Raw genomic sequence first — 54,236 nt, forward strand, 5'->3', positions numbered from 1 at the left:
AAAAACCGGCGTACTTATGCACGATATAATACGTGCGTGCTCTATTGGGGGGCAGTCATCGTTCGCAAACACGCGTGATCAATGACCTGTTCCGCAGGGTCGCCAACTATGGCCGAGAAGTGATCGATCGTGTTCGAGGCGAGGAGGCCGAGCCTGCGCCATGACAAGCCCGCCCGCAAACAACCGAGTCAAGGCAATAAAACGGATGGCTTACGGCTACCAGAATAGAGAATTCTTTTTCACGAAGATCAAGAATCACTTTCCCGGCAATTCATGAAGAATCAAAAAAAGCCCCGGTCCCCCGGGGCTGCTGTTGCCAGGCGTCTGCCTACGCCTGCCCGACGCGAACCGAGCGCAGGGCGGGCAACAGGTAAGCGAGCGGTTCGGGCACGCCCTGGGCGGCACGAACCGAAGGGAATCATCGCACTGCTGCGCGAGCGCCTGCAGGACGATCACCCGGCGTACACCGGGCGAACGGGCTGCCAGGCCACCCAGTGCTCAACGCACCAGGCAGGGCCGCTTGTTGTCGAAGCACCACCCCGGAACCAGGTACTGCATGGCCACGCTGTCATCGCGTGCCCCCAGGCCCAGGCCGAGATAGCATGCATGCGCCTTGGCCAGCTGCTCTTCGTCCAGCTCCACCCCCAACCCCGGCCGGCTCGGCACCGCCACGTGCCCATCGACGATACGCAGCGGCTGGCGCGTGAGCCGCTGGCCGTCCTGCCATATCCAGTGGGTATCGATGGCCGTGATGTCGCCCGGTGCGGCTGCCGCCACCTGGGTGAACATCGCCAGCGAAATGTCGAAGTGGTTGTTGGAGTGCGAGCCCCAGGTCAAACCCCAGTCGTGGCACATCTGCGCCACCCGGACCGAGCCCTGCAGGGTCCAGAAATGCGGGTCGGCCAGCGGGATGTCCACGGCCTGCGACTGGATCGCGTGGCCCATCTGCCGCCAGTCGGTGGCTATCATGTTGGTGGCGGTGCGCAGGCCCGTGGCGCGGCGGAACTCGGCCATCACCTCGCGCCCCGAGTAGCCGTTCTCGGCGCCGCACGGGTCTTCGGCATAGGCCAGCACCGCCTGCTGGTCGCGGCACAGGGCAATGGCCTGCTGCAAGGACCATGCGCCGTTGGGGTCCAGGGTGATGCGCGCCTGGGGGAAGCGTTCGGCCAGTGCGGTGACGGCCTCGATTTCCTCTTCGCCGCGCAGCACGCCGCCCTTGAGCTTGAAATCGCTGAAGCCATAGCGAGCCTGCGCCGCTTCCGCCAGGCGCACCACCGCTTCCGAGGTCAGGGCCGGTTCATGGCGTACACGGAACCAGTCGTCGTCGCTGTCGGCTTCGTCGCGATAGGCCAGGTCGGTCCGGCGGCGGTCGCCAATGTAGAACAGGTAGCCGAGCATCTTCACCGCCTCGCGCTGCTGGCCCTCGCCCAGCAGTGCGGCCATCGGCACATTCAGGTGCTGGCCGAGCAGGTCGAGCAGCGCCGACTCGATGGCCGTCACCGCGTGCACGGTGATGCGCAGGTCGAAGGTCTGCAGGCCACGGCCTGCCGAGTCACGGTTGGCGAAGGTCTGGCGCATGGCATTGAGCACACGCTGGTAATGGCCGATCGGCTGGCCCAGCACCAGGCTGCGGGCGTCTTCCAGGGTCTGGCGGATCTTTTCGCCGCCTGGCACCTCGCCGAGTCCTGTGTTGCCGGCGCTGTCACGCACCACCACCACGTTGCGGGTGAAGTACGGGCCATGGGCGCCGCTGAGGTTGAGCAGCATGCTGTCGTGGCCGGCCACGGGAATCACGCGCAGCTCGGTGACCACCGGGGTGCTGGCATGAACGGAGGAAGGTACGGGCATATTCATGGTCGTGGTCTCGCAGGGGTCAGTGAGTGTGGCGAAGGCCCGAGGCCGTCTGGAGCGCATCGAAGTCGGCACCCTTGGGGCGAGTGCGCACGAAGAAAATGGCGATGGCCGCCAGGACCGAGGTCACTGCCAGGCCGTAGAGGCCGCCTTGAATGGAGCCGGTCTGCTGCTCCAGCAGGCCGAAGGTGGTCGGCGCCACGAAGCCGCCGAGGTTGCCGATCGAGTTGATCAGGGCGATCACCGCCGCTGCGATGCGTGCATCCAGGTAGCCCTGGGGGATCGGCCAGAACAGCGACGACGCCGACTTGAAGCCGATGGCCGCGAAGCACACGGCGACGAAGGCGAACACCGGCCCACCGGTGGTGGACATGAACATGCCGATGGCCGCCACGATCAAGGCGCCGGCGACCCAGGCCTGCTGGTACTTCCAGCGCGCCGAGCCGGCGGCGAAGGCGTACATGGCCAGGATCGAGATCAGCCAGGGGATGGAGTTGAAGAAGCCGACCTGCAGGTCGCTCAGATCGCCCATGCGCTTGATGATGCTCGGCAGCCAGAAGGTGGCGGCGTAGATGGTCAGCTGGATGCAGAAGTAGATCAGGCAGAACAGCAGGATCTGGCGGTCCTTGAGCAAGCTCCAGGCCGAGGTCCGCACCGTGCCCATGGCCTCGCGCGCCTGCTGTTCGCGGTCGATGGTGGCTACCAGCGCGGCTTGCTCGGCCGGGCTCAGCCATGCAGCGTCCTGGGGATTGGAGTCGAGCCAGAAGAACACGAAGAAGCACAGCGCCACCGAGGCCATGCCCTCGATGAACAGCATCCATTGCCAGCCATGCAGCCCCAGGCCCTGGATCTGCATCAGCGCACCGGCCAGGGGGCCGGAAATCAGCGAAGCCACGGCCGAGCCGCTGAGGAAGATGGCGATCGCCTTGCCGCGCTCTGCGGCCGGCAGCCAGCGCGTGAAGTAGTAGATCACGCCGGGAAAGAACCCGGCTTCGGCCACGCCGAGCAGAAAGCGCAACACATAGAACTGGGTTTCGTTCTGCACGAAGGCCATGGCCGTGGCCACCAGCCCCCAGGTGAACATGATGCGCGTCAGCCACAGGCGCGCCCCGACCTTCTGCAGCAGCATGTTGGACGGCACTTCGAACAGCGCGTAGCCGATGAAGAACAGGCCAGCGCCGAAACCGAAGGCGGCGGCGCTGATACCCAGGTCGCTCTCCAGGTGCGGACGCACGAAGCCGATGTTGACGCGGTCGAGGTAGTTGACGATGAACATGATGACGAACAGCGGCAGGACGTGGCGTTTGACCTTGGCCACGGCACTGGCCAACGCGTCGCCGTCGTTTCGAGCGGACGGAGCGAGGGTGTCGTTCACTTGCGGATCTCCCACTAATTGTTTTTGTGCGGGTCGGGGTTGTCTGACAGGGCAGTGACACGAGCATAGGGTCGACACGGTTGTACGACAAGATCCAGAACATCACTCAAATGGCGAAATACAAGCGATAAATCTGCCTAAATTCACCGAAACCGCTATCACTGATCATGTGATGAACAGCTTCTTCGGTAAATTATTCGGCAGAAAATATTTTTATCGATTAACTTGTCGTACAAGCAAAACCGACAGGAGACACTTCATGACCTCCGGCCATGCGCGCACCCGCGGTCACAGCCGCGCCCACGAACTGGTCTCGCACCTGACCCAGCAGATTCTGCTCGGCACCTTCGAGCCGGGCGACAAGCTGCCCTCGGAAAACACGCTGGTCCGTGAGCATGGGGTGAGCCGTACGGTAGTGCGCGAAGCCTTGTCCAAGCTTCAGGCCTCGGGCCTGGTGCAACCTCGGCACGGCATCGGCACGTTCGTCATGGAGCGCCAGCCACAGGCCGGCCTGCGCATCGCCGCGCACAGCGCGGCGGATGTACGCGACCTGCTGGAGTTGCGCATGGGCCTGGAGGGCCAGGCCGCCGCCCTGGCGGCGCTGCGCCGTGATGCCGGGCACTTGGCACGCATGCGCCAGGCACTGGACGACTATCAGGACCGGGCCGCGGCCGGCGACAGCTGCATCGAAGCCGACCGGCGCTTTCACCTGCTGATCGCCGAGGCCACCGGCAACGTCTATTTCAGCGAGATGCTGCTACAGCTGGGCAACGGCCTGATCCCGCGCAACCGCATGACCCAGGCCGAGCGCGGCGGTGCGAAGCTGGCGCGCCAGGCCTACCTGGCCAACCTGGAGCATGAAGCGATCCTCAACGCCATTGCACGCCAGGATGCCGATGCGGCACGTGCGGCGCTCTGCCTGCACCTGTCCAACAGCCGCGACCGTTTGCTGCCGGACTGACCTGCGTTCAGCGCAGCGCCCGATCCACCAGCACTTGTAGGCGGCCCTGGGAACACCGCTCGACCCGTGCCTGAACCCCGTACACCTGGGCCAGTCGCTCGGGTTGGAGCACCTCGCGCGGCGTACCGCAGGCCACCACCCGGCCCTTTTCCAGCATCACCAGGCAATCGGCATGGCTGGCCGCCAGGTTGATGTCGTGCAGCACCGCCACCGCCAGCAGGCGATGCCGTGCCACGCGCTCGCGCACGGCATCCATCACCCGCAGCTGGTAATGCAGGTCCAGGGCGCTGGTGGGCTCGTCGAGCAGCAGTACCTGCGGATTACGGGCCAACAGCTGGGCCAGGGCGACCAACTGGCGCTGACCGCCCGAGAGACTGTCCAGCCCCTGCTCGGCCAGGTGCTCGATGCCGAGTTGGCGCAGGGCCTCGAACGCGGAGCCCAGCATGTCATCGGCGGCGCCCACGCGCAGAGCCGCGACGATGCTCTCCAGCACCCCGAGCGCCAGACCCGGCGGCAGCTGCTGCGGCATGTAGGCCAGGCGGCGGGCGCGCTCGGCGAAGTTCAGGCGCGTGACGTCCTGCCCGTCGAGGTGCACGGCGCCGCTCATTCGCTCGAGCCCGGCCAGGGCACGCAACAGGGTGGACTTGCCGGCACCGTTGGGCCCTACCAGCGCCACCAGGCTGCCGGCCGGCAGTTCCGGCAGGCTCAGGCCCTCGATGATCGAGCGTCGCCCGTAGGCCACCGACACGCCGTCGATACGCAGGCTCACAGCCGTCTCCCGCGCTTGAACACCAGCACCACGAACACCGGCACGCCCACCAGGGCGGTGACGATGCCCACCGGCACGATCACCCCGGGCAGGATCAGCTTGCTGGCGATCGACGACAGCGACAGCAGCAAGGCCCCGACCAACGCACTGGCCGGCAGCAGGAAGCGCTGATCCTCGCCCACCAGCAGGCGAGCGATGTGCGGACCGACCAGGCCAATGAACCCGATGGTGCCGACGAACGCCACTGCCGTGGCCGACAGCAGGCTGATGCGCAACAGGGAGGCCACGCGCAGACGTCGGGTATCCACGCCGAAGCTGCGCGCGCGGTCCTCGCCCATGCGCAGCAGGGTCATGGCCGGCGCGCTGCGCAACGAAAAAGGCAGTACCAGCGCCAGCACCCCGGCGAGGATCCCGAGCTTCTGCCAGTTGGCCCTGGCCAGGCTGCCGAGGGTCCAGAACACCAGTTGCTGCAGCACGTCCTCGGTGGCCAGCAGTTGCAGCAACGACACCAGGGCGTTGCAGCTGAATACCAGGGCGATGCCGAACAGCACCAGGCTCTCGACCCCGGCGCCCCGTAGCCGCGACATGCCCTGCAGCAACAGCACCGACAGGCAGGCGAAGACGAAGGCCATCACCGTGACCTGTGCGCTGGGCGAGACCCAGGCGAACGTCAGCGGGTAGGCGATGGCCAGCGAGGCGCCGAGCGCAGCGGCCGACGACACGCCCAGGGTGAAGGGGCTCGCCAGCGGGTTGTCGAGGATCGCCTGCATTTCGGCGCCCGCCAGTGCCAGCGCCGCGCCCACCAGCACTGCCATGAGGGCATAGGGCAGGCGCACGTTCCAGATGATCACCCGCTGCGTGGCGCTGAGTGTGTCGGGTTCGAGCACCCCGTGCAGCAACTGCCCCAGTCCCATGCCCGAGGCGCCGCTGGCCAAATCGCCGAGTACCGCCAGCAGCAACAGTGCGGCCAGCGCGCCGACCAGGCCAGCGCGTCGCCACAGCAGGCGGCGATAGGCGTGCGCCGCCTGCTCGACCCCGGGCAAGGCCTGCGCGGTCACTTCGCGTCGATCCAGTAGTGGCCATCCAGGCCGACTTCGAGCATCTGGTTGATCTGCCCGAGGGTCGCCTGCGGATCGAGGTCCTTGAACTGTTCGGGATGAATCCAGCGCGCCATGGCCTCGATGGCCAGGATGTTGAACGGCGAGTTGTAGAAGTCATGCCACAGGCCATGGGCCTGGCCATCGCGAATCGGTCGCAGGGGCGCGAACTCGGGCCGTGCGGTGATCTTCGCCAGGCTCTGGCGGGCGGTATCGGCGCTCACGCCGGCGCCGAGCAGCACGCCCGGGGCACGGTTGCCGGTAGCGATGTAGACATCCGGATCTGCCTTGAGCACGTACTCCACGCTCACGTCGCCCAGCGCGCCGGGCACCACGTCGGCGGCGATATTGTGCCCTCCCACGGCCTGGACCACGCTGCCCAGGCCGCTCTTGCCGGTGGTGTGCCCCGGCGCCTGCCAGACACCGGCCAGCAGCTCGAGGAACACCTTCGGCCGCGGCCGATCGCCCAGTGCCGCTACCTGGTCGGTGACGCGCTCGAGGTGCTGGTCGTAGAAGCTCAGGTACTGCTGCGCCTGCTGTTCGCGCCCGAGCAAAGTGCCCAGCGCCTGGAGGCTGACCCGGGTGTTCTCGATCGGGTGGACCCGGAAATCGATGAACAGCACCGGGATGCCGGCCTGTTCCAGCAGGTCGGCCACCGGGCTGTGCTGGGTCGGGCCTTCGCCGGCGATGCTGAAGATCGCCAGGTCCGGCTTGAGCGCGAGGATCTGCTCGGCGCTCACGCTCTGCTCCGAGGCCTGGCCGATCAGCGGCAGCTTGGCCACCTGTGGATAACGCTTGGCATACACCTGGAAGGTGTGAGGGTCGAGCAGGCGCATATCGTTCTGCCAGCCGACCACCCGTTGGAACGGGTTGTCACGGTCCAGCAGCGCCAGGGCGAAGAACAGCCGCCCCTCGCCCAGCACGATTCGCTGCGGCGCATGGTCCATCTCCACCTTGCGCCCCAGCACATCGGTGACTTGAACGGCGCTGGCGGTCTGGGCCAGGCCGAGGCTGGCCATGAAGACAACGACGTACGGCAGCGCGCGCCGAGCGTAGCGGAGGAAGGCGGACATGAGGGCTCCTGCGACTGCGGATGGCTGATGGAGAATCGGTCTCATTCAGCCGCGCATTCTAGTCGGCGCCCTGCCCTGGCCTGTGTTCGAGAATGTAGCGCGATGTCATGGGATGTAACGACACCCCCTTTCGCCCGCCGGTTTCAGTCGAGCAGGGCCTTGAGCGCCGCGCAGTCGCGGGCATGCCAGTCGGCAAGGCCGGGCCAGGGGTTTTCCGGCAGGTTGACCAGCACGGTACGGGCGCCGGCGGCGCGGCCGCAGTCCAGGTCGTGGCGGTGATCGCCGACCATCACCAGCGCCTCTGGCGCCACGTTCCAGGCCCGGGCGATGTGCAGCAGCCCCGCCGGCTGCGGTTTTGGCGCGGCCTCGTCGCGACCGAGCACCTGCTCGGCGGCGAAGCAATCGGCCAGGCCGATGGCCTGCAAGGTGAGGTGCGCCAGTTCGCGGGCATTGCGCGTGAGAATGCCCAGCCGGCAGCCCCGCGCGGCCAGCTCGCGGACCAGTTCCACGGCGCCGTGCGCCGCAGTGGATGCCAGGGCCAGCTCGCGCTCGTGGTCGAGCAGCCAGGCGTGCTTGGCCGCCGCCTCGGCTTCAGGCAGCGCGGCCAAGTGGCCGAGAATGTCGTCTTCCGGAGGAATCTCCAGGTGCCGTCGAATGGCGGCGAAGTCGTGCACCGCCACGGTGAGGGTGCCGTCCATGTCGAACACCCAGTGACGCGCCTCGCGCAGGCTCATGCCCAGTCCTTGCGGTGGCGGATCAGCCCTTCCTGGGTGCTGGACGCCACCAGTTGCCCGGCCCGGTTGTAGATGCTGCCACGGGTGAAGCCGCGGGCATTGCCCGCCCAGGGGCTGTCGGTGGCGTACAGCAGCCACTCGTCGGCGCGCAGGTCGCGGTGGAACCACAAGGCGTGGTCCAGGCTGGCGATCTGCATGTCCTTCTGCCACACCGAGCGCCCGTGGGGCTGCAACGCCGTGGTCAGCAGGCCGAAGTCGGAAGCGTAGGCCAGCAGGTACTTGTGCAGCGCCGGTACGTCCGGCAGGTTGCCGTCAGCGCGGAACCAGGCGTACTTGACCGGATCGCCCGGCTGGGGGTCGAACGGATCGCGCTCGGTCACCGGGCGGATCTCGATGGGCTTGGCGCACAGCACCTTGTCGCGAATGCGCTCGGGTAGCTTGTCGGCCATGGCCCGCGCCAGTTCCACCTCCGTGGGCAGATCCTCCGGGCCCGGCACGTCGGGCATGGCGCTCTGATGCTCGAAACCGCCTTCGTCGTACTGGAACGAGGCGCTGCAGGTGAAGATCGGCTGGCCCTTCTGGATCGCCGTGACCCGCCGCGTGCTGAAGCTGCCGCCATCGCGCACCCGGTCGACCGAGTACACCACCGGCATGCTGGCATCGCCCGGACGCAGGAAATAGCCATGCAGGGAGTGCACATGGCGGGCATCCTCGACGGTCTGGCTGGCTGCCGACAGCGACTGGCCCAGCACCTGCCCGCCGTACAGCTGACGGAAGCCCAGGTCCTGGCTGCGGCCACGGAACAGGTTCTCTTCGATGGGTTCGAGGCTGAGCAGGTCGACCAGGTCGTCCAGTACGTGGCTCATCGGTGGTGTCTCCTAGGGCATTACGGCAATCAGGGATGGCGCGGATGATACAGAATTTGTCAGCGCCGCCGCGCCCGAGTGCCGTTCAACTGCGCAAGGTCTGCTCCCATCGGGCCCGGTCGATGCGGTACAGCACGTGCGGGCGCAGCGCATGGCCCGGCGGCAAACGCGGATGCTCGAACGTGCCTGCCAGGTCCTGGACCATGCCGATGGCCTGCATCACCTTCTGCGAAGGCACGTTGTGCTGGCTGGCGAAGGACACCACCTCGTCCAGGTGAAGTTGGGCGAAGGCGCACCGCAGGCAGGTCCAGGCCGCTTCGCTGGCGAACCCCTGCCCCCAGTGCCGCCTGGCCAGGCGCCAGCCCACCTCCACCGCCGGCGCGAACGGCGCCTCGAAGTTGACATTGAGCAGCCCGGTCAGGCCGATGAACGCGCCGCTGTCCATCCGCTCCAGCGCCCAGAGCCCGTAGCCGTATTCGTTGAAATGGCCCCGCACCCGACCGATCAGCGCAGCGCATTCCAGCCGGCTGAGCGGCGCCGGAAAGTAACGCATCACCTGGGGGTCGGCGCACATCTCGGCGAAGGCCGGCAGGTCGTCGTCCTGCCACTGGCGCAGGATCAGCCGGGCACTTTGCAGGGTGAGGATCGGGGTCATGAACAAGGCTCCAAGTACAGGGCACGGCGATTCATAGCCTAGGGGCTGGATGAAGATTTTCCCATGTTGGCAGACCCACGCATTTTTCACACCGGCTTCACCGCGCAGGCACAGATCGCTTCGCACAATGCCGCGCATTCGCCCACTCCGCCTGCGGCCTTCTCCTGCTGGAGCCTGTACATGCTTTCGAGCCACCCCCTGCCAACCCTGCCCTTGAGCACCCCAGTCCCGTGGATCAGCCGCACCGGCAAGATCAGGGCCCTGGTCATCGGCCTGGTGCTGATCAGCGCCAGCATCCTGTTCTGGGCACTGACGAGGACAACGGTCGTGAACCTTGCCGACGAAGCACAACTCGACGCCAGTGGCCTGCTGCAACGCTGGGCCGAAGGCGGCGTCATCGTGATGGTCCGCCATGCCGAGCGCTGCGACAGCAGCCCCGGCCGCTGCCTGGACGACAGCACCGGCATCACGGTGGCCGGCAGCCAGGCCGCGCAGCACGTGGGCGAAGGTCTGCAACAACTGGGGCTAGGCGGGGCGGACGTGCTGAGCAGCCCGAAACTGCGCACCCGGCAGACCGCGCATTTTCTGATCGGTGCCACAGTCGCCAGCGAAAACTGGCTCGAGGACTGCGATCGCGGGTTCGCTGAACAGGCGCTGGATCGCAAGCGCAGCGGCCACAACCTGGTGCTGGTGACCCACAGCGGCTGCATCGATCACTTCGAACGCGATTTCCAGGTAGACCCCGCCGACCGCCGCGCCGCCTACGCCAGCGCCCTGTTCGTCTCCCTCGACGACCACGGCCACGCGCGAATCCTGGGCCGCCTCAACGAACCGGATTGGCGCCGGGTGCTGGCGACCACCCGCCGCTGACCGCCGGCACCTGCGCGGTTGCGTCCGTTCCAAGCACACTGGCAAGATGCCCATTGCTCCCAGGCCGCGACCCACGCCATGCCCCTGCCGCTGATCTATCACGACGACTACAGCCCCCCGTTCCCGCCCGAGCATCGTTTTCCCATGGACAAGTTCCGCCTGCTGCGCGACCACCTCGTGAGCAGTGAGGTGACCAGCGAGGCGGCGCTGCTGCGCCCGCAGATCTGCCCGAACGATATCCTCGCCCTGGCCCACGACCGCGGCTACATCGAGCGCTACCTGCACGGCGAGCTGTCCCGCGAGGACCAGCGCCGCCTCGGCCTGTCCTGGAGCGAAGCCCTGGCGCGACGCACCGTGCGCGCGGTCGGCGGCTCGCTGCTGACCGCCGAGATGGCGTTGCAGCACGGCCTGGCCTGTCACCTGGCCGGTGGCACCCACCATGCCCACTACGACTACCCGGCCGGGTTCTGCATCTTCAACGACCTGGCGGTGATCAGCCGCTACCTGCTCGAAGCCGGTCGCGTGCAGCGGGTGCTGATCTTCGACTGCGACGTGCACCAGGGCGACGGCACCGCCCGCATCCTCGAAGACACGCCCGAGGCCATCACCGTGTCGTTGCATTGCGAGCAGAACTTCCCGGCGCGCAAGGCCCGCAGCGACTGGGACATCCCGCTGCCGCGGGGCATGGGCGACCAGGCTTATCTGCAGGTGGTCGACGACGCGCTGAACTACCTGCTGCCCCTGTACCAGCCCGACCTGGTGCTCTATGACGCCGGCGTCGACGTGCACAAGGACGATGCCCTGGGCTATCTGCAGCTCACCGACGCAGGCGTGGCAGCCCGCGACGAAGCCGTGCTGCGTCACTGCCTGGGCCGTGACATCCCGGTAGCCGGTGTGATCGGCGGCGGGTACAGCAAGGACCGCGAAGCCCTGGCTCGACGCCACGGCATCCTGCACCACAGCGCCGCAAGGGTGCTGGGTTACGCACAGTGACTGTGGAACCGCCTGTGGATAACCTGCGCGAAAGCCGCTACAGCCCTGTAACTGCCTGACCTGCAAGTAACTGATCGTTTTTTGTACAGTGCCGGTCGGCGGGTGCTGAGGTAGAATGCGCGCTCTTTTCCACAGCCACTTGCGTCCCCATGACCCACTCGCACCCCGCCTCCGCCCCCCTTGTCGCCGTCATCGGCGCCGGACCCGCCGGCCTGATGGCGGCCGAAGCGCTGGCCCAGGCGGGCACGCGGGTGGAGGTGTTCGATGCCATGCCGTCGGTAGGACGCAAGTTCCTGCTCGCGGGCGTCGGTGGCATGAACATCACCCACTCCGAGCCCTACCCGGCGTTCGTCGGCCGGTATGGCGAGCGCCAACAGGCCATCGATGGGCTGCTGCGCGATTTCGACGGCCCGGCCTTGCGCCAGTGGATCCATGACCTGGGCATCGACACCTTCGTCGGCACCTCGGGCCGCGTGTTCCCGACCGACATGAAGGCCGCGCCGTTGCTGCGCGCCTGGCTCAAGCGCCTGCGCGAGGCCGGCGTGGTTATCCACACCCGCCACCGCTGGCTCGGCTGGAGCGCCGACGGCGCCTTGCGAATCGGTTGTCCACAGGGCGAGCGCCTGGTGCAGGCCAATGCCGTGGTGCTCGCCCTGGGCGGCGGTAGTTGGGCACGATTGGGCTCGGATGGCGCCTGGGTGCCGCTGCTGGCCGAGCGGGCTGTGGATATCTCTGCGCTGCGCCCGAGCAACTGCGGTTTCGAGGTGTCGGGATGGAGCGAACTGCTCAAGGCAAAGTTCGCCGGCGCACCGCTGAAGAACATCGCCCTGAGCATGCCCGGCAGCGCGCCGCGCAAGGGCGAATTCATCCTCACCGCGCAGGGCGTCGAAGGCAGCCTGGTGTATGCCTGGTCCGCGCCGCTGCGCAGCGCCATCGAGCGCGAGGGCCGTGCCACCCTGCTGCTGGACCTGCTACCGGATCGATCTGTGGACAAAATCGCCCAGGCCTTGGCCCGACCGCGTGGTTCGCGTTCGATGGCCAGGCACCTGCACGGCCAGCTGGGCATCGACGGGGTGAAGGCGGCGCTGCTGCGCGAGCTCACCGACCAGGCGAGCTTCGCCGACCCCGAGCGCCTGGCCCAGGCGATCAAGTCGCTGCCCATCGAACTGCTGCGCACGCGACCGCTGGACGAAGCCATCAGCAGTGCCGGTGGCGTGCGTTTCGAAGCCCTGGACGAGGGCCTGATGCTGCGCAACGTGCCTGGCGTGTTCTGTGCCGGCGAGATGCTCGACTGGGAAGCACCGACCGGCGGCTACCTGCTGACAGCCTGCTTCGCCAGCGGCCGGCGTGCCGGCCAGGCCGCCGCACGCTGGCTGGGTGCGCGGCCTCTCGGCTAGCGCACGGACTCAGGGCTTGCGCTTGCGCGGCCCGCCGAAGCTCGGCACCTTGCGCACCGGCTTGACGGTCGGGGCTGCGTCGTCGCTGCTGTCCATCCATTTGCCCAGCCCGCGCTTGGCGCTGTTCTCCTTGGGCTTCTTGGGCTTCTTGGGTTTCTTGGGCTTTTTCAGCACCTGGCCACTGGCATCGGTCATCGGCACCCGATGATCAGGGATGAAGTCCGCTTCCTCATGGCGTGGCAGGGTCTGGCGAATCAGGGTTTCGATGGCCGACAGCAATTGCACCTCGTCTGCGCACACCAGCGAGATCGCCTCGCCCTTGTTGCCCGCGCGGCCGGTACGACCGATGCGGTGCACGTAGTCTTCGGCAACGATCGGCAGGTCGAGGTTGACCACCAGCGGCAGGTCGTCGATGTCCAGGCCACGGGCCGCCACGTCGGTGGCCACCAGTACCTGGATCTCGCGGGCCTTGAAGCTGTCCAGGGCGCGCTGACGCGTCGCCTGGGGCCGATCACCGTGGATCCCGTCGGCCTTCACGCCTTCTGCGAGCAGGCGCTCGACCAGCTGATCGACGCCATTGCGGGTCTTGGCGAACACCAGCACCTGGCTCCAGCGCTGCTTGCGCAGCAGGTGGCAGAACAGGTCGGCCTTGCGTTTCTTGTCCACCGGCACCAGCGACTGGCGCACGGTGGTGGCCGCCGCGTTGCGCGGGCTCACCTCCACGCTCAGCGGATCGTTCAGCGCCAGCCCGGCGAGCAGCCGAATCTGTTCCGAGAAGGTGGCCGAGAACAGCAGCGTCTGGCGCTTGCGCGGCAACGCGGCGTACACCGCTTGCAGTTCCTCGGCGAAACCGAGGTCGAGCATGCGGTCGGCTTCGTCCAGCACCAGGGTCTGCACCTGGCCGAACTTCAGGGCGTTCTGGCGGAACAGGTCGAGCAGCCGCCCGGGCGTGGCCACCAGCAGGTCGACACCACGGCGCAGGCGCATCATCTGCGGGTTGATGCTGACACCACCATACACCGCATAGGTGCTCAACGGCAGGTGCTCGGCGTACTGGCGGACCGTAGCGTGAACCTGCTCGGCCAGCTCGCGGGTGGGCACCAGCACCAGGGCACGGATCGAGTTGCTGTCCACCTTGGCGCCTTCAAGGGCCAGGCGCTGCAGCACCGGCAGGGCGAAGCCGGCGGTCTTGCCGGTGCCGGTCTGCGCGGCGGCCATCAGGTCGCGGCCGGCCAGCACCGCTGGAATGGCCTGGGCCTGGACGGGTGTGGGGGTGGAGTAGCCCAGCGCCTGCAAGGTGCGCAGCAAGGGTTCGATCAGGCCGAGTTTGGCGAAAGTCATGGGTGTACCGTCAGAGGGGTTCAGCGAAGGCGGCAGTTTACCGCAAGCCTGCCCTCGCCGTGGCCTCCCCTGTCAGGCCACCTGACGCGGCGCGCGGCGCCACTGCGGCAGGCCGATCAGCACCACCGCACCGATGATCACGCCCATGGCCAGGGCTTCCTCGGCGCCGATCCGTTCGCCGGCGAAGGCGATACCCAGCAGTACCGCCACCACCGGATTGACGTAGGCGTAACTGGTGGCGGCGGCCGGACGCACATGCTTGAGCAGGTACATGTACGAGCTGAACGCCAGGATCGAGCCGAACAGCACCAGATAAGCCAGCGCTCCCCAGCCGGCCGCGCTGGGCATCTGGGTCAGGCGTTCACCGCTGAGCAGGCTGCCGATCAGCAACGCCGCACCGCCCACCAGCATCTCGGCCGCGCTGGCCATGGCGCCCTGGGGCAGCGGCAGCTGCTTGCTCCACACCGAGCCGAAGGCCCAGGCCGCGGCGGCGAAGACCAGCAGCGCCGCGCCCATGGGGCTGGCCTGCAGGTTCGAGCCCAGGTTGAGCAGGGCGATCCCGACCAGCCCCAGCAGGATCCCTGCCCATTCCAGGCGCGAGTTGCGATGACCGAAGCACAGGCCGAACATCAGGGTGAACAGCGGCACGGTGGCCACCGCCAGCGCGGCCACGCCCGAGGCGACGCCGGCATGTTCGGCCAGGGTCACCCCGCCATTGCCGCAACTGAGCAGCAGAAAGCCGATGGCGCCAGCCGAGCGCCACTGCGCCCAGGTGGGCGCCGGTGCTCCACGCCAGCGCAGAAAGCCGTACAGCAGGCTGCCGGCGATGAGAAAGCGCACGCCGGCCATGAGCATCGGCGGCCATGACTCGATCCCGATGCGAATGGCCAGATAGGTGGAGCCCCAGACCAGGTAAAGCGCCATGAAAGCGCCCAGGAGCAACCAGGGGAAACGACGGGAGGTAGGCATGAGGGGCGCTCGAATTCCGTTTTCGGATGCTCTAGTCTAGAAAGGCACGAATGGAAAAATAAGCTACAAAAGGGCTTTAATTGGCCGATACACTTTTCAATCCACGGTATTGGCTACGCTTTACCATCGATCATGAACGACCACCCGAGGTCCCATGGACAAGTACGATCGTCTGCTCCTGGCCGCACTGCTCGAAGACGGCCGCGCCTCCTACGCCCAGCTCGCCCGCCAGGTCAATCTGTCACCGCCGGCAGTGGCCGAGCGGGTCGCCAAGCTGGAGGCCAGTGGCGTGATCACCGGCTACACCGCCAAGGTCGACCTGGAAAAGATCGGCTTGCCGATCCAGTGCGTCATCGAACTGCGCCTGAACAGCCACGGTAACCAGCAGGCCTACGAGGCCCTGGCGCGCATCCCGCAGATGACCGAGTGCCACCGGGTCACCGGCGACTCCTGCGTGATCATGCAGGCCGCCGTGGGCTCGATGCCCGAGCTCGAGACGTTGATCGACCAGGTGTCGCAGCTGGGTTTCAGCAAGACGGCGATCGTCTTGTCCAGCCCGCTGGAGCGGCGAGTGCCATTGGGTCATCTGCAAGGCAACGGCAAGCGGCTCTGAGGGCGTCAGCGCTTGAGCAGCAGTTCGCCGTCGATCGGCACGTAGCGCGTGGCCGCGCGCACCAGCGACAACGCCGTCAACCCCGGCGCACCGTAGACCAGCGTCTGCACACCGAAGCGGCGCATCACCCGTTCCAGCAACTGGTCAAAGTCGCCATCGCCGGAGGCCAGCACCACCAGGTCGACCCGGCTGGCAGCCTCGTACACATCCAGGGTGATGCCCACGTCCCAGTCGCCCTTGGCCGAGCCGTCGCTACGCTGGATATAGGGTTTCAGGCGCACCTCGAAACCCAGAGTGCGCAGGATCTGCTGGAATTGCTGCTGCTTGCTGTCACCGCGGTCGATGGCATAGGCCAGGGCTTCGACGATCTGTCCCTGGGCGCTGACCTGCGCCCACAGCGCGCTGTAGTCGAAGTGACAGCCATGAGCCTGGCGCACGGTGTAGTAGAGGTTCTGCACATCGGCGAACAGGGCGATCTTCTTCACGGTGCAACGGCTCCCAGGGTCAGGCGCTCAACGGTCAGGGCGACCTGCGGGCCGCAAAAAAGGGGCGCCAGGCGCCCCGATGTCTGCGTCAGTATGCCTGAGCCTCAGACGAAGGTGTCGTCATCGTCGAAGAAGCTGCCACCGCTGGCGTCGTAGTCGCTATCGGCGAATCCGCCGTCCTGACAGTTGCTCCAGTCGTTGTTGTCGGCCACCTGGCGATGGCTGTCCTGGTCGTTCCAGCCGCCGGTGTCGCTGGCCGGCGCCGGTTCTTCGCGGATCACCTCGACCACTTCGTCGGGCTGGGAATGGTGACTGAACAGGCTGCTGATGCCCTGCGCCAGCAAGACGCCACCGGCCACGCCAGCGGCCGTCTGCATGGCACCGCCCAGGAAGCTGCTGGCGCCGCCGCGCGCCGGCGCTGCGCCGAAGCCCTGGGGTTGAGCCTGAGGTGGCGGCGTGTAGCCCTGTGGCGGCGGCTCGCGCCAACCACCGCCCGAGGCCGGCGGAGCCACCGAGCGCTGAGGCTCGGGCGCAGGACGGCCGCCGGAGCTGCCACCGCCGAACAACCCGGAAAGGAACCCGCCACCGCTGCTGCGCGGGGCTTCCTGAGCCTTCTCGCGGGCCTGCTTGAGTTCGGCTTCCAGTTCCTTGTTGCGGGCATCGAGCTGCTTGAGCGCCGCTTCCTGGACGAGGATCGCCTGGGCCATGTAGTAAGGCGCCGCCGGTTGCTGGCGCAGGTGCTCCTCGATGCGCGCCTGGGCCTGGGCATCGCGGGGCTGCTGCGGATCCTCGGCCTGCTTGATGCGGGTGAACAGGCCGTCGATCAGGGTTTGTTCTTCAGTGTTCATGGGCTTACCTCGTGGGCCATGCGAAACAGCGTACATCGATCAAGATGGGGCGCGCGGATGACGGATTCAATCGCCTGCGCAATGAAAATTTTTTCAGGCTGGCGCAGCTGGGCTAAAGTAGCGCACCGCTTTTCTTGCTGCGATACGGACCGATGAACCCGCTGACCATCCTGCGCGACTCGCTGTACTTCTTCCGCCGCCACTTCACCCGCATCGTGCAGCTGTGCCTGCCGCTGGTGGTGCTCGAAGCCCTGTTCACCCAGCTGCTGCAGCGCCACCTGGGCGAGGATGCTTCGCCCGCCTACGCCATGCTGGTGAGCCTGCTGTTCTACCCGCTGTACAGCGCCGCGCTGATCCTCTATCTGGACACCCGCAGCCGCGGCCAGGAGACGCCCAAGCGCGACCTGTTCGCCCGCGCCGTGCAGCTGTGGCCCACCCTGGCCTTGCTGATCCTGCTCAGTTCGCTGCTGATCATGGCGGGCCTGGCGCTGTTCGTGCTGCCAGGTATCTGGGTGATGATCAACCTGGTCTTCGCCGAGTACCTGCTGGTGCTGCGTGGCCTGCCGGTGATCGAATCGATGCGCGCCAGCGCACGCCTGACCAAGGGCCACTTCCTGCGCATCCTCAGTTGCGTGCTGGCGGTGCTGGCGCCACTGTGGCTGCTGGACGGCCTGCTGCTGACGCTGTTCCCCGAACCACGACCGGGCGTGCAACTGGCGCTGGACAGCCTGAGTGGCTTCCTGCAACTGTTCAGCAGCGTGGTGCTGTATCGCCTGTTCATGCTGCTCGAAGACAAGCCAGCGGCCTAGGCGCTGCCTGAAAAGCCTGGGCGCAGGGGAGCGGGTGAGGCCACAGGGCACTCACGCCTCGCGCTGAAGCGCTTGATGCTGCACCTGCCTGCTCGAGGTGCGGACACTGCTGACTCCCACTGCGACGGAGCCACAGACCATGTCAGACGACCTCAATAGCGCCTATGCCCGCACGTTGCGCGCCCGACTCTACCTGCTCAAGCCCCACGGGCTGACGCCTCTGCGCCTGAGCCGCGCCCGCGACAAGTTCAACTGGACAGGCATCGACAAGGACGATTGGCTGCAGGCCGGCGGCGACCAGGACAGCCCGATCATGACCTTCAGGTTCCGTGCCAGCGAGGGCAACCGCCTGCTGTTCGACATCACCATTCCCGGCCCACCCAGCGACAGCTCAGGCCGCCCCTCGACCAAGCGACTGGGCATCAGCAGCAACGGCTACCTGGGCTTCTACCGAGTGGCCACGGTCACCGAGCCATGGAAGATCGAACCCCTGGAGCTGGACGAACAAGGCCTGGTGTGCCACCTGCGCGACCACCTGGGCCATCGCGTAGCGACCCTGGAAGACACGCCGCACAACAGCGGTCACCGGGTGCACTGGCTGAACACCCAGGAGGGCGAGGTGCAGCGGCTGTTCCTGCGCGAGGTGTGAAGCGCCGCGCCCCGGTTCGCCGCGGCCTGGCGCACGCGGTACCGGAGCAGCGGTAAAGCCGTTCGTTTGCTTACTGCAACGGCACGTACACGTCGGTTTGCCATTGATCCAGCGGCGTCTCGGGATACACGCTCAAGTAGTGGAAGAACAACGGTTCATCGCGCAGTTCCTCGCCACTGGACGGCAGCCAGTCGCGGTAGATCGGATAGATCGTTTCGCCGATATGATCCGGTGACCCCACATGGCGCACCACGACGCAACGACCACCGGGGATGACGATTTCGCCCACGCCGAACGCGTTCGGCGCCACGGGCTCGTGGATCTCGCCACAGATCGCGAAGCGAAAGTCCTGGTCCGGCGTGGTGTCTGGGTTGCCGTAGGGAATGCCGAAGCTGCGACTGGACGCCACCGGCGACTGTCCACTCTGCTTGCGCCAGTCGATGAACCGGCGAACGCTTTCATCGACCCGCGCGGCAGGCCCGCAGTGATGCAACGCCGCGACCCTGACTTCGGAAAATTGCACGATTCGTACTTGCATGATGATCGTCCTGGAAAAATGAGGGATTGAGAACACCGCATTCCAGACCTGCCAGTTCGGCGCTTTCCTGAACGCACTCGGCGTCATGCCGAACGCCCGCCTGAAGGCCCTGGCGAAGGCCTCCGGGCTTTCGAAGCCGGCATCTAGCGCGGCCTGCAGTATCGGATGGTCCGAGCAGGCGGCCAGACGATGCGCGGCACGGCGTAGTCGCATCAGTTGCACATAGCGTGAAACGGGCACGCCCACGAACCCGCTGAACTGCCGATGGAAGTGAAACGCCGAGAAATTCGCCACACGGCTCAAGGCGTTCACCGACAGGTCACCTTCGAGGTTATCGTCGATGTAGGCCAGTACAGCGCCGAGGCGTTTTGCATAAGCGAATGGGGTCGACATATCAGCCATTTGGTAAGCCCGTGGAATGACGGTCCGTCTAGCATCGACCGTGTTGGGGTCGGCGTGCCTAGCCGTGTTTGCTCAAGGTGTGCCTGGGGTGTGAGAAGGCAGGGTCTGCCAGGGCGCCTCGAAGCTCAGTAGCCACCGCAGGCCGTAATCGACTTACTAACCTGGGGCCTTCAGGTTTTCCTGGGCTTGGCCCTCGCAGTCGCTTCGGCCACGAGCGGATCTTCTGGCCAGTAGTGCTTCGGATAGCGCCCCTTGAGGTCCTTCTTCACCTCGGCGTAGGTACTGCGCCAGAAGTTCGCCAGATCTTGGGTCACCTGCACGGGCCTGCGGGCCGGAGACAGCAGATGCAGCACCAGCGCCAGCCGGCCCTGGGCGATACGCGGCGTTTCGGCCAGGCCGAACAGCTCCTGCAGGCGCACCGCGAGAATCGGCGGATGCTGCGAATAATCGATGCGCACGTTGGAGCCGGAGGGCACCTGGAGAGTCTGGGGCGCCTGGGCTTCCAACGACTGTGGGAGCGGCCACGGCAGCAGACTCCTGACGATCGAGGACAGGTCCAGCTGGCTGAAATGGCTGAGCCTGGAGACCTTGCCCAGGTACGGCGCGAGCCAGTCTTCGAGCGTGGCCAGCAGCCGTGCGTCGGTCAGGTCAGGCCACTGGCCGCTGGTTTGACCATCCTGAATGTCCAGCTGACGCAGCAACTCGACCCGCGCCTGCCACTGTCGCAGCTCAGGGGTCCAGGGCAGCAGTTCGAGGCCCTTGCGCCTCACCAGCTTGACCAGGGCGAGCGAACGCGCGTGCTCGTCGAGATTCGGCAGCGGCGTGCTGGACAGCACCAACTGACCCACCTTCGACTGCCGCTCGGCCTTGAGCACGCCTTCCCTTTCGTCCCAGTCGATCTCATCGACTGTCCTCACCAGGCTCGCCAGTTCGCCCTCGAACAGGGCCGGATCGAGGTCGCTCGCCAGGTAGATCCGCTCTTCGCGCTGGCCCTGCCGGCTGCCCAGGTCGGCCACGACCAGCCACGCGTGCTTGCTCAGGGCATCGGGCTCGGCGAACACCGCCGCGCGGCCGTTGGCCAGGCGATACTCCGAGGTACTTGCACGCCGCTGGAGGCCGATGCGGTCGGGATAGGCGAACGCCAGCAAGCAGCCCACCCAGCGTGGATGATCAGGCTCGTCCACGGGCCTGGCGGCGTTGCCGCGCAACAGGCCACGGTACTGCCGCGCCGACTGTTTCACGCGCTGGAAAGCGCCACCGCCTGCGCGCGAGTGACGTTCGCCGCAGAGTGCGCTCAAGCGCGTATGCAGATCGGCACCGGCGCCGCGCAGAATGTCCTTTTCTCCCAGCAGCGCCGCCACGTTGCACGCCAGCTCATCCAGCCCCATGGCGTGACCTTCGATCAACAGGTGGGCGATGCGCGGATGGGCCGGCAACTCACTCATGGCCGTCCCATGCGCGGTCAACTGCCCGCCCTCATCAAGCGCGCCCAGGCGCTTGAGCAGGTCCTGGGCCTGGGCATAGGGGGCGGCGGGGGGCGTGTCGAGCCAGCTCATCTCCTCGGGTTTCATGCCCCAGCGGGCCAATTGCAATGCCAGGGGCGCCAGATCCGCCTGCAGGATCTCGGGCGTGCCGTAGCTGGCCAGGTGCTCGTGCTGCGCGTGGGACCACAGGCGATAGCAGACGCCAGGCTCCAGCCGCCCTGCCCTACCCGCCCGTTGCGTGGCGCTGGCCTGGGAAATGCGCTGGGTGTCCAGGCGGGTCATGCCGCTGCGCGGATCGAACCTCGGTACGCGCTCCAGGCCGCTGTCCACCACCACCCTGACGCCTTCGATGGTCAGGCTGGTCTCGGCGATGTTGGTCGCCAGCACGATCTTGCGCACGCCCACGGGGGCCGGATCGATCGCCGCGCGCTGTGCGCTGAGGTCCAGGTCACCATACAGCGGGCAGAGGAGCACATCGGCGCGACCGTTCAACGACTCGCCGAGCGCCTCGGCCACCCGACGGATTTCAGCCTGGCCGGGCAGGAACACCAGGAGGCTTCCGGGTTGCTCGTGGAGTGCGACCAGGCAGGTGTCGACGACGCGCGTCTCGATGCGCTCGCCCGGCTGCGACGGACTGCCCCATACCGTGGCGACCGGATACATGCGCCCCTCGCTGGTGACCAGCGGCGCCTCGGCGAGCAGCGTCGAAAGGCGGGCACCGTCCAGCGTGGCGGACATCAGCAACAGCTTCAGTGGCGGCTCGTCGCGCAGCAGCTCGCGAGCGCTCAGGCACAACGCCAATGCCAGGTCGGAGTCGAGGGTGCGCAGGTGGTGTTCATCGAAGATCACCACGCCCACGCCCTCCAGGGCAGGATCGTCCTGGAGCCGTCGCGCCAGGATGCCTTCGGTGACCACCTCTATGCGGGTGCGCGGGCCTACCTTGCTGTCCAGGCGAATACGGTAGCCGACGGTCTCACCGACCTGCTCGCCCAGCTCGCTGGCCAGGCGCTCGGCTGCCGCGCGAGCAGCCAGGCGGCGGGGCTCGAGCATCAGGATCTTCTGCTCGCCGAGCCAGGGCTGGTCCAGCAAGGCCAGGGGTACGCGGGTGGTCTTGCCGGCGCCAGGCGGCGCCTGGAGCACCACTTCATCGCGTTGCCGCAGGGCTTGTAGAAGAGCGGGCAAGGCGGCATCGATCGGCAACGAACTCATAGGGTCTCCCGGATAAGCGCGCAATCATAGCGAATCGCGAAAGGCCAGTGCGTCCCAGCCAGGCTCCAGTGATCAAGATCACGCGCCTCGAGCAGGGGGTGACCGCCACCTCACAGCCCTGCAGCGCCTGCCCCGAGACACGCGCAGGCTCTACGCCGGGCCCTGCCATGGACATGCGACCGTGGCCCGGTCAGCGTGTCCTGCGAAGCGATGGTGGACACCGCACGACAACAGCCGTTCAGCTGAAACGATGAACGTCCGTCGCACCAACATGAACTTTTTTTCAATCGGGTTTCTAACCCCCCGAAGCACACGGTAGGTCGGTAGCCAGTCGGTCGTGTCGCGGTGCGGGGTGAGTCTGCGCGCCTTCGATCAGTCAATGTGCCGACCTCCTAGAAAAACAAGAATGGAGTCGTCAGTAATGCAAACGATGCTTTGCGCTGCACTTTCCACTACCCATGAAGAGGATGTTCTCAACCTTGAGGCGTTCGCCAAGAGCGTGGCGCCATTGATGGTCGATGTGCTGTTGCGTGGCGAAACAGGCACTGGCAAGGACACGCTGGCGGAGAAAATCCACCGCATGTCCGGTCGCACGGGCAAGTTCGTCGCCATCAACTGCGCGGCCATTCCCGAGAGCCTGGCCGAGAGCCAACTGTTCGGCGCCAACACCGGGGCGTTCACCGGTGTCAGCCAGAGCCGCGCCGGGTTCATCGAGGCGGCGCACAACGGAACGCTGTACCTGGACGAGGTCGACAGCATGCCGCTGGCGTTGCAGGCCAAGCTGCTGCGGGTGCTGGAATCCAGAACGGTCCAGCGGCTGGGCTCGACCCACAACATTCCGGTGAACATGCGGGTGATCGCCTCGGCACAGTGCCCACTGGCGGAGATGGTCGAGCGAGGAGAATTCCGTCGCGACCTCTACTTCCGCCTCAACATCGTCAGCCTCAAGTTGCCGCCGCTGCGCAGCCGCCGCGAGCGCATCGTGCCGCTGTTCCAGTCGCTGGTGCAGCGCGAGGCGGTGACCCTGGATCGGCCGTTCATCTCGCCACCGCCCTCGCTGCTGCGCCAGCTCACCAGCTACGCCTGGCCCGGCAATATCCGTGAGCTGCAATCGGCTGCCAAGCGCTACGTCCTGGGCCTGCCGGCGCTGCCGCGCGCTGAACCGTCGGAGCGTTGCACCAGCACCACCACGCTGAATCTGAAAGAGCAACTGCAGCAGTTCGAAAAGGTGCTGATCGAAGACTGCATGCGCCGCCATCAGCGCCACATCGACACCGTCATCGCCGAGCTGGGCATCGCCCGACGCACCCTCTACTACCGGATGAAGTGCCTGGAAATCTCGATGAATTGAGTGCCCTGCGTGGAACCGTTCGGGTCCTCGCCGCCACCCAGCTTTCGAGAACCGCGCAAGCGCCTCGCCTTTTCATAATCCGGAGATACCAACTATGAGTTTTGGTGGAGCTTCTCTTGCCGCCTCCATGGCGGCCATGCAGCAGATGGATGCGACCTCGGCCGCGATGACCACCATGAAATCGGAGTTCGACCAGAAGAAACTGGTCGCCGACACCATGAATGCCATCTCGGCAGAGTCGATGGACAGTGCCACCAAGGCCATCACGGCCATGGGGGAGGCTTCCAAGAACATCAGGTTCTGACAACCCGCTGCAAGCCCCGCCGCGGCGGGGTGTCTTCCAGCGCGACGAGATCAGGCCCATGCATACCGATCGTCTGAACAACGCCTCTCCCGCCAGCGCGGCCGTCCAGGGCCCCGCCATGCCCCGCGAGGCCTCGACCGCCCGTGACCTGGCTGATGCCCTCGGCCAGCATTTGACTCACCACGCCGGGGGCCATCGTTTGAAGGAGGCCCTGATGCACGCGAGCGCTGACCACGACGGGCCAGGCCTACGACCCTCGCCAGGTGGCCATGCGGCGCAGCAGGAGGTAACCGGGGGTGGGCAAAACCCGCTGCACCTGGTGCTGACCGACATGCTCGAGGAGATCAACGGCGGGACCGGTCAGAACCTGGAGGTCGACATCGACGACGCCTATGACGATGAAGACCTGCTGGGCGACCTGGCGCACCTGTTCGCCCAGCGTCGACCGCCCCTGGGCGACAACCACATCGGCAGTCAGAGCGATTTCGACAGCGCCAGCAACCCGTTCTGCGGCGCGCTGTTCGGTGCCTGGGAAAGCGCGGTCACCGGCGACCGGCGCCGCGCCCGTCTGCGCTTGCTGCTCAAGCTCATCGCCCTGCTGGGACGACGCACGTTGCGCAGGCTGCTGGAGGTGGACGACCAGGCAGGCCTGGCGCATTACGCAGCGCACGATCACGACCTGATGTTCGAAGTCGCTCGTTTCATGGATCGCCACCCGCAGCGCTATCCCCCACCGGCCCAGCGACATGACTCGGCACCGAGCTGGACCGAACGTGTCGCCGACGGTACCCCGCTGTGCGCCCGCCAGACCCACCTGTTCCAGCTGGCCCTGGAGCGACTGGACCTGGCCCTGGCCCGCCTGGCGGGACAGGCCCCGCTCGCCCGACGCAGAGGCCGACGCGTCGGCGAGGACGTCGAGTTTCACCTGAGCCTCACCGGCAGTGCCCGCAATGTGCTGCGCCTGATGTGCGCCTGACGACGCCAGATCAACCGCTTGCCCCATAGATTGGAGAGACCCGAATGGAACTGCATGTCATCGAAGCCGGCCAACAGGCTGCCGGCGCCAGCAAGGCCAGCGCCAGGCCGCAGCCCAGTGCCGAGACCAACGACGTCAGCTGGTTCAACGCACAGCTGCGCGAAAAGCCGGCGGCGCCTGAGGGCGAGAACAACGTGGCGGCACGCATCATCGATTCTCTGTCCAGCCGCTCAGGCGAGCTGCAGCGTCTGGATGAGCGCGCCAACCGCGACATGCTCAGGGCCATCCGCACCGCCGACCCCCAGGACATGCTGCGCTCCAACCGCTCGCTGTCGTCCTTTCACCTGGAAAGCCTGATGACCGCCAAGCTGGTCAGCAAGGGTTCCCAGGCGATCGAGAAACTCACCAATCTGCAGTGAGGAAAAGCCGGCCATGTTCATTCGCACCTGCTCGACGCTGTTGCTGTGCCTGCTGCTCACCGCCTGCGAGGAACGCTCGGCACTGCACAGTCGCCTGTCCGAGCAGGCGGCCAACGAAGTCATCGCGGCGCTGGCGGACGAGAACATCCAGGCGAGCAAACAGGTCGACAAGGATGGCCTGAGCGTGCTGGTGGCGCGCGCCGACCTCAACAGCGCCGTGCACGTGCTCGAAGCCGCTGGCCTGCCGCGCCGCTCGCGCTCGAGCCTGGGGGATATCTTCCGCAAGGAAGGGGTCATTTCCACCCCTCTGGAAGAGCGCGCCCGTTACTTGTATGCCCTGTCCCAGGAGCTGGAGTCGACCTTGTCGCAGATCGACGGCGTGGTGCTGGCCCGGGTTCATGTGGTGCTGCCGGAACGGGTGGCGCCCGGTGAACCGGTACAACCGGCGTCGGCCTCGGTGTTCATCAAGCACACCAGCGCGCTCGACCCCGACAGCATCACGCCACGGGTGCGCAGCATGATCGCCAGCGGGATTCCCGGCATGGCCGATGCGCCCTCCAATTCGAGCAAGTTGTCGGTGGTATTCGTGCCCACCGCCCCCTACCAGGAGCGACGCCAACTGGCGCATTTCGGACCGTTCCTGATGCAGGCCGATGAGCTCGCCTACTGGCGAACCGTCATTCTGGTGGCCAGCGTCCTGGTGCTGAGCCTGCTGCTGGGCCTGGGCTACGGGATTTATCGACTGTGGCGCAAGGGCGTGCTGACCTGGCCACGGGCGGTTCGCGGCACAGGGCCCGGCTCGAACACCACAGGTGCCGCGCTGTTCGCCGTCAAGACCCCGGCCGGCGCCGCCGACGACAAGAGTTCTGCCGCATGAACGAAGAGCTGCAATGGATTCACTGGTGGCACTACGCGGCGTCTAGGGCGGGCACCGACTGGTTGCCGACCGACCTCCAGCGACTGAGCGCGCCTCACCTGAACGCTCTGGCTCAGGCTCGACACGCGGTCCTGGCCAGGCGCCTGGGCGTGGCGCCGTGCCAGCCCTGCCGGCCCGAGCCGACGCTGCTGGCCCTGCTTTGCGTCCCGGGCACCCTGGCCCTGGCCTGCGAACTGGTGGCCATCACCTGCTCGCCGCTGAGCGAATCCTGCGGCCTGTCGGCCGAGGAGCGCAGCTGGTGCGAGCGCACCGCCAAGGCCCTGCGCCCCGGGCAGTGGCTCGAACCTCGGCAAGACTCGCTCGCGCTGCTGCGCGCCTGGCTCGACGCGCCAACCTGGCAGCGGGTGCGCCTGAGCTTCGCTCGGACCAGGATCGAAGCCGTCGAGCGCAGTCCGGCGCCCCAGGCGGCAGCGAACAGGCTCGACACACTTTGGCGCTCAGCCTGCTGGAAAGCGGGGCGTAGCCTGGCCCACACGGCTCCCGAGTGTCTTTCGACGGAGGTGAACGATGCTTGCACGACGCTCGCTTGAGCTGCGTCCCGAAGGACAGGGGCTGTTGCAACCGCGCATCGCCCGCGAGACCCTGGCCGATTGTGGTCGAGCGCAGCAGGTCATCGACCGCGCCAGGGAGCAGGCCGCGCGCCTGCTCGAACAAGCCAGCGACACGGCCGAAGCCAGGGTGCTCGAGGCCCAGGCGCACTTCTGGGCACAGGCAGGCACCCTGCTCCAGGCCTGGGAAACGCAACGTCAGGCCATGTGGGAGCAGATCGAAACCAGCGCGACGCGCCTGGTCAACGAGGCATTGCACAGGCTTCTGGACGAGGTGCCAGAGCCGGCGCGCGTCGCCGCGCTGGTGCGCCAGTTGGCCGAGGGCCAGCGCGTCCCCTCCGCCGCGACCCTGCACTGTCACCCCGATGATTTGCCGGCCGTGGTCCGCAGCCTGGGCGAACAGGCCTCGGCGCCCTGGACACCGCAGGTAGATGCAGGCCTTGCCCGTCATCAGGTGAGGTTGCACACCCCCGGCGGCCTCTACCAGCTGGACTGGCCCAGTGCCGTGCACGCGCTGCGCGTGCCCGAGCCTCAGGCCTGATTCCCGGCGTCGCAGGCAGGTGCCGCTCGCGCCTGCCGGCAGGTCATCGTGCAGCACCGACGGAACCGCCGCGCCCCCAGGCGCCACTCACTCGGTGAACTCGACCCAGCCCGGAGCCACCGCCCATGTCTTCAATCGATGCCCTGCAGCGACGCCTCGACACCTACTTCCAGCGTGCTACCGACAACGTCAACACCTCGGCGCTGAACGCAGCGCAGAGCCAGTCGCTGGACGACATGCACACCTTTCTCACCAGCATGAACGGCATGTCGGTGGCGGTCACCGCAGCGACCCAGCAAACCACCGCTCACCACAACCTGGCCAAGGCGATCATCGATGCAATGCCATGAGCTGCGCGCACAGCTCATGCGCTGGAGTGCCGAAAGTGAATCGCTCAGTCCCCTGGACCTGGTGATCGACGACGGCGATGTCACCTTGAGCAAGCGCGAAGGAACGCTGCTGCTGTCGGTCGAGTTGCCGGGCTGCGGGGGCGACGAGGTCTCTGTGCAGGCCTTGCTGCGCCTGGCCCATCCGAGCCTCTCGCGGTTTCCCGGCGCATTGGCGCGCGCAGCCGACGACTCGCGGTTATGGCTGTTGGCAACGGCCTTGCCCGATGCCCATGCCGACGAGCTGATCGAGATGCTCGAAGCCTTGCTCAATCAACGCGACACCTGGCAATCGATGCTACCCAAGCATTCCAGGGGGCCAGCGGTCTGCGTGGCGCAACGGCCCGCTCACACTCACTTTCTCGGAACAGGACTGCGTCATGCCTAAGCAGTGGATCACGCCGTACCCCTCCATGGGCGAGGCCAGCGCTCACCCTCGCCGACCCACCGCGCAGCGCTGGCTGGCTGCGCTGCTCATCGCCTGGGGATTGGCCGCCGCGCTCGGCCTGGCCGCCCCGGCGCAGGCCGCTGTGCCGAACGACTGGAAGAACACCCCCTACGCCTACGATGCCCAGGACACGCCGCTGCCGAAGGTACTCGATGACTTCGCCAACACCTTCGGTGTGCAACTGGTGCTCGATGGCACGGTCAAGGGCACGGTACAAGGGCGTCTGCGGGCGCAAAGCCCCCAGGAGTTCCTCGACCGCCTGGGCCTGGAAAACCGCTTCCAGTGGTTCGTCTACGGCAGCAGCCTGTACGTCAGCCCCTTGCAGAACCAGCGCTCGAAACGGCTGGAGGTGTCTGCCGACGCTGTGCCGGACATGAAGCAGGCACTGACCGACATCGGCTTGCTGGACACGCGCTTCGGCTGGGGCGAGCTGCCCGATGAAGGGGTAGTGCTGATCACAGGCCCCGAACGCTACGTGCGCCTGGTGACGCAGTTCGCCAAGGTGCGCAAGACACCTGAGGAAAAACAGGAGGTGATCAGCTTCGCGCTGCGCTATGCCAGTGCGGCCGACCGCACGATCAAGTACCGTGGCGAGACCCTGGTCATTCCCGGGGTCGCGACCCTGCTCAGGGGGCTGCTGGAAAACCGTGCCCCGAACACCAGCGCAGCGCCACCGGCCTTGCCCCAGGCGGCCTTGCAGAACATCCAGGGCCATCAGTCGATGGCCATGGGCAACATCGAACAGCTGGCCCTCAGCGGCATGGGTCGGCCCAACACCAGCCGCGTACAGCCCGGCCAGAGCGGGGGTGGCAGCCGGGGCAGGATCCGCGTCGAGGCCGACGTGCGCAACAACGCCGTGCTGATCTACGACGCACCCAAGCGCCGGGAAATCTACACCCCGCTGATTCGCGACGTGGACGTTCCGCGCAAGCTGGTGGAGATCGACGCGATCATCCTGGACATCGACCGCAGCCAACTGGCCGAACTGGCATCCAGCTGGAACGTGGAGAGCGGCGACCTGATCGGCGGAGCGTCGTTGCTGCGCCCCGGTGCCAGCTCCACGGTGTTCATCCAGGACTACGGCGATTTTTCCGCACAACTGCGCGCCCTCGAAGGGCGCGGCCTGGCCACGGTGGTGGCCAATCCCTCGGTCCTGACCCTGGAGAACCAGCCTGCCGTCATCGACTTCAGCCGTACCGAGTACCTGTCGGCCATCGGCGAACGCGTGGCCAACATCGAACCGATCACCGCCGGCACCAGCCTGCAAGTGGTGCCGCATGCCATCGAAACCGGTGGCCACAAGCAGATCCAGATGGCCCTGGACATCGAAGACGGTCGCATCGAACCGTCTGCCGTCGGCCAGCAGACTCCCAGCGTGCGGCGGGGCGTGGTCAGCACCCAGGCGGTGATGGGCGAAAGCCGCTCGCTCGTGGTGGGCGGTTTTCACACCGAGGAAACCGGCGACAACCTGGAGCGGGTTCCATGGCTCGGGCGTATTCCCCTGCTCGGGCCGCTGCTGTTCTCATCGACCACTCGCCAGACCAGCCGCCGCGAGCGGGTGTTCATCCTCACCCCAAGGCTGATCGGCGACCAGGTCGACCCAGCCCGCTACATTTCGCCGCAAGACCGTACCCAGGTGGACAGCGCCATGGCGCGCGTCCAGGAGCGGCGCAACGGCAAGCGCCCGGTCGGGCGCCTGGAGGTCGGCGAGGTACTCGCCCATCTGGCGGACGGCACCATCCCGGCTTCGTTCAAACAGGCCGACTCGATCCCCTACGTCGCCGAAACGCTGTGCGCCCTGCAACCCGGGCTTTCGCTGGACGCCTCGCGCGCCCAATGGTTCGCCGGCCCGGACTACGGCATCGCCGTAGGCGTGGTGCGCAACGAAGGCTCGCGCCGGTTGCGCCTGGATGAAGCGAGCTGCGGCAGTCGCTGGACCCTCGCGGCCTCGGCCTGGCCCAAGGTGTGGCTGGAGCCTGGTGATGAAACCGAAGTGTTCGTGGTGATGAACCCGCCGACCCGCTTGCCGGGCAACGAACGCCCTTCCCTGTTGCACACCACTGCGAGGACCGCCCCATGAGCCGTGTACCGCTGCTGTTGACCCTGTCCCTGAGCCTGTCGCTGGCCACCGGCTGCGCCAGTCGCTCGGGCTGCCAGGCCGAGGCCTGCGAACGCGCCGAGCCCGATTCCGGGCGAATGGTGGTGTGGTGGTCGCCGGCCATGCGCGGCGGGCTCGGCTCGCCCGAGCGACCGTTGGACCACAGCGTCGTGACCCTGGAGGACTGAGCCGTCATGTCTTTTTCGGTGCACCGCGCGGACACCCGCCAGGCCTTTCAGAAGTACATCATCGCCGGCGTTGCCACCTACTGGGAAATCGCCCCCGGCATCGAGTTCGGCCTTCGGCGCGAGGCCCACAGCCTGGGCCTGGCCTTGCAGGTACAGAGCCAGGTATTGCGCGCCAACCAGATCCAGCAAGCCCTGGAGCGGCGCTTCGCCCACCCGCTGGAGTACGCGCCGTTGTCGGTGTTTCTCGACCCGCAACGCGCACTGGTGGTGTGGCAGGCACTGCCCGAACCTCCCCTGACCCCCGAACAGCTCAACCAGATCCAGGCCCGGCAACTGTCGCTGCTGGGCCTGGAAGACCTCGATGACCGTCCGGCTACCTACTGAGGCCCACCCATGACTGCTGCCCCCCTCGCCCACCGGCTGATATCGGCCCTGGCAGATCACCTGCGGGCCGACCTGCAGCTGCAGCAGGGCGTCTGCGCGCTCTATGACGCACAGGCCCGCGAAGCGGTGGTGATCGAGCTGCCCGACCACAGCGACATGGCCATCGTGCACTGCGCCATCGAGCTGACGGCCCATGCGCCTGGTCTGCACAAGCGCTTGCTGGAGCTCAACTTCCGCCTGGACCTGCTGGGCGGCAGCTGGCTGGCGCTGGACGACCAGGCCTGTGTGCGCCTGTGCGCGCAGTGTCCGTTGTCGGCCCTGGACGAAACCGCGTTCTGCCACTGGGTGGTGGGCTTCGTTCGCCAGGTCGATGCGCTGCGCCCGCGGCTGCTCGAACTGGCCAGGGCGGGCGATGCGCGACCGACGAGCCTGCCGCTGAACCGTACCCGCCTGAGCTGAGCCCTGCCCGCCAGGCGTTGCCGGGCAGGGCTCGACAACGCCTGTTTCAGCGCAGCTTCATGGCCTCGCCGCCCTCCTGCATGACCTTGCGAGCGCTTTCCAGAAAGCCCTTGGTAACCTCGCTGACCGTGTCGTTCATCAGCTTGGTCATGTCGGCAGCGGTCTTGACCTGCAGCATCGTCGCCTGACGCTCCTCCACGCCCATCTGCAACTCGAACTGCTGGGTCATCAACTGCCGCTGACGGGCCTCCATGTCATTGAGCAGCGTGTGCTCGGCGTTGGGCGCCGCCGGGGGCTGGGCGTGGGCTGACGGCGGCAGGTCGGTGGCCGGCGAAGCGGGTGGATGGGCACGACCAGGTGATCGCGTACGGGGCCGGCCGCGCTGCTGCAAGGCCGGGGGCGCCGAGGACGACCGTCCCAGGCCCTGCAGGCTCTGGCTGGCGCGGCGCTGCTGGGGTTCGAGCGGCTGCTGGTGGAACGAGGGCGCGTGGGACGACAGCGGGCTGTCGACCCCGTGCAGCGCGCCGGTGCGTCCGACAAGACTCGGATCTGGGGGCATGAGCGATTCTCCAGTGGATGGCTCGCAACGCGAGGGTAGGCCGAGTCCCCAGGCCTACGGCACCCGGGCGATTACGGCTCGATCACTGGGTGGCGACTGCGCACGCATCGGTTCCATCGCCGCTCAGCGCCGGTTGAGTTCGGGGATCTCGATCACCTCGCCCTTGGCTTCATCGTCCAGCTCGCGCAACACCCGGTAGAGGTGCGCCACGGCCTGCAGCGTTTCGCGGGGAATGAACGCGCCGACGTCTTCGCGGTAGATCGTGCGGGCCAGCCAGATGCACTGAATGACCGGAATGCGTGCCGCCTTGGCGCGCTCGATCAACGCCCGGGCCTGATCGTCGACGCCTTTGACGATCAGCTGCGGCAGCGCCGTTTCCTCGGGCCGGTAGCGCAGCGCCACGGCGAAGTGGGTGGGGTTGACCACCAGCATGTCGGCCTCCTCCACAGGCGTTTCGGGCTTGGCCGCGTTCTCTCCGGCCAACTGTCGGGCCAGGCTGCGGCGGTGCATCTTGACGTGTGGATCGCCCTCCATCTCCTTGAATTCCTTGCGCACCTCTTCCTCGCTCATGCGCAGGCGCTTGGCGAAGAAATATTTCTGCAGGCCGAAGTCGATGACCGCCAGCACCAGCAGCACCGCCAGGCAGATGTGCATGATGTGCCGGAACAGGCTGGCCAATCCGCGCCAGTAGGTCTGCAGGTCGCTGGCGACCAGACTGACCAGCGCCCCGAGCGCCGGCAACGTGACCAGGTACAGCACCGCCGCGATGAACCCGGCCTTGACCAGGCCCATGAACAGATTGATCAGCGCCTGCCCGGAGAACATCTGCTGGGCCTGGTTCAACGGATTGAGCCGGTTCGGATCTGGACGCAGGGCCTCGGGCGAGAACAGGAAGCCGAATTGTATCCAGCCGGCGACCAGCCGCGTGGCGATGGCCAGGCCTACGGTCATCAGGGTGAAACTGAGCAGCACGCTGCCGGCACGGGCCAGGGTTTCCTCGAGCGCGCGGGTGAAGTCCAGCGCCAGGCGATGCAGCGGGAACGTCACCAGATCCTGGAGCGTCTGCAGGCTGTCGTCGGCCAGCGTCAGCGCCACCTCGGTGATCACCGCCAGTACCAGCAGGCTGCTCAGGTCCTGGCTCTGGCCGACCTGACCCTTGTTGCGGGCATCGCGGATCTTCTTCGGCGTCGCGCTCCTGGTCTTTTCACCACTGTCTTCACTCATCGATCATCCCTCGTTCAGGGTGCCTGCAACAGCAGGTCGAGCAGGTGGCGGATATCGGCATAGCCCATCAGCCGGCCCGTCATCGCCTCCCACAGGGTGGGCAGGTAGAACAGCAGAAAGCCCAGGCCGATCAGGCTCTTGGCCGGCATGGCGAGGATGAACACCTGCAATTGCGGGCTGTACAGGCTCAGCAGGGCCAGGCTGAACTCCACCAGCAACAGCAGCCCGATGAATGGCGCAGCGTAGAGCAGCATGTGCATGAACATGTCGCCGAGCAGGTCGAGGAACACGGCGAACCCCTGCGCACCCGGCAGCGGCAGCCAGGTGGTGGGCGACCACACCAGGTAGCTGTCCCAGATCACCTGGGTCAGACTGCCCAGGCCCAGGGTGGCCACCAGCAGCAGGATGAGGCTTTCCTTAAACAGGTGGCCCAGGGGCGTGGTGTCGGTCCCCAGGGCCGGATTCAGCTGGCCGCCGATCAACGCGCCGCGCTGGTTGTCCAGCAGGGCACCCACCGACTCGAACAGCCAGAACGGCATGGCCAGCAACACCCCGAGCAACAGGCCCAGAACCAGTTCCTTGAGCATCAGCCCGGCCAGTGACAGCCAGTGCACCTGCGCATCGAGCAGCGCCTGCCGGATTCCGGGCGCCGGCAGCATGGCCAGGGCGAATACCACGGCGTGGCGTGGCAGACCGCGCAGATGCTGGAAGCAGAACACCGGTACCAGGTAGGCGACCGGATAGATGCGCGCCATGGCCAGCGCCACCGACAGCAGCAGGTCGAAAAAGGGCAGGAAGGCCGAGGTCGTCATCAGGTGTTGGCCATCATTTCGAACGCTCGGCGCAGCAAGCCCATCAGCTCGCCGCCCACCCAGCGTCCGGTCACCAACAGGGTCAGGCCCACGGCGACCAGCTTGATGCCGAACGGCAGGGTCTGGTCCTGGATCTGCATGAGCGCCTGCACCAGCGACGTCAGCACGCCTACCAGCACCGCCACGATCAACGGCGGCGCCGAGAGCAGCACCACCAGCAGCATGCCTTCCTTGAACAGGGTCATCGCGTCCATTGGCCAGGCCTCACAGGTAGGAGTAGAACAGGCTGTCCAGCAGCTGCGTCCAGCCCTGGGCCAAGACGAAGATCAGCAGCTTGAGCGGCAACGAGATGGTCATCGGCGCGACCATCTGCATGCCCAGCGCCAGCAACAGGTTGGAGACGATCAGGTCGATGACGATGAACGGGATGTAGATCAGAAAGCCCATCTGGAAACCCGCTTCCAGCTCCGAGAGCATGAAGGCCGGTATCAGCAGCATCAGGTCATCGCGGCTGGCCGCCTCTGCACGTTCACGGGGCCACATTCGCTGGGTGTTCTCCAGCAGGTGGGTGAGGATGTCGGGGTTGGTGTTGCGCGCCATGAAGGCCTGCAACGGCTTGATGGCGTTCAGCGCCGAGGCTTGCAGCGCCTCGGTATGGCTGAAGTCCAGCGGTCGCTCCTGCAACGCCTCGGCGACGTTGTGACCGACCGGCGCCATGATGAACAGGGTGGCGGCCAGGGCGATGGCGTAGAGCGCCATGTTCGGCGGCACCTGCTGCACGCCGATGGCGTTGCGGGCGATGGTCAGCACGATGGCGATCTTGAGAAAGGCGCTGCAGATGATCAGCAGCAGCGGGACCAGGGACATGCCACCGATGAACAGCGCCAGCAGGAAGGGGTCGATCCCCTGAAAGCTCATCCCGCCACATCCAGGCTCACGATCTGCAGCCCCAGTCGGCCGTCGATCTGAACCAGTTCGCCCTGCGCCACGGCTCGCTCGCCGTGGAACAGCACGGCGCTCCCTGCCGCCACGCCCTGCACCGCCAGCACCACGCCGGGCGCCAGGTTGCGCAACTGACCGAGGGTCAGCTCGAGGTGGCCACAGCGCAGGGTGAGCGCCAGGGGCAGGTCGTCGAAACGCTGGGCAGGCTCGCTGGCGACCGCTGGTTCGGCACCTGCCTGCTCGGTCTCCTGGCTCGTGGTCTGCAGGACAGCGGGATCGAACGGCGCAGCGTCATGCGCGTCGTCCGATGGGTGCTGAGCGTCGCTCCAGTCAGGGGTCAGAAGGTCGATGTCGGCATCGTTGTTCATGGTGTTCTCCTCGAGCGCAAGTACGGTCAGGTGCAAGGGCGCGGCATGACCGTGCACCTGCACCTGCAGGCAGTGACGCCCCAGGCGCAGCAGGCCCTGGCCGGAGGCATCGAACAGCGGGGTTTGGGCAATGACCACGTCGCCGGGACGCAGCATGGCGAGCTCCGCTGCGGCAAGGGTCAAGTGGCCCAGCCCCAGGGGTATCTGCAGGGCGAAGTTCTCGATCCAGTGGCTGCTGCGCCGCTGCCAGGGTGCGCCGTCGAGCAGGCCCAGCAGGGTCTGGGCGGGCAGGTGCAGCTGGCTGCTGACGCAGCTAGCTCCCAGGCGCACGTCCAGGCGACAGGCGATGCCGCTGAAGTCGTCGGCCGGGAGCGGCTCGAAATGGCCGAAGGCTGCACGCACGGGTTCGCTCAGGACCTGGTGAAACACCGCCCAGAACCACGCGTCATCCGGCCCCGGTTCGGCGGGCCAGACCACCGGGCAGTCGCCGAGCAAACTCAGCACCGCCCCTGGATCACCCATGCGCAGCGCGCCGTGGGCACAACCGAGCAGGGCCGACCCGGCGCTGCTCGGTCCATGACCCAGGGACAGCGTCAGCAGCCCGGCCTCCTGACCCACCTGGTAGGGCAACTGCACGCCTGCCCCCAACCGCTGGCAGGCCAGCGCTTGCTGCGCGCTGATCGATGGCAGCGACAATGCCGTTGCACTCATGTCAGTCGTCCTCCTCTACGCGTGCAACCTGCACGCTGACCGGTTGTTCGAGCGCCTCTGCCAGGGCGTCCTCGAGCTGTCCGCTTCGACGCGACAGGTGCGCCTGTACGGCAGCGCTTTCCCCGCCCAGGCCGATGTGCCAACCCTGACCTGCCTCCAGGCGCCGAGCCTGCACCTTGACGCGGCCCAGGTGCGGCAGGTGCAGCAGCATGTCCAGCTGTTGCTCTGGCGTGGCGCGCAGGCGTGGGGTGAGTTGATCGACGAAGGCTTCCACCACGCTGCCTTCCTGGCCTGCCAGCGGGCAGGTCGAGCCAGGCCCTGGGGTGTCCTGCTGCAGGCCGCCGCCGACCGCCTGGACCGATTGGCGAAACCAGTAGCCGTCGCTGCGCGCCAGGCTGACCTGGGCATCGCATTCGCTGTCGACCGGACGATCACGCGGCGCCACCCGCGCGCTGCTCACCGGGGCCGGCGGTGGCCCTGGCCCTCGCAGCGGCGGATGAGCCTGGGCGTTCGCCGACCCGTGACGACCCGGCGATGGCGGGCGTACCCAATGCTCATTCATCGTCGGCGGCCCGCCCCAGCAGATCGGTCAGCACGCCGAGCTTTTCCATCGCGCGTCGGCAGGCAGTGAGCCGCTGCTGCGCGGCCTGGACCTGCTGCGCCTGGTGCTGCCGGGCAGCCTCCAGCGTGCGTACGCCCTGCGCCTGCTCGGCCAGTTCGCCCATCAGCCGACGCTCCTGGGTCGCCCACGCCCTCAATTCGGCCGCACCCAGCGCGCGCCCCCGATGCTCGGCGCACAGCGCCGTGCGTTGCGCCACCTGGCGCTCGCTGGCCTGCTCCCAGTGGGCATGTGCAGCCGCCGCTCGCGCCGTGCATTCGTGCAGCGCGGCGCGGGCCTGGCACAGCGCCCGCTCGGCCTGCCCTTCACGGTGTCGGCGCACGCTCGCCAGCGCCTGCAGGTCAGCCAGGGACATGGGCGGTCAACTGGTGCAATTGCGCAAGGGTCGAAGCCAGGGGCTCGGGCTCGCGCAGGTCCTGGCGCAAGAAACCGTCCAGCACTGCACGCGAGTCCACCGCCAGATCGGTCAGCGGGTCGGTGCCGGCCTGGTACTCACCCAGGCGCAGCATCAGTTCGATCTGGTCGTAGGCCGACAACAGGCGCCGCAACTGGATACCCGCGCGCAGGTGCTGCGGATCGGCCACGTTGGACAGTGTCCGCGACAGGCTCGCCAGTACATCGACAGCGGGGTAGTGACCGCGCTCGGCGAGCTTGCGCGACAGCACGATGTGGCCGTCGAGCAGCGAGCGCACCTCGTCGGCCACCGGATCGTTCATCGAGTCCTGCTCGATCAGCACGGTGTACAACGCCGTGATGGCGCCGGTCTCGGTCAACCCGGCGCGCTCGACAAGACGCGGCAACAGGCTGTAGACCGAGGGCGGCAGGCCGCCGCGTCCCAGCGGTTCGCCTGCGGCCAGGCCGATCTCACGCTGGGCGCGGGCGAAGCGGGTCAGCGAATCGATCAGCAGCAGCACCTTGCGGCCATTGGCGCGAAAGCCTTCGGCCAGCGCTGTGGCGGTGAACGCAGCCCGGGCACGCTCCATGCTCGAGCGGTCCGAGGTGGCACAGACCAGCACCGCGCGGGCACGCAGCTCGTCATCGAGCTCATGATCGAGAAACTCGCGCAGCTCGCGTCCACGCTCGCCGATCAGGCCGAACACGATGACGTCGCACTCCACGTTGCGCGCGATTTCGGCCAGCAGCGTGGTCTTGCCGCACCCGGCGCCGGCGAACAGCCCGACACGCTGGCCTTCACCGAGGGTCAGCGGCCCGTCGATGGCCCGCACGCCTGTGCTCAGGGGCTGGCGGATGCGCGGACGCGCGGTGGGCGCCGGCGCTTCGGCGATCACCGCCGAGGCCTGCAGCACCGACGCATCGGCGAACGCTCCGACGCCACCGTCCAGCAGCGGGCGGCCGAAGCCGTCCAGCACCTGCCCCAGCAGATGGTCGCCCACCTGCACCCGGTGCGGCATGCCCAACGGCTCCACCGTCGCGCCAACGCGCACGCCCTCCAGGCCGCCCAGCGCACTGAGCAACGCATCGTGCCGATCGAAGCCGACGATCTCGGCAAGCAGCGGCTCGCGATCGCCGCGCTCGACCCGGCACAGATCGCCGATCTGCGCGTCCGGCAGCCGGCATTGCACCAGGGTGCCATTGACCCGCTGCACCTGCCCGCGTATCGCCACCGGCGCAAAGCGCTGCAAACGGTCGCGGTGCGCGTTTTCCCAGGCTTGCAGGCGTGCCACCGCGGCGTGGTGCGCCATCACCATGTCACCTCATAGCGCTGCTCACCTTCGAACGTCACTTTGTCGTTGCCGATGGCAGTCAGGCGCAGGCCGTCGATCTGATCACCGAGAAACAGCCGCCGACCGTCGCCCGTGACCACATGGCCACGCTTGCCACCGACGATCTGGGCGATCTGGAAGGGCAGCCGCGTCAGCTGTTCGCGAACCTTGGCGATGACCGGAACCGGGGTCGAGTAACGATCCTGAAAACGCGCCAGCAAGCGTTCGACCACGGCCAGGCGCTGGCGGGGCAGTTCCCCCACCAGCACCAGTCGATCCTCGCGCAGCTCGACCTGCACCTGCCCGGCCAGGTCACGCTCCTGCAGCATCCGATCGAGCTGCCGACGCACCGTCGCGACGTCATCGAGCAGCACCTTGCGCCGCTCGGTCGCCTGCGCCGGCTCAGGCTTGACCGGCGGCGCCGGTTGGCTGGTGAATGCCCAGGCACTGGACGCCACGGTGATCACCGCTGCGGCGATGGCCAGGCGCCTGGGCCAGGAAGGACGCGGCGCCGGCCTGGCAGTTGCGGCCAGGTCTGCACCAGCCCCGGCACTGTCCGCCGGCGCCCCCTGTGGCCAAGGCTCCTCTGCCGCTGCAAGGCATAGCCAGATGCCAGCGATGACGAACCGGGTGTCGACCGACAGGGGCCGCACGCCGACCCAGGCATGGCCCTGGGCATCGCCCGCGGCACCGTCCAGCAGCTCCAGGCGCCACTGCCCAGCATCGCGCACCAGCCGTACATGGCGAGCGCAGATGCCTGGATCGTAGAGTGCCAGATCGACATCCGGTGCCGCCCCGACCGTCCACTCATCGCCCACCAGCGGCAGCGCCGCACCCCGGTGCAGACCACTCAATACCCGCAGCTCGAACATGGCCAACTCCTCAAGGGGCGACATCACTCGCCCTTACCTGTCACGGGTGGGTCCGCCGCAGGCACCCACCGAGTTCTGTACGTGCGCCCGGTAGCGCCCCGCCGTCAGGCCGCGTCTTCCATGCGCAGGCACTCCTGCTCGAGGTCGAAGCGGCCCAGGACATTGACCTGGGCACTGCTGTGCAACTCGCTGAAGGCCAGCACCGGCACGTGGTTGAATTCGTCGCGCAGCAGGTCGCGCAAGGGCGCGCGCAAGTCCTGGGCGACCAGCAGCACGGCCACGCGCCTGGCTCGCAGGGGAAAACCTTCACGCAACTGCAGGACCAGCGAGCGGGTGTGGCCGCTCTCCAGAGCGAAGAAGGTTTCGGTCTGGGTCTGGCGCAGCGCGTCGCGCAGCAAGGTTTCTGTCTCCGGCGTCAACAGCCACACATGCAGACCCTCGGCATCGCGGTACTGGTGATAGATCTGCGATTTCAGGGCGATGCGCGCGTAGTCGGTCAGGGCGCCCACGTCTCGTTCGTGTTGGCCGTGCTCGATCAACGACTCGGCGATCAGGCGCACTGCCCGCAACGGCACGCCCTCCCCCGCCAGGCGTTGCAGCACCGCCGCAAACCGCGCCAGCGGCATGGTGCGCTGCAGCTCCTGCACGAGCTCCGGTTGGCCGGCTTCGAGCCAGCTGAGAATCGACTTGCTTTCCTGCAGGCCGAGGAACTGCGGCCCCGTGGCGAACATGGCGCGGCTCATCCGCTCCACCAGCAGCTCGCTGGCGGACACCGCCTCCACCCGCTCATCGGCCAGCAGCGGATCATCCGGTGCCAGCCACAGCCATTGCTGTTCGTCGCGCGCCTCGCTGCCCACCTGCGCATCGCGCGGTTCGAACGGCAGAGGCCCGCGCGCCACGGCGACCCGCTCGCTGAAGGTGGCGCGCAAGGTAGGCACCTCATGCACACAGAAGCGACACTCGTCGGGGTCCAGCCAGGCGTTGTATTCGATGTCGAACGGCGGCAGCGTCAGGCCGAAACCGGCCACCAGGGCGTTGCGCTTTTTGCGGATCGCCTGGATGACCTGCTCCAGCGCCGGGTCGTCCTGGCGGGTCTGGGAAAACTGCAGCAGGTAGGCGCGGGTGGGATCGAAACTGCGCAGGTCCTCGGCACCGTTGTGTTCAGGCGCCAGCGTCGCCGGCGCCTGATCGCCCTGTTCCACCTGGCGTGCCCGAGCACGCAGTTGCAGCAGGCCGGCGCTGCCGGTGATCAGCGCCATGACGATGAACACCAGGGTTGGCATGCCCGGCAGCGCCGCGAATCCCAGCATCCCGACCGCAGCGATCACCCAGGCCTTGGGTTCGGCGGTCAACTGACTGGCGATCTCCTTGCCGACGCTACTACCGGCAGGCTGACCTTCGGGCGACACGCGGGTGATGATCATGCCGGCGGTGAGCGAGATCAGCAGTGCAGGAATCTGCGCGATCAGGCCATCGCCGATGGTCAGCACCGAATACAGGTGCATGGATTCGGAGGCGCCCATATCGTGCTGCATCATGCCCACCGAGAAACCACCGATGAGGTTGATCACCACGATCACCAACCCTGCGATGGCGTCGCCCTTGACGAACTTCATCGCCCCGTCCATCGCCCCGAACAGCTGGCTTTCCTTGTTCAGTTCCTCGCGCCGGCGCCGGGCCTCGCTGACATCGATCAGGTTCGCGCGCAGGTCGCTGTCGATGGACATCTGCTTGCCCGGCAGCGCATCCAGGGTGAAGCGTGCAGCGACCTCGGCCACGCGCTCCGAGCCTTTGGTGATGACCAGGAAATTGACCACCGTGAGGATCAGGAAAATCACCAGCCCCACCGCCAGGTTGCCGCCGACCACGAAGTTGCCGAAGGCCTGGACGATATGCCCGGCGTCGCCCTGGAGCAGGATCAGGCGGGTGGTGGCGACCGAGAGCGCCAGGCGAAACAGCGTGGTCAGCAGCAGCACGGCCGGAAAGGACGAAAACGCCAGCGGGCGAGGCAGGTAGAGCGAAAGCACGATCAGCAGGCAGGAGATGCAGATGTTGACTGCGATCAGCACGTCGACCACAGCGGTCGGTAGCGGCAGGATCAGCATGAACACGATGCCCAGCACCACCACCGCACCCGCCACTTCGATGCGACGCAGCGCGGCATCCGCCACCCGGTTCAGCAGGGCGATCATGGCCGCCGGCCCATGACCGGCACGGCGGTCTGCCCACGCACTTCATCACGGGAGCGCTCATCGAGCAGCACCAGGACATGCTTCAACGCGCTCTGCCGACTCTTGCCGTCGCGCCACAGGGCCAGCGGCAGGCGCTTGAGCATGGCGTACAGGCCATTGAGCGAGACCAGTTGGTCGCGCGCCTGCTCGCCGCCCAGCTCGCGGCCGATCCGGCGTATTTCGCCAGCCGACACGCCACTGGCCGCCACCCCGAGCATGCGTTGCAGCAGGGTCACCGCCGTGAGCTGGCTGGCCTGGCAGCTACCGGCCAGTTGCTCGAGCAGTTGCCGGCAGCTGTGCAGCACGCTGCCGAGCTGGGTCGACGCGGTCAGGCCGATCAGCAGCGTGCGCAGCTTGGCGCTTGGGCTGGACGGCGCCTGCGCGGCGATGTCGTCCGCCAGGGCACGACGCATCATGTCCAGTCCCGACGGGAACTCGGATTCGCCGAACAGCCCCAGCAGTGCCTGCATCATGGTAGGCAAGGATTGCTTGAGCACCACGGTATCGTAATAGAGGCGGCGCACCGCCTGACGCAATTGCGGATCGCCGCCGGCGGCGCGCAAGGCCTGGGCGATGTTCATCCCGGCACGGATCTGCGCACCGTAGCGTTCGCGCAAGGCCTGGAGATACTCACGGGCGCGCTCGGCCTCGACCCGCCGCTCCTGGGTCTGAGCCTGCTGCAGCACGAGTTGCAGGACCAGGTCGGTACGTGCCGGATCGCCGCCGCTGGCCTGCACCAGGGCTTCGAGCGAGGGCTCGTCATACAGCATGGCGCCCGTCTGTGCCGCCATGGCACTCAGGCTCTGCTTGCCCGGGTGGCCGAGCTGGTCGAACCATTCTTCCAGGCGCTCGCGGGTTTCCACAGGCGCTGCGTCCAGCCTGCCGCGCGCCTGGCGAATACGCCGCTGGCTCATGGCCTTGGTATTGCGCTCGACATGATGGCTGAAGGTCATGCCGACCTCCTCCATCGAATTGGTCTGCACGGCCAAGGGCGCTTGCGTCGCTTTTTCCGCACCGGTCAGCGCCGAAGCAGCCTGAGCGAGGTTGACGGCAAGGCGCAGGCTGTTGTGGGTCTCTACTTTCATGATGGCCATGGGCGTGATGTCGAGTGCTCATGGGTGGCACAGGCTGGCGAATCGGTTCCCTGCTCGCGACAGGCATTTTCGCAGCACTCGGCACAGGGCCAGGAACCTGCTGCCCACCCGACCCGGGCGTGCAAGTTCTTGCAGTGGCAGCGGGTCGGTCTGTGCAGCTCTCTGCACCCGATTTCCCGCGACCACTTGGAAAACTCATTGTTTATCAACTAGTTGAGAATTGGATCCGGTTTGGCACAGGTCCTGCTGATAGGGGTTGTCGACCTCCATCGACCCCACGTACCTATCGAGAGGGATCTACCGATGAGCCGCCTGAACTTCGCTTCACCCCAGAAATCGTCCTCACCGGGTATCGCCTTCGGCGAGGAACGCAAACTGCGCCTGTTCGTACAGCGACGGGTGCTCAATCAGGATGACGCTGACGATCTCATCCAGCTGACCTACCTGGAGGCCTGGCGCAACCAGGAAAAATTCCAGGGCCTGGCCAAGCCCGATACCTGGCTGTGCGGCATTGCCCTGAACCTCATCCGCAACCACTTTCGCCGCTACTACGCGCAGCCGCCACTGAGCAGCTTCGATGAGAGCGAGTTCCACGCGTGCAGCGACGACGTCGACCTGAGCGAGCAGTGCGACAGCCGTCGACTGCTCGACCGTACGCTGCTGGCCATGGACGCGCTGCCCCAGGCGATGCGCGAAACCCTATGGACGGCCGTGGACACCGAGAGCAGTTATCGCGATGCCGCCAAGCGCCTCGGGGTGCCCATCGGCACCGTGCGCTCACGCCTGTTCCGCGCCCGCGAGCAGCTCAAACGAAGCGTCTATGGGGAGGTCTGGCCATGATCGGCAATCGTCTGAGCAGCCGCCGCGACCTGCCGCACGGCGTGCGTCGCTACACCCCCGACGACCTGCCGGTGATGACCGACATCTTCAACGAAAGCGCTCTGGGGGGGACCAGTTCGCCGGTGCTCAGAACGTTTTCCCTGAAGGAGATGACGTTCTTCATCGACTGCTTCGTCAAGGAGGGCGACCCGATCTACGTGCTCGAACGCGGCGGCGAGGTGGTCGCCTGGCTGATCGTCAACCGCTTCTGCTGGGGCGCCCAGGCCTGTCGGCTCACCGGAGAAGTGTCGATCTACGTGCGTGGTGACCACGTGGGCAGCGGCGTGGGCATTCGCCTGGGCCAGGCCGCCGTGGTGCTGGCCCGTCGTTATGGCTTCGAAACGCTGGTGGCCTGGATCATCGAGCACAATCAGGCCAGCAGGCGCGGCGTGCAGGGCCTGGGCGCGACGCAGTGGGGGCGTTTCCCAGGCATCGCCCGCTTCGCCCAGACCCGAGCCGACGTGGTCCTCTATGGGCTGCACCTGATCGAGCCCGCTTCGCCCGCCGCCAGCGCAGAGGCGCCACCGACCCAGGCCGTGCCGGCCTGACACCAGGGCTCGCCTGGCCCACCGCCCGGGCGAGCCTCATCCACCGTGTCCGTTCACCGACCAGCATACCGGCAAGGCGCGCGGCCCGCGGAAATTAGGCACGTAGCGCCATTGCACGGCGTCGGCTGCCACCGCCAGGCGCAATTCCGGACAACGCCTGAGCAAGGTGTTCAAGGCGATTTCCAGTTCCTGCCTGGCCAACGAAGCGCCCAGGCAATGATGAGCTCCCTTGCCGAACGACAGGTGCGGGCACGCCGCCCGGGTGATGTCGAAGGTATCGGGGCGCTCGCACAGCGCCGGGTCGCGGTTGGCCGACCCCACCACCGCCATCAGCAGTTGCCCGCGTTGCAGAGACTGCCCCGCCAGCTCAGTATCCCGGGTCACGAAACGCACCATGGCCCGCTCCACCGAACAATCGTAACGCAGCAGCTCCTCCACGGCAGCGGGCATCGACCGTGGATCGTCGCGCAAACGCCACAGCGCCTGGGGATGCTGCACAAGCAGGTAGACCGCGTTGCCGATCATCGACGCCGCCGTCTCGTGTCCGGCGACGATCAGCAAGGCGATCATGCTGCACAGCTCACTGTCGCTGAGCGCCTTGCCCTCTTCCTCCACCTGCACCAACGCCGACACCAGGTCATCGCCAGGGCTGGCCCGCCGCTGCTCGACCAAGGCCAGCATGTAGTGCGCGAACTCGCCATAACAGCGCTGCAATGCGCTCAGGTCGTGACCCACCTGCTGGACGATCAGCTGCGACCAGCGGCGAAAGTCGTCCCGGTCCTGCGCAGGCACGCCCAGCAGCTCGGCGATGACGATGATCGACAACGGGAACGCGAACTGCTTCACGACATCCATGTGACCCTCTGGCCCGACCTGGTCGAGCAAGGTCTCGGCGATCTGCTCGATACGTGGGCGCAGCGTATTGACCGCCTTGAGCGTGAACGCCTTGTTCACCAGCCGACGCAAACGCCGATGCTGCTCGCCATCACGGTTGAGCATATGCTCGTTGAGAAACGCGATGGCCTGCTCACCGCCCATCATCGCCGCGAACTGCGCGCTGATACGCCCCGGGTCACGGGCGAACCGCTCGCTGTCCAGCAGCACCGTCTCGACCTCCCGGGCGCCGGTCACATACCAGATCGGTAACTGCCCTGGCGGCTGGCTGAGGAACACCGGCGCGACATCGCGCAACGTCGCGTAGTGCCGATAGGCAGCATTACGAAAGGCCTCGCTGTTGAAGTCGAGGGTGGATTCGAAGGCCATGGACAGGCTCCAGGGTGAGGATCGTTGCCCTTGAGTGGCCCGACTCGCAGAAAAGATCCCCTCTGGCGTGACTCGGCAGGATGAACCGTTTGCAGCGGCGCGCTCACTCAAAGGGACCTTCGCCCCTTCGAGAAACCGACCATGACCTCCCCTGCCCTCGTCCATGGCCAGTGCCACCCTCGCTTCGAGCCCGTGCGCACGGCCTTCGCTGAACTGATGCAAAGCCCCTTCGAACGCGGCGCTGCCCTGTGCCTGCAAATCGACGGCGAAACCGTCGTCGACCTCTGGGCAGGGCAGGCCGGCCCCGAGGCGGACCGCCTCTGGCATCAGGACACGCTGCTGAACCTGTTTTCCTGCACCAAGCCGTTCACCGCAGTGGCGATCATGCAAATGGTGGGTGAAGGGCGACTGGACCTCGATGCGCCGCTGTGCCAGTACTGGCCAGCCTTCGCCGAGGCTGGCAAGGCCTCGATCACCCTGCGCCAGGTGCTGTGCCACCGGGCCGGGCTGCCCGCGCTGCGCGCACCCCTGGCGCCGCACACCCTGTATGACTGGGACGCCATGGCGCAGTTGATCGCCACGGAGCAGCCCTGGGCCGCTGCCGGTGAACGCCAGACCTACTCGCCCCTGCTGTTCGGCTGGATCCTGGGCGAGCTGCTGCAGCGGGTAGACGGCGTACCACCGGCCCAGAGCATTTGTCAGCGTGTGGCCGCGCCCCTGGGACTGGACTTCCACCTCGGCCTGGACGACGCGACCATGACCCGCTGCGCCTTCATGGCGCGCACCCGCGAAGACATCGTCGATCCCGCCTTCGCCCGGGTACTGCAGGACGTGCTGACCAGGCCGACAGCCATGAGCGCCCTGGCCTTCGCCAATCCGCCAATGGTCCTGGGACGCAGCAACGAGGCCGGCTGGAAGCGCATGACCCAACCCGCTGCCAATGGCCACGGCAACGCCCGCAGCCTGGCGACCTTCTACACAGGCCTGCTCGACGGACGCCTGTTGGAGTCGCCGATGCTCAATGAAATGCTGCGCGAACACAGCGCCGAGTACGATCCCACCTTGCAGACCCCGGCTCGCTTCGGCCTCGGGGTGATGCTCGACCAGCCGAACGTGACCAATGGCAGCTATGGCATGGGCCGCGAGGCCTTCGGTCACATGGGCGCCGGCGGTACGGTCGGTTTCGCCGATCCGCAGCGCGGCGTGGCCTTCGGCTTCGCCTGCAACACGATCGGTTCCTATGTACTCATGGACCCTCGCGCTCGCCAACTGGCCAGCGCCGCCGCCCACTGCCTGTAGTCGTCCCGAGGCTGGACGCCCGTCCTGTTCACGCCGCGAGCAGGCTCAGGCGCCCGGTGGCTCGTTGGCCTGGGCGATGGCGTCGGAGTCGGCCGACACCGCCGGCGCCGCGACAGGCCCAACCTCTGGATACTGTGCCGCCCTGACGATCATGTCCGGCTGCGCGGTCAGCCGGGCCGAGGCAGTCACGGGCAGCAGCAGCCGTCCACTGGCCTGCCCTCGGGCAGCCGGATTGAGCAGGCGCAGTTCACGCTCATGCACCCCGGACAACTGCGCCAGGTGCGCAAGGTTCACCGGCTCCTGCAGAGCGAGCATCTGGAAGTACGGCTGGTCGGCGATAGGCACCAGCTCGACACCATACTCGGCGGGCGCATTCACCAGCTGCGACAGCGCCAGTAGCCGCGGCACATAGTTCTGCGTCTCGCCCGGCAGCGACAGGTCCCAGTACCGGGTCGCCAGGCCACGGGCCTGGTTACGCGAGATGGCCTCGCGCACCCGTCCCTCCCCGGCGTTATAGGCGGCCAGCGCCAGGAGCCAGTCGCCCTGGAAATAATCGTGCAGGTACGCCAGGTAATCCAGCGCCGCGCGGGTGGACGACGGAATGTCCCGACGCTCGTCATAGCCGGCGCGTTGCTGCAACTGGAAACGCCGCCCGGTGGCGGGTACGAACTGCCACAGCCCCATGGCCTGGGCCGACGACTGTGCCGAGGGGTTGAAGCCGCTTTCGATGGCAGGCAGCAGGGCCAGCTCCAGCGGCATGTTGCGCTTGCTCAACTCGCCGACGATGAAATGCAGGTAGCGGCTGCCGGCATGCCCGGTCTGGGTGAGAAACCCCGGCCGCGCCATCAGCCAGCGGCGCTGTTCGTCGACTCGGGTCACGTCGCCAGTGGCGCCCAGCAGCGAAAAACCCTGGCGCATGCGCGTCCACAGGCTGCCATCGGCGGCCACCGGCCGCTCCTGGATCTGCACCCGCTCCTGCGCCACCACCGTGCGCCAGCGCAGTTGCGAGCGGTAGTGCTCAGCGGCGAGCGGGTGGTCCAGGTTCAGCGGCGGTTCGAGGTGCTGGCAGCCGTGCAGGAGGGCGGCCATGGCCAGCACGGGCACCGCCCTGGGGGCAGCACGACAGACCGACGAGGCGAGAAATGAACGGGACATGAGCGGTCGACCTTGAATGAAGTGGCGCCCATGGGTGGCCAATACCAGGACGACGGTTCCCCGCAGCCGACCCGAACCTGACCGTGGAACCGAAATGTCGCCAGCGTCACTCATCAGGTGCAGCAGGCGCCTTTCGCGCCTGGATGACACCACGAGGTCAATCATGGCGGCACCCTCCTATTGCAGGCTGATCGATCAGCTCTGCGCTATCACGATGATCCCCTGCCCCAGTGCGTTCTACGAACAGACCAACCTGTCGGTCAAGGAAGTCGACTTTTCCCTCAAGCATACCCCCGGCCCGGGCGAGGGTGACGTGTTCATCTACGCCAGCTTCGGACCCTTGCCCACCGCCAATCGCGAAGCCGTTCTGCAACGGCTGCTGGAAACCAACCTCTATCTGCTCAGCGGGCCTCACTGCCCCTCGCTGTCGTACAACAGCGAGAGTGGCCACGTGATCCTGATCGGTCACGTGCCGCTGGACGACCTGGCTGCCGAGCACTTGCTGGGGCTACTGGGCGGTATCGCCGACATGGCCTCGAACTGGCGCATTAATTACTTTCTGGATGCCTCACAACCCCACCGCCAACCGACCCCCGTGCAGGCGTCTACCCCTCTCAACCGCCCGTCAGGCCTGAGCAACGCCTTGGCGCAATAGGAGAAACAGCATGGCAGATCTATCCGTAAGCCAGGGCCAAAGCCTGGCAGCCTTGCGTCAGCAATCGGACGACGCGATCACACCGGTAACGGCCCACCTCTCAGGGCAGGTTCGTCCCTCCACCACGCCCCTGGTGCCTTACCATTTCACCGGCGCACCCAGCCAGACCCATCAGCAGGCACTGGCCAGCAAGCATGAACGCTTGCAGGGATTGATCAGCGGGCTAAGCAAGCAGGACCGGGAGGCCAATCCCATCGGTTTCGCTCGCGAGCAGATGAAGCTCGAAGGCGAGGCGCTGGCCTCTGCACCGGGCATGGGCTTCAAGGATATGCACCAGCAACTGGCTGGGCTGGGTGGCACGCCCCATGCCATGCTGTCAGGCCGTGAGGAGACCCAAGCCTTCATCGCCGATTTCGACAGCTACCTGGGCAAGAGTGCCGAGACCCGCCAACAGGACGGCGGTTTCGGTGCGCTCTGGGACGCTCACTGCGAACGGGTGGGCGATACCCTTGGCGCGTACCATTCGCTGTGTCAGGAAGTGATCGAAAAATCCCAGAGCCACGAAGACCTGCCGCATCTGCACCGTAGCCATGAAGCCTTCCGTGGCTACGCCAAAGGCGTGGTGAAGACCATGACCGAAGACATGCCGGCGCGTCTGAACACCTTCCTGCAAAGCCGTATCGATCATGCGCAAGCGGCTGCGGGCAATACCCAGCTGTCCGTGACCGAGCAGCAGCAAGCGCATACCGAGTTGACTCAACTGCAGGCGGTGCGCACCGAGCTTCGAGCGTTCATCGAAAAAGACCAAGAGCAGCCGGCGACGTCCACCCCGCTCGACCAGGCGACCAAGGCCAACAAGCCGCTGGACAACGCCCTGAAGAACGTCGCTCGCGAGGACCATATCGCCGAACTCAAGACCCACTCGGGCTTCGTCACCGGTCTTGCGGTGTTCGCTGACGCAGGCATTCCCCAGGGCGTCGCGTCGGCCGGGCACTTCGGTGCAAGTACCTCGGCGATCGATGAGCAGATGGCCGGTGCCCCGTTCGCCCAGCACCTGGCCGCCACTTCGACGGTCCTCGGCGCCTCGCACAAGGTGATCAGCGACGGTATTCGGCCATTCGTCCAGGCGGCCGTGGACAAGACCATCGGCAGGGGGCTGGCCAAGGTCGACCCCATGTCCGTCTATCCACAGCCCCTGAAAGACATCACCAAGGACGGGCTGCGCGTCGCCAACCCGAACTTCGACGCGCTCAAGACCAGCCAGAAAGACAAGCGCGACGATTTCAAGCGGCTTCAGAACGCCAACAACTTCGGCACCATGAGCGGCGACTTCGCCGGCTATCTGGCCTTCGGTACCGCCCATGCGGTGCGCGAGCTGTTGAATCAGTTCGCCTCGGTGAACGCTTCAGGCATCGGCGCACGTTCGCTCGCGTCCGCGGCGGGCGGCATGTTCATGGCCGGTGGCCAGGCCGTGGCCAAGTACAGCCAGACCCACGGCGAGGAGCGCATTCCCACCTACCGTGTCACCCAGGAGAACCGCGATTGGGGCGAAGTGATGCCCAGCACGCTGCGCGATGCGGTCGGCAAGCTCAACCCCGCCAACATGACCAACCTCAGCGACTTGCTCGGGCGGATAACCGGCGCAAGTCCCGGGGTCGCCATGCGCATGGGAGCTGGGGATGCCGCTGCCGTCGGTGAGAACGCCGCTGACAAGGAAAAGATGGAGCAGGTGATCACCACGTTCTTCTCATCGGGACTGACCTTGCTGCCGTTCTTCGCCAACGCCGTGGCGGCGCCTCTGGAGAACAAGGCCTTGCATGGCAAGGACGAGCTCGCCAAGCGCCCGGGCGTCGCGATGCAGAACGTTCTGCATCCCGATCGCGAGACCCTGCCGCACACGCAACCGGTCGGCGTGCGACGCAACCTGGAGAACATCTATCACGTGACCCGGGGGCTGACCCAAGTGGTGCCGCAGACCACGGTCGGAGTGGTCAATATGGCCAGCGACGCGATCAGCAGCGGTGTCAGGAACCTGAGGCGACCGGCCGCCGACGACTCCGTCGAACTGGCCGAGCGCGGCAAGTCCACGCCGCAGAGCAAACCCACGGGTGAAGGACCCTCCAGCAGCAAACCCGCCTGATCCCTCCGTCGGCCCCGTGCTCGCGCAGGGGCCGACGGCCGGGATCCCGTCGGCATGAATTGGCAGTGGTCCTCGCACAGGCGAGCGGGTATAACGGCGAACCGAAGCGCTGGCGTCAGGTCTGATCCGAAGGTCGACCCCCATCGCCCCGTTCCCGCTGTCATACTCCCGGAGATTCACATGCGCATCCCCTCCCGTGTCCTCGGTGGTGCCCTCATCGCCGCCCTGCTGGCCCAACTCACGGCCTGCGGCACCATCATCTACCCCGACCGCCGCGGCCAGATCGAAGGCAAGATCGATCCGGTGGTGGCGGTGATGGACGCCATCGGCATCCTGTTCTGGGTACTGCCCGGCCTGATCGCCTTCGGCGTCGACTTCGCCACCGGCGCCATCTACTATCCTGGCGGCAAGACCGCGCAGATCGACCCGGCCAAGCTCAAGCCCGCCGTGGACGCCCAGGGTCACGTCGATCGCCTCAAGCTGCAGGCCATCCTCGAAAGCGAGCTGGGCCAGCGCCTGCCACTGGACGATCCGCGCCTGATCCAACACCGCGGCAGCGTCGAGCAACTGGCCGCCTATGGCCTGGTACCCGCGGCCTGATCCGCATCGCCCAGGAGGCTGGCCATGACCGTCACCGCCGAACACCAGCGCTTGCTGCGCCTGGCCACCCGGGCCTCGCTGTCGGTGGCCAGTATCCTGGTCCTGGCCAAGGCCGTGGCCTGGTGGATGAGCGGCTCGGTGAGCCTGCTCGCCGGCCTTACCGACTCGGTGCTGGACGCAGTCGCCTCCTTCCTCAACCTGCTGGCCGTGCACTACGCGCTGCGTCCGGCCGATGACGATCACCGCTTTGGCCACGGCAAGGCCGAGGCCCTGGCCGGCATGGCCCAGGCGCTGTTCATCGCGGTCAGTGCGGTGCTCATCGGCCTGCAGGCGGTGGAGCGCCTGCAAGCGCCGCAGCCGCTGGGTGACACCGGCGCCGGCATTGCCGTGATGCTGCTGTCGCTGGTGCTGACCGTGGCGCTGCTGGCGTTCCAGCGCAAAGTGGTGCGTGTGACCGGCTCCACCGCCGTGCGCGCCGACTCGCTGCATTACCGCTCCGATCTGCTGCTCAACGCCAGCATCCTGCTGGCGCTGCTGCTGGCGCGCGTGGGTTGGCCGCAACTCGATGCCCTCTTCGGCCTGGGCATCGCCCTGTACATCCTGTGGAGCGCGGTGCAGATCGCCCGCGAGAGCACCGCCATCCTCATGGACCAGGAACTGCCAGGCGAGGTGGTCGAGCGCATGCAGGCGCTGGCCGCAGCCATCCCCCAGGTGCAGGGCGTGCACGACGTGCGCACGCGGGTATCAGGCAGTCACTGGTTCGTCCAGCTGCACCTGGAGCTGCCCGCCGAGATGCCCTTGCACGAGGCCCATGAGCGCTGTGTGCAGGCCTCGGCGGCGATCCGCGAGGCCTATCCACGGGCCGATGTGACGGTGCATGCCGATCCGGTGTGAAGCGGCCGGTTTCAGTTGACGCTGTAGCCGCGCCCGGTCAGGCACGCCGCCAGGGACCGCCGGTAATCGCTTGCGACCTGGGCCGGTGGCGCATAGGTGGCAGTGGCCGGATCGAAGCCTGACTGGCTGACGGCCCAGCGATGGCACTGGTAGCGATCCTGTTCCTGCTGCTGCGGGCCCTGGCCGCTGGCCGGATAGGCGATGACATCGTAGCCAGCCCCCGGTTGCGGCTCAGGTGCCGGCGCATAGCCCGGGGTGGTCGGGTTGACCACCACGTACTCCTGGCGTTCGGGCTGGTACTGGTAATAGGTGTCGGCGACGAGAAAGTACAGCAGATTGTTCAGCCACACTTCCTGCGCATAGGACGGCAGCGCGTCGACCCGCAGGCCGTAGGGCGGGCGTACCACGATGTAGCCGCCGTCGTGGGGGCGGTACCAGTAACCGCCCGAATAGAAGTAGTCCTGGCCACGATAGGGCACCCGGCGATAGCGGTCGGGGAAGCGGTCGGTGGTGTAGCCGGGCCGGAACTGCGGGCCCGGCCCCCAGCCGTCGCCCTGACCATCGGGCCGACCACGCCAGTCGCCGCCCGGCCGCTGCCCCGGGCCACCGGCCTGCCAGTGGCGGTAATCGCCGGGACGCCGAGGGATATCCTGGTAGTAGCCGGGCCGCGGTGGCTCGGTCTGGCGCACTTCATCGCGCGAATTCAGCGGCGAGCCAGGTTGCCCAGGGCCATTGCCCTGAGGGACCACCGGACGCGCGGCGCCGTTGGGATCGCCTGCCGACGGCTGGCCCGGCCCGTCACCCGGGCCGATGGCCATGGCGCCCAGGCTGATCCCCATGCCCAGCAAACCGATCACTGCCCACTGCCCGATGCGCGACCTCATGTGATTCCTCTCGCTGACACTGCCGCTGGATGAGCGCAGTCTAACCCGGCCGGCGATCACTTTCAGACAATAAAAAAGGGAGGCCACTGGCCTCCCTTCAGGAATTGTCGTCCGTGCTCGACGCTTGTGACGTCGGCTCACCTCGCCAGGTCTGCTGGACCCTGCGCAGCCCGGGGGCCAGTCGATCCTGTGGGATAGCTGGCCGCGACCGCCCGCGTCGGGCGTCTCGCTGTGGACATGAGTCCGGGCAGTGATTCTGTTGATAACGATACTGGATGGCGTAAGGCAGGGGATTGCTAAGATTGCGGAGATAAATAGCGCTTGCGCAATTTTTCACTCACGATCGATAATTCGCCGCAATCCGAAAAGAAAAGGCCTTATTCATGAGCAAGCTCGACCGCTACGACCTGAGCATCCTCGCCGAATTGCAGCGCGATGCCCGTATCTCCAATCAGGAACTGGCCGAGCGTATCGGCCTGTCGCCCTCGCCTTGCTCGCGGCGGGTCAAGCAACTGGAAGACGATGGCTACATCTCCCGCCAGGTGGCGCTGCTGGACCGCAAGAAACTCGGCCTGAGCCTCACCGCCTACGTGCTGATCGGCATGGACCGCCATACCCCCGAACGCTTCGAGACCTTCGAAGCCGCCATTCGCAACTTGCCGCAGGTGCTCGAATGCAGCCTGGTCACCGGCATGGACGCCGACTACCAGCTCAAGGTGGTGGTGCCGGACATGGACCACTACCAGAAGTTGCTGCTGGGCAGCCTCACCCGCATCGAAGGCGTCACCAGCGTGCGCTCCAGCTTCGTGCTCAACCAGGTGCTGGCCAGCACCGAGATGCCGTTGACCCACCTGCGTTGAATCCTGCCGACGGCGGCGTATGATCGAGCGTCCTCACCCACAGGAAGCCCGCGATGGACCCCGCCGTATTCGAAGAATGGATGATGATCATCCTGGTCAGCGTGCTGATCGGATTCATGGGCTTCATCGTCTGGGACCTGGCGAAGAAGTCCCAGGCCGGGCGCTTCGGCACCCTGATCCTGTTCGTCGTGCTGGGCCTGGGGGTGATGGCCTTCATCATCAAGAGCCTGGTGGTCGGCTTCATCGAAGGGGTCTAGCCGACACTCCCGCCAGTCACAGCCTGGCCGGCACCTCGCGCCAGGCGCCCGGCGCCAGCCCGTCCAATGTCCAGTCGCCAATCTTCACCCGCACCAGGCGCAAGGTCGGCAGCCCGACGGCGGCCGTCATGCGCCGCACCTGGCGGTTGCGGCCTTCGCGGATCACCAGTTCCAGCCAGTGGGTCGGCACGCTCTTGCGAAAGCGCACCGGCGGGTTGCGCGGCCACAGGGTCGGCTCTTCCAGGCAGCGAGCGTCGGCCGGCAGGGTCATGCCATCGTTGAGCTGCACGCCTTCGCGCAGGCGTTGCAGCTGCTGCTCGCTCGGTTCGCCCTCCACCTGCACCCAATAGGTCTTGGCCAGCTTGTGTCGTGGATCGGCGATGCGGGCCTGCAAGCGCCCGTCGTTGGTCAACAGCAGCAGGCCTTCGCTGTCACGGTCCAGTCGGCCGGCCGGGTAGATGCCCGGCACGTCGACGAAGTCCTTGAGCGTGGCGCGACCCTGGTCGTCGCTGAACTGGGTCAGCACATCGAACGGCTTGTTCAACAGGATCAGGCGCGGCGCGGCCGGTGGCGCCTTGGGCGGGCGCCGGGTGCCGGCAGGACGCGCCGCTGGGCGGCG

Annotated in this window: 59 protein-coding genes (1 of these 59 running past the window's edge); 29 read left to right on the top strand and 30 right to left on the bottom strand. The window is 66.8% G+C overall.

The features are described 5' to 3' along the window. Positions 1-498 precede the first annotated feature (498 nt). On the bottom strand, positions 499-1,848 hold the full coding sequence (gudD, locus tag IAE34_RS20840) for a glucarate dehydratase (protein ID WP_442793240.1): 1,350 nt from the start codon (positions 1,846-1,848) through the stop codon (positions 499-501). A gap of 25 nt (positions 1,849-1,873) precedes the next feature. After that, a complete protein-coding gene (locus IAE34_RS20845) occupies positions 1,874-3,226 on the bottom strand; it encodes an MFS transporter (RefSeq protein WP_200140843.1) in 1,353 nt (450 codons plus the stop codon). Positions 3,227-3,485: 259 nt separating this feature from the next. On the opposite strand from IAE34_RS20845, the gene IAE34_RS20850 reads away from it, so the two are divergent. Next, positions 3,486-4,187 (top strand): FadR/GntR family transcriptional regulator, encoded by a 702-nt coding sequence (locus IAE34_RS20850; RefSeq protein ID WP_200140844.1) that lies wholly within the window; start codon positions 3,486-3,488, stop codon positions 4,185-4,187. A gap of 7 nt (positions 4,188-4,194) precedes the next feature. Here the strand turns inward: IAE34_RS20850 and IAE34_RS20855 are convergent, their stop codons facing one another. From IAE34_RS20855 to IAE34_RS20880, 6 genes are all read right to left on the bottom strand, one after another. Further along, entirely contained in the window at positions 4,195-4,956 is a 762-nt protein-coding gene (locus IAE34_RS20855; RefSeq protein ID WP_200140845.1) for an ABC transporter ATP-binding protein, read from the bottom strand. Then, positions 4,953-6,014, bottom strand: coding sequence for a FecCD family ABC transporter permease (locus IAE34_RS20860; RefSeq protein WP_200140846.1), 1,062 nt, complete (start codon positions 6,012-6,014; stop codon positions 4,953-4,955). Before IAE34_RS20860 ends, IAE34_RS20855 begins: the two co-directional genes overlap by 4 nt. Continuing rightward, positions 6,011-7,072, bottom strand: coding sequence for an ABC transporter substrate-binding protein (locus tag IAE34_RS20865; RefSeq protein ID WP_233631285.1), 1,062 nt, complete (start codon positions 7,070-7,072; stop codon positions 6,011-6,013). Before IAE34_RS20865 ends, IAE34_RS20860 begins: the two co-directional genes overlap by 4 nt. Positions 7,073-7,269: 197 nt before the next feature. Further along, entirely contained in the window at positions 7,270-7,860 is a 591-nt protein-coding gene (locus tag IAE34_RS20870) for an HAD family hydrolase (protein WP_200140848.1), read from the bottom strand. After that, the gene (gene tesB, locus IAE34_RS20875; RefSeq protein WP_200140849.1) at positions 7,857-8,726 is read right to left on the bottom strand and encodes an acyl-CoA thioesterase II; all 870 of its coding nucleotides are present in this window, start codon (positions 8,724-8,726) and stop codon (positions 7,857-7,859) included. The genes IAE34_RS20870 and tesB overlap by 4 nt, the downstream gene beginning before the upstream one ends. Positions 8,727-8,811: 85 nt before the next feature. Then, positions 8,812-9,381, bottom strand: coding sequence for a GNAT family N-acetyltransferase (locus IAE34_RS20880; RefSeq protein WP_200140850.1), 570 nt, complete (start codon positions 9,379-9,381; stop codon positions 8,812-8,814). Between the two features lie 63 nt (positions 9,382-9,444). On the opposite strand from IAE34_RS20880, the gene IAE34_RS20885 reads away from it, so the two are divergent. The 3 genes from IAE34_RS20885 (at position 9,445) to IAE34_RS20895 (ending at position 12,641) form a co-directional block, all read left to right on the top strand. Continuing rightward, positions 9,445-10,251, top strand: a complete 807-nt coding sequence (locus tag IAE34_RS20885) for a histidine phosphatase family protein (protein ID WP_442793239.1) — start codon at positions 9,445-9,447, stop codon at positions 10,249-10,251. Positions 10,252-10,329: 78 nt separating this feature from the next. Then, on the top strand, positions 10,330-11,244 hold the full coding sequence (locus IAE34_RS20890) for a histone deacetylase family protein (RefSeq protein WP_200140851.1): 915 nt from the start codon (positions 10,330-10,332) through the stop codon (positions 11,242-11,244). Positions 11,245-11,393: 149 nt separating this feature from the next. After that, positions 11,394-12,641 (top strand): TIGR03862 family flavoprotein, encoded by a 1,248-nt coding sequence (locus IAE34_RS20895; RefSeq protein ID WP_200140852.1) that lies wholly within the window; start codon positions 11,394-11,396, stop codon positions 12,639-12,641. 9 nt (positions 12,642-12,650) lie between these two features. On the opposite strand, the gene IAE34_RS20900 is transcribed toward IAE34_RS20895, so the two are convergent. Both IAE34_RS20900 and yedA read right to left on the bottom strand, forming a co-directional pair. Continuing rightward, entirely contained in the window at positions 12,651-13,982 is a 1,332-nt protein-coding gene (locus tag IAE34_RS20900; protein ID WP_200140853.1) for a DEAD/DEAH box helicase, read from the bottom strand. A 72-nt stretch (positions 13,983-14,054) separates the two neighbouring features. Beyond that, positions 14,055-14,951, bottom strand: coding sequence for a drug/metabolite exporter YedA (yedA, locus tag IAE34_RS20905; protein ID WP_200140854.1), 897 nt, complete (start codon positions 14,949-14,951; stop codon positions 14,055-14,057). Positions 14,952-15,105: 154 nt separating this feature from the next. Between yedA and IAE34_RS20910 the strand changes: the two genes are divergently transcribed. Beyond that, complete coding sequence (locus tag IAE34_RS20910; RefSeq protein WP_200140855.1) at positions 15,106-15,564, top strand: Lrp/AsnC family transcriptional regulator; 459 nt, start codon at positions 15,106-15,108, stop codon at positions 15,562-15,564. 5 nt (positions 15,565-15,569) lie between these two features. Here the strand turns inward: IAE34_RS20910 and IAE34_RS20915 are convergent, their stop codons facing one another. After that, the gene (locus tag IAE34_RS20915) at positions 15,570-16,049 is read right to left on the bottom strand and encodes an NYN domain-containing protein (RefSeq protein WP_200140856.1); all 480 of its coding nucleotides are present in this window, start codon (positions 16,047-16,049) and stop codon (positions 15,570-15,572) included. 104 nt (positions 16,050-16,153) lie between these two features. Further along, positions 16,154-16,897: a DUF2076 domain-containing protein gene (locus IAE34_RS20920; RefSeq protein WP_200140857.1), complete on the bottom strand. Its 744-nt coding sequence runs from the start codon at positions 16,895-16,897 to the stop codon at positions 16,154-16,156. 152 nt (positions 16,898-17,049) lie between these two features. Here IAE34_RS20920 and IAE34_RS20925 point away from each other — a divergent pair, with 152 nt between their 5' ends. Together IAE34_RS20925 and IAE34_RS20930 are read left to right on the top strand one after the other, a co-directional pair. Further along, the gene (locus IAE34_RS20925; protein WP_200140858.1) at positions 17,050-17,706 is read left to right on the top strand and encodes a YciC family protein; all 657 of its coding nucleotides are present in this window, start codon (positions 17,050-17,052) and stop codon (positions 17,704-17,706) included. Between the two features lie 139 nt (positions 17,707-17,845). After that, entirely contained in the window at positions 17,846-18,355 is a 510-nt protein-coding gene (locus IAE34_RS20930) for a hypothetical protein (protein ID WP_200140859.1), read from the top strand. A 70-nt stretch (positions 18,356-18,425) separates the two neighbouring features. On the opposite strand, the gene IAE34_RS20935 is transcribed toward IAE34_RS20930, so the two are convergent. Continuing rightward, positions 18,426-19,295, bottom strand: a complete 870-nt coding sequence (locus tag IAE34_RS20935; RefSeq protein WP_200140860.1) for an AraC family transcriptional regulator — start codon at positions 19,293-19,295, stop codon at positions 18,426-18,428. Between the two features lie 170 nt (positions 19,296-19,465). Continuing rightward, a complete protein-coding gene (hrpB, locus tag IAE34_RS20940) occupies positions 19,466-21,988 on the bottom strand; it encodes an ATP-dependent helicase HrpB (RefSeq protein WP_200140861.1) in 2,523 nt (840 codons plus the stop codon). Positions 21,989-22,409: 421 nt separating this feature from the next. Between hrpB and IAE34_RS20945 the strand changes: the two genes are divergently transcribed. The 13 genes from IAE34_RS20945 (at position 22,410) to IAE34_RS21005 (ending at position 31,027) form a co-directional block, all read left to right on the top strand. Next, positions 22,410-23,339, top strand: a complete 930-nt coding sequence (locus tag IAE34_RS20945) for a sigma 54-interacting transcriptional regulator (RefSeq protein WP_200140862.1) — start codon at positions 22,410-22,412, stop codon at positions 23,337-23,339. Positions 23,340-23,433: 94 nt separating this feature from the next. Further along, positions 23,434-23,643, top strand: a complete 210-nt coding sequence (locus IAE34_RS20950; protein ID WP_200140863.1) for an ATP-dependent helicase HrpA — start codon at positions 23,434-23,436, stop codon at positions 23,641-23,643. 58 nt (positions 23,644-23,701) lie between these two features. Next, positions 23,702-24,619, top strand: coding sequence for a type III secretion protein (locus IAE34_RS20955; protein WP_233631279.1), 918 nt, complete (start codon positions 23,702-23,704; stop codon positions 24,617-24,619). 44 nt (positions 24,620-24,663) lie between these two features. Continuing rightward, entirely contained in the window at positions 24,664-25,038 is a 375-nt protein-coding gene (gene sctI / locus IAE34_RS20960) for a type III secretion system inner rod subunit SctI (protein ID WP_200140864.1), read from the top strand. A gap of 13 nt (positions 25,039-25,051) precedes the next feature. Next, the gene (gene sctJ / locus IAE34_RS20965; protein ID WP_200140865.1) at positions 25,052-25,915 is read left to right on the top strand and encodes a type III secretion system inner membrane ring lipoprotein SctJ; all 864 of its coding nucleotides are present in this window, start codon (positions 25,052-25,054) and stop codon (positions 25,913-25,915) included. Continuing rightward, positions 25,912-26,505 (top strand): hypothetical protein, encoded by a 594-nt coding sequence (locus IAE34_RS20970; RefSeq protein WP_200140866.1) that lies wholly within the window; start codon positions 25,912-25,914, stop codon positions 26,503-26,505. Before sctJ ends, IAE34_RS20970 begins: the two co-directional genes overlap by 4 nt. Further along, positions 26,483-27,064: a type III secretion system stator protein SctL gene (gene sctL / locus IAE34_RS20975; RefSeq protein ID WP_200140867.1), complete on the top strand. Its 582-nt coding sequence runs from the start codon at positions 26,483-26,485 to the stop codon at positions 27,062-27,064. The genes IAE34_RS20970 and sctL overlap by 23 nt, the downstream gene beginning before the upstream one ends. Before the next feature lie 125 nt (positions 27,065-27,189). Then, a complete protein-coding gene (locus tag IAE34_RS20980; RefSeq protein ID WP_200140868.1) occupies positions 27,190-27,414 on the top strand; it encodes a serine kinase in 225 nt (74 codons plus the stop codon). Then, a complete protein-coding gene (locus tag IAE34_RS20985) occupies positions 27,401-27,838 on the top strand; it encodes a type III secretion system chaperone (protein ID WP_200140869.1) in 438 nt (145 codons plus the stop codon). Before IAE34_RS20980 ends, IAE34_RS20985 begins: the two co-directional genes overlap by 14 nt. After that, the gene (gene sctC, locus IAE34_RS20990) at positions 27,831-29,978 is read left to right on the top strand and encodes a type III secretion system outer membrane ring subunit SctC (protein ID WP_200140870.1); all 2,148 of its coding nucleotides are present in this window, start codon (positions 27,831-27,833) and stop codon (positions 29,976-29,978) included. Before IAE34_RS20985 ends, sctC begins: the two co-directional genes overlap by 8 nt. Next, on the top strand, positions 29,975-30,184 hold the full coding sequence (gene hrpT, locus IAE34_RS20995) for an HrpT family type III secretion system protein (protein WP_200140871.1): 210 nt from the start codon (positions 29,975-29,977) through the stop codon (positions 30,182-30,184). Before sctC ends, hrpT begins: the two co-directional genes overlap by 4 nt. A gap of 6 nt (positions 30,185-30,190) precedes the next feature. Further along, complete coding sequence (locus IAE34_RS21000; protein WP_200140872.1) at positions 30,191-30,568, top strand: transcriptional regulator; 378 nt, start codon at positions 30,191-30,193, stop codon at positions 30,566-30,568. Positions 30,569-30,577: 9 nt separating this feature from the next. Next, complete coding sequence (locus tag IAE34_RS21005; protein WP_200140873.1) at positions 30,578-31,027, top strand: type III secretion system chaperone; 450 nt, start codon at positions 30,578-30,580, stop codon at positions 31,025-31,027. Positions 31,028-31,073: 46 nt separating this feature from the next. On the opposite strand, the gene IAE34_RS21010 is transcribed toward IAE34_RS21005, so the two are convergent. The 12 genes from IAE34_RS21010 to sctW form a co-directional block, all read right to left on the bottom strand. Then, positions 31,074-31,586: a type III effector gene (locus IAE34_RS21010; protein ID WP_200140874.1), complete on the bottom strand. Its 513-nt coding sequence runs from the start codon at positions 31,584-31,586 to the stop codon at positions 31,074-31,076. 123 nt (positions 31,587-31,709) lie between these two features. Then, the gene (gene sctU, locus IAE34_RS21015; protein WP_200140875.1) at positions 31,710-32,810 is read right to left on the bottom strand and encodes a type III secretion system export apparatus subunit SctU; all 1,101 of its coding nucleotides are present in this window, start codon (positions 32,808-32,810) and stop codon (positions 31,710-31,712) included. Between the two features lie 14 nt (positions 32,811-32,824). Next, a complete protein-coding gene (gene sctT, locus IAE34_RS21020) occupies positions 32,825-33,622 on the bottom strand; it encodes a type III secretion system export apparatus subunit SctT (RefSeq protein WP_200140876.1) in 798 nt (265 codons plus the stop codon). After that, positions 33,622-33,876, bottom strand: a complete 255-nt coding sequence (gene sctS / locus IAE34_RS21025) for a type III secretion system export apparatus subunit SctS (protein ID WP_042731017.1) — start codon at positions 33,874-33,876, stop codon at positions 33,622-33,624. The genes sctT and sctS overlap by 1 nt, the downstream gene beginning before the upstream one ends. 10 nt (positions 33,877-33,886) lie before the next feature. Then, positions 33,887-34,540 (bottom strand): type III secretion system export apparatus subunit SctR, encoded by a 654-nt coding sequence (gene sctR, locus IAE34_RS21030; protein ID WP_200140877.1) that lies wholly within the window; start codon positions 34,538-34,540, stop codon positions 33,887-33,889. After that, the gene (sctQ, locus tag IAE34_RS21035) at positions 34,537-35,643 is read right to left on the bottom strand and encodes a type III secretion system cytoplasmic ring protein SctQ (RefSeq protein WP_200140878.1); all 1,107 of its coding nucleotides are present in this window, start codon (positions 35,641-35,643) and stop codon (positions 34,537-34,539) included. Before sctQ ends, sctR begins: the two co-directional genes overlap by 4 nt. A gap of 1 nt (position 35,644) precedes the next feature. Continuing rightward, a complete protein-coding gene (locus IAE34_RS21040) occupies positions 35,645-36,205 on the bottom strand; it encodes a type III secretion system HrpP C-terminal domain-containing protein (protein WP_233631280.1) in 561 nt (186 codons plus the stop codon). After that, the gene (locus IAE34_RS21045) at positions 36,198-36,617 is read right to left on the bottom strand and encodes a hypothetical protein (RefSeq protein ID WP_200140879.1); all 420 of its coding nucleotides are present in this window, start codon (positions 36,615-36,617) and stop codon (positions 36,198-36,200) included. The genes IAE34_RS21040 and IAE34_RS21045 overlap by 8 nt, the downstream gene beginning before the upstream one ends. Further along, on the bottom strand, positions 36,604-37,965 hold the full coding sequence (locus IAE34_RS21050) for a FliI/YscN family ATPase (protein ID WP_200140880.1): 1,362 nt from the start codon (positions 37,963-37,965) through the stop codon (positions 36,604-36,606). The genes IAE34_RS21045 and IAE34_RS21050 overlap by 14 nt, the downstream gene beginning before the upstream one ends. Beyond that, positions 37,965-38,882, bottom strand: coding sequence for an FHA domain-containing protein (locus tag IAE34_RS21055; protein ID WP_233631287.1), 918 nt, complete (start codon positions 38,880-38,882; stop codon positions 37,965-37,967). The genes IAE34_RS21050 and IAE34_RS21055 overlap by 1 nt, the downstream gene beginning before the upstream one ends. An 80-nt stretch (positions 38,883-38,962) precedes the next feature. Continuing rightward, positions 38,963-41,050: a type III secretion system export apparatus subunit SctV gene (sctV, locus tag IAE34_RS21060; RefSeq protein WP_200140882.1), complete on the bottom strand. Its 2,088-nt coding sequence runs from the start codon at positions 41,048-41,050 to the stop codon at positions 38,963-38,965. Next, the gene (sctW, locus tag IAE34_RS21065; protein WP_200140883.1) at positions 41,047-42,183 is read right to left on the bottom strand and encodes a type III secretion system gatekeeper subunit SctW; all 1,137 of its coding nucleotides are present in this window, start codon (positions 42,181-42,183) and stop codon (positions 41,047-41,049) included. Before sctW ends, sctV begins: the two co-directional genes overlap by 4 nt. 303 nt (positions 42,184-42,486) lie before the next feature. Here sctW and IAE34_RS21070 point away from each other — a divergent pair, with 303 nt between their 5' ends. Continuing rightward, positions 42,487-43,023 carry an RNA polymerase sigma factor gene (locus tag IAE34_RS21070; RefSeq protein WP_200140884.1) on the top strand — a complete coding sequence of 179 codons (537 nt, stop codon included), beginning with the start codon at positions 42,487-42,489 and terminating at the stop codon, positions 43,021-43,023. Beyond that, entirely contained in the window at positions 43,020-43,610 is a 591-nt protein-coding gene (locus IAE34_RS21075; protein ID WP_200140885.1) for a GNAT family N-acetyltransferase, read from the top strand. The genes IAE34_RS21070 and IAE34_RS21075 overlap by 4 nt, the downstream gene beginning before the upstream one ends. 36 nt (positions 43,611-43,646) lie before the next feature. Here IAE34_RS21075 and IAE34_RS21080 read toward each other — a convergent pair whose 3' ends face one another. Then, positions 43,647-44,873 (bottom strand): cytochrome P450 family protein, encoded by a 1,227-nt coding sequence (locus IAE34_RS21080; RefSeq protein ID WP_200140886.1) that lies wholly within the window; start codon positions 44,871-44,873, stop codon positions 43,647-43,649. 141 nt (positions 44,874-45,014) lie between these two features. Between IAE34_RS21080 and IAE34_RS21085 the strand changes: the two genes are divergently transcribed. Continuing rightward, on the top strand, positions 45,015-46,172 hold the full coding sequence (locus IAE34_RS21085) for a serine hydrolase domain-containing protein (RefSeq protein ID WP_200140887.1): 1,158 nt from the start codon (positions 45,015-45,017) through the stop codon (positions 46,170-46,172). 45 nt (positions 46,173-46,217) lie between these two features. On the opposite strand, the gene IAE34_RS21090 is transcribed toward IAE34_RS21085, so the two are convergent. After that, positions 46,218-47,327, bottom strand: a complete 1,110-nt coding sequence (locus IAE34_RS21090) for a transglycosylase SLT domain-containing protein (protein ID WP_200140888.1) — start codon at positions 47,325-47,327, stop codon at positions 46,218-46,220. Positions 47,328-47,490: 163 nt separating this feature from the next. On the opposite strand from IAE34_RS21090, the gene IAE34_RS21095 reads away from it, so the two are divergent. The 4 genes from IAE34_RS21095 (at position 47,491) to IAE34_RS21110 (ending at position 51,616) form a co-directional block, all read left to right on the top strand. Then, a complete protein-coding gene (locus IAE34_RS21095; RefSeq protein WP_200140889.1) occupies positions 47,491-47,982 on the top strand; it encodes a CesT family type III secretion system chaperone in 492 nt (163 codons plus the stop codon). A gap of 10 nt (positions 47,983-47,992) precedes the next feature. Continuing rightward, positions 47,993-50,122 carry a type III effector gene (locus tag IAE34_RS21100; protein WP_200140890.1) on the top strand — a complete coding sequence of 710 codons (2,130 nt, stop codon included), beginning with the start codon at positions 47,993-47,995 and terminating at the stop codon, positions 50,120-50,122. Positions 50,123-50,302: 180 nt separating this feature from the next. Next, complete coding sequence (locus IAE34_RS21105) at positions 50,303-50,722, top strand: polyribonucleotide nucleotidyltransferase (protein WP_200140891.1); 420 nt, start codon at positions 50,303-50,305, stop codon at positions 50,720-50,722. A 24-nt stretch (positions 50,723-50,746) separates the two neighbouring features. Further along, positions 50,747-51,616, top strand: a complete 870-nt coding sequence (locus IAE34_RS21110; RefSeq protein ID WP_200140892.1) for a cation diffusion facilitator family transporter — start codon at positions 50,747-50,749, stop codon at positions 51,614-51,616. Between the two features lie 11 nt (positions 51,617-51,627). Here IAE34_RS21110 and IAE34_RS21115 read toward each other — a convergent pair whose 3' ends face one another. After that, entirely contained in the window at positions 51,628-52,500 is an 873-nt protein-coding gene (locus IAE34_RS21115; RefSeq protein ID WP_200140893.1) for a DUF6515 family protein, read from the bottom strand. 383 nt (positions 52,501-52,883) lie between these two features. On the opposite strand from IAE34_RS21115, the gene IAE34_RS21120 reads away from it, so the two are divergent. Beyond that, positions 52,884-53,360 carry an Lrp/AsnC family transcriptional regulator gene (locus IAE34_RS21120; protein ID WP_016712159.1) on the top strand — a complete coding sequence of 159 codons (477 nt, stop codon included), beginning with the start codon at positions 52,884-52,886 and terminating at the stop codon, positions 53,358-53,360. A 53-nt stretch (positions 53,361-53,413) separates the two neighbouring features. Further along, positions 53,414-53,617 (top strand): DUF2788 domain-containing protein, encoded by a 204-nt coding sequence (locus IAE34_RS21125; RefSeq protein WP_200140894.1) that lies wholly within the window; start codon positions 53,414-53,416, stop codon positions 53,615-53,617. A gap of 16 nt (positions 53,618-53,633) precedes the next feature. On the opposite strand, the gene IAE34_RS21130 is transcribed toward IAE34_RS21125, so the two are convergent. Further along, positions 53,634-54,236: the 3' portion of a pseudouridine synthase gene (locus IAE34_RS21130; RefSeq protein ID WP_200140895.1), read on the bottom strand. Its footprint extends 27 nt past the window's final position; only the last 603 of its 630 coding nucleotides appear in the window; its start codon lies beyond the right edge, outside the window; it ends in the stop codon at positions 53,634-53,636.

This window comes from Pseudomonas sp. S30, assembly GCF_016518545.1.
Lineage (GTDB): Bacteria > Pseudomonadota > Gammaproteobacteria > Pseudomonadales > Pseudomonadaceae > Aquipseudomonas.

What these genes read in the sequence shown, in the direction of transcription:
- gudD (WP_442793240.1), bottom strand. Translation starts at nt 1,848, where the DNA reads ATGCCCGTACCTTCCTCCGTTCATGCCAGCACCCCGGTGGTCACCGAG.
- IAE34_RS20850 (WP_200140844.1), top strand. Translation starts at nt 3,486, where the DNA reads ATGACCTCCGGCCATGCGCGCACCCGCGGTCACAGCCGCGCCCACGAA.
- IAE34_RS20865 (WP_233631285.1), bottom strand. Translation starts at nt 7,072, where the DNA reads ATGGCCAGCCTCGGCCTGGCCCAGACCGCCAGCGCCGTTCAAGTCACC.
- IAE34_RS20870 (WP_200140848.1), bottom strand. Translation starts at nt 7,860, where the DNA reads ATGAGCCTGCGCGAGGCGCGTCACTGGGTGTTCGACATGGACGGCACC.
- tesB (WP_200140849.1), bottom strand. Translation starts at nt 8,726, where the DNA reads ATGAGCCACGTACTGGACGACCTGGTCGACCTGCTCAGCCTCGAACCC.
- IAE34_RS20880 (WP_200140850.1), bottom strand. Translation starts at nt 9,381, where the DNA reads ATGACCCCGATCCTCACCCTGCAAAGTGCCCGGCTGATCCTGCGCCAG.
- IAE34_RS20885 (WP_442793239.1), top strand. Translation starts at nt 9,445, where the DNA reads ATGTTGGCAGACCCACGCATTTTTCACACCGGCTTCACCGCGCAGGCA.
- IAE34_RS20890 (WP_200140851.1), top strand. Translation starts at nt 10,330, where the DNA reads ATGCCCCTGCCGCTGATCTATCACGACGACTACAGCCCCCCGTTCCCG.
- IAE34_RS20895 (WP_200140852.1), top strand. Translation starts at nt 11,394, where the DNA reads ATGACCCACTCGCACCCCGCCTCCGCCCCCCTTGTCGCCGTCATCGGC.
- IAE34_RS20900 (WP_200140853.1), bottom strand. Translation starts at nt 13,982, where the DNA reads ATGACTTTCGCCAAACTCGGCCTGATCGAACCCTTGCTGCGCACCTTG.
- yedA (WP_200140854.1), bottom strand. Translation starts at nt 14,951, where the DNA reads ATGCCTACCTCCCGTCGTTTCCCCTGGTTGCTCCTGGGCGCTTTCATG.
- IAE34_RS20910 (WP_200140855.1), top strand. Translation starts at nt 15,106, where the DNA reads ATGGACAAGTACGATCGTCTGCTCCTGGCCGCACTGCTCGAAGACGGC.
- IAE34_RS20920 (WP_200140857.1), bottom strand. Translation starts at nt 16,897, where the DNA reads ATGAACACTGAAGAACAAACCCTGATCGACGGCCTGTTCACCCGCATC.
- IAE34_RS20925 (WP_200140858.1), top strand. Translation starts at nt 17,050, where the DNA reads ATGAACCCGCTGACCATCCTGCGCGACTCGCTGTACTTCTTCCGCCGC.
- IAE34_RS20930 (WP_200140859.1), top strand. Translation starts at nt 17,846, where the DNA reads ATGTCAGACGACCTCAATAGCGCCTATGCCCGCACGTTGCGCGCCCGA.
- IAE34_RS20935 (WP_200140860.1), bottom strand. Translation starts at nt 19,295, where the DNA reads ATGGCTGATATGTCGACCCCATTCGCTTATGCAAAACGCCTCGGCGCT.
- hrpB (WP_200140861.1), bottom strand. Translation starts at nt 21,988, where the DNA reads ATGAGTTCGTTGCCGATCGATGCCGCCTTGCCCGCTCTTCTACAAGCC.
- IAE34_RS20945 (WP_200140862.1), top strand. Translation starts at nt 22,410, where the DNA reads ATGCAAACGATGCTTTGCGCTGCACTTTCCACTACCCATGAAGAGGAT.
- IAE34_RS20950 (WP_200140863.1), top strand. Translation starts at nt 23,434, where the DNA reads ATGAGTTTTGGTGGAGCTTCTCTTGCCGCCTCCATGGCGGCCATGCAG.
- IAE34_RS20955 (WP_233631279.1), top strand. Translation starts at nt 23,702, where the DNA reads ATGCATACCGATCGTCTGAACAACGCCTCTCCCGCCAGCGCGGCCGTC.
- sctI (WP_200140864.1), top strand. Translation starts at nt 24,664, where the DNA reads ATGGAACTGCATGTCATCGAAGCCGGCCAACAGGCTGCCGGCGCCAGC.
- sctJ (WP_200140865.1), top strand. Translation starts at nt 25,052, where the DNA reads ATGTTCATTCGCACCTGCTCGACGCTGTTGCTGTGCCTGCTGCTCACC.
- IAE34_RS20970 (WP_200140866.1), top strand. Translation starts at nt 25,912, where the DNA reads ATGAACGAAGAGCTGCAATGGATTCACTGGTGGCACTACGCGGCGTCT.
- sctL (WP_200140867.1), top strand. Translation starts at nt 26,483, where the DNA reads ATGCTTGCACGACGCTCGCTTGAGCTGCGTCCCGAAGGACAGGGGCTG.
- IAE34_RS20980 (WP_200140868.1), top strand. Translation starts at nt 27,190, where the DNA reads ATGTCTTCAATCGATGCCCTGCAGCGACGCCTCGACACCTACTTCCAG.
- IAE34_RS20985 (WP_200140869.1), top strand. Translation starts at nt 27,401, where the DNA reads ATGCAATGCCATGAGCTGCGCGCACAGCTCATGCGCTGGAGTGCCGAA.
- sctC (WP_200140870.1), top strand. Translation starts at nt 27,831, where the DNA reads ATGCCTAAGCAGTGGATCACGCCGTACCCCTCCATGGGCGAGGCCAGC.
- hrpT (WP_200140871.1), top strand. Translation starts at nt 29,975, where the DNA reads ATGAGCCGTGTACCGCTGCTGTTGACCCTGTCCCTGAGCCTGTCGCTG.
- IAE34_RS21000 (WP_200140872.1), top strand. Translation starts at nt 30,191, where the DNA reads ATGTCTTTTTCGGTGCACCGCGCGGACACCCGCCAGGCCTTTCAGAAG.
- IAE34_RS21005 (WP_200140873.1), top strand. Translation starts at nt 30,578, where the DNA reads ATGACTGCTGCCCCCCTCGCCCACCGGCTGATATCGGCCCTGGCAGAT.
- IAE34_RS21010 (WP_200140874.1), bottom strand. Translation starts at nt 31,586, where the DNA reads ATGCCCCCAGATCCGAGTCTTGTCGGACGCACCGGCGCGCTGCACGGG.
- sctU (WP_200140875.1), bottom strand. Translation starts at nt 32,810, where the DNA reads ATGAGTGAAGACAGTGGTGAAAAGACCAGGAGCGCGACGCCGAAGAAG.
- sctT (WP_200140876.1), bottom strand. Translation starts at nt 33,622, where the DNA reads ATGACGACCTCGGCCTTCCTGCCCTTTTTCGACCTGCTGCTGTCGGTG.
- sctS (WP_042731017.1), bottom strand. Translation starts at nt 33,876, where the DNA reads ATGGACGCGATGACCCTGTTCAAGGAAGGCATGCTGCTGGTGGTGCTG.
- sctR (WP_200140877.1), bottom strand. Translation starts at nt 34,540, where the DNA reads ATGAGCTTTCAGGGGATCGACCCCTTCCTGCTGGCGCTGTTCATCGGT.
- sctQ (WP_200140878.1), bottom strand. Translation starts at nt 35,643, where the DNA reads ATGAGTGCAACGGCATTGTCGCTGCCATCGATCAGCGCGCAGCAAGCG.
- IAE34_RS21040 (WP_233631280.1), bottom strand. Translation starts at nt 36,205, where the DNA reads ATGAATGAGCATTGGGTACGCCCGCCATCGCCGGGTCGTCACGGGTCG.
- IAE34_RS21045 (WP_200140879.1), bottom strand. Translation starts at nt 36,617, where the DNA reads ATGTCCCTGGCTGACCTGCAGGCGCTGGCGAGCGTGCGCCGACACCGT.
- IAE34_RS21050 (WP_200140880.1), bottom strand. Translation starts at nt 37,965, where the DNA reads ATGGCGCACCACGCCGCGGTGGCACGCCTGCAAGCCTGGGAAAACGCG.
- IAE34_RS21055 (WP_233631287.1), bottom strand. Translation starts at nt 38,882, where the DNA reads ATGTCGCCCCTTGAGGAGTTGGCCATGTTCGAGCTGCGGGTATTGAGT.
- sctV (WP_200140882.1), bottom strand. Translation starts at nt 41,050, where the DNA reads ATGATCGCCCTGCTGAACCGGGTGGCGGATGCCGCGCTGCGTCGCATC.
- sctW (WP_200140883.1), bottom strand. Translation starts at nt 42,183, where the DNA reads ATGGCCATCATGAAAGTAGAGACCCACAACAGCCTGCGCCTTGCCGTC.
- IAE34_RS21070 (WP_200140884.1), top strand. Translation starts at nt 42,487, where the DNA reads ATGAGCCGCCTGAACTTCGCTTCACCCCAGAAATCGTCCTCACCGGGT.
- IAE34_RS21075 (WP_200140885.1), top strand. Translation starts at nt 43,020, where the DNA reads ATGATCGGCAATCGTCTGAGCAGCCGCCGCGACCTGCCGCACGGCGTG.
- IAE34_RS21080 (WP_200140886.1), bottom strand. Translation starts at nt 44,873, where the DNA reads ATGGCCTTCGAATCCACCCTCGACTTCAACAGCGAGGCCTTTCGTAAT.
- IAE34_RS21085 (WP_200140887.1), top strand. Translation starts at nt 45,015, where the DNA reads ATGACCTCCCCTGCCCTCGTCCATGGCCAGTGCCACCCTCGCTTCGAG.
- IAE34_RS21090 (WP_200140888.1), bottom strand. Translation starts at nt 47,327, where the DNA reads ATGTCCCGTTCATTTCTCGCCTCGTCGGTCTGTCGTGCTGCCCCCAGG.
- IAE34_RS21095 (WP_200140889.1), top strand. Translation starts at nt 47,491, where the DNA reads ATGGCGGCACCCTCCTATTGCAGGCTGATCGATCAGCTCTGCGCTATC.
- IAE34_RS21100 (WP_200140890.1), top strand. Translation starts at nt 47,993, where the DNA reads ATGGCAGATCTATCCGTAAGCCAGGGCCAAAGCCTGGCAGCCTTGCGT.
- IAE34_RS21105 (WP_200140891.1), top strand. Translation starts at nt 50,303, where the DNA reads ATGCGCATCCCCTCCCGTGTCCTCGGTGGTGCCCTCATCGCCGCCCTG.
- IAE34_RS21110 (WP_200140892.1), top strand. Translation starts at nt 50,747, where the DNA reads ATGACCGTCACCGCCGAACACCAGCGCTTGCTGCGCCTGGCCACCCGG.
- IAE34_RS21115 (WP_200140893.1), bottom strand. Translation starts at nt 52,500, where the DNA reads ATGAGGTCGCGCATCGGGCAGTGGGCAGTGATCGGTTTGCTGGGCATG.
- IAE34_RS21120 (WP_016712159.1), top strand. Translation starts at nt 52,884, where the DNA reads ATGAGCAAGCTCGACCGCTACGACCTGAGCATCCTCGCCGAATTGCAG.
- IAE34_RS21125 (WP_200140894.1), top strand. Translation starts at nt 53,414, where the DNA reads ATGGACCCCGCCGTATTCGAAGAATGGATGATGATCATCCTGGTCAGC.